Source organism: Sphingomonas sp. SP6, assembly GCF_058313435.1.
In genome coordinates this window covers 558861-614928 of sequence record NZ_JBZFLG010000001.1, presented here as the reverse complement: position 1 = coordinate 614928, position 56068 = coordinate 558861, and the positions used below count along the sequence as shown (strand labels likewise).

Annotated in this window: 52 protein-coding genes, 1 tRNA gene and 1 pseudogene (2 of these 54 only partly in view); 30 read left to right on the top strand and 24 right to left on the bottom strand. The window is 68.2% G+C overall.

Features of this window, described 5'->3' with window-relative positions:
- Positions 1–549: the 5' portion of a hopanoid-associated sugar epimerase gene (gene hpnA, locus AC4GYY_RS02970; protein WP_491118677.1), read on the bottom strand. 465 nt of this gene lie to the left of the window's left edge; the window shows 549 of its 1014 coding nt (coding positions 1–549); the start codon lies at positions 547–549; its stop codon lies beyond the left edge, outside the window.
- A gap of 67 nt (positions 550–616) precedes the next feature.
- Here hpnA and AC4GYY_RS02965 point away from each other — a divergent pair, with 67 nt between their 5' ends.
- Genes AC4GYY_RS02965 through AC4GYY_RS02955 form a run of 3 tightly spaced genes read left to right on the top strand, consistent with a single transcriptional unit; the run spans position 617 to position 4306 of the window.
- Positions 617–1726 carry an NADH:flavin oxidoreductase/NADH oxidase gene (locus tag AC4GYY_RS02965; RefSeq protein ID WP_491118675.1) on the top strand — a complete coding sequence of 370 codons (1110 nt, stop codon included), beginning with the start codon at positions 617–619 and terminating at the stop codon, positions 1724–1726.
- Entirely contained in the window at positions 1726–3291 is a 1566-nt protein-coding gene (locus tag AC4GYY_RS02960; RefSeq protein ID WP_491118673.1) for an alpha-amylase family glycosyl hydrolase, read from the top strand. The genes AC4GYY_RS02965 and AC4GYY_RS02960 overlap by 1 nt, the downstream gene beginning before the upstream one ends.
- 7 nt (positions 3292–3298) lie before the next feature.
- A complete protein-coding gene (locus tag AC4GYY_RS02955) occupies positions 3299–4306 on the top strand; it encodes a glycosyltransferase family 4 protein (RefSeq protein ID WP_491118671.1) in 1008 nt (335 codons plus the stop codon).
- 7 nt (positions 4307–4313) lie between these two features.
- On the opposite strand, the gene AC4GYY_RS02950 is transcribed toward AC4GYY_RS02955, so the two are convergent.
- From AC4GYY_RS02950 to gatC, 5 genes are read right to left on the bottom strand one after another with little or no spacing between them, the layout of a single operon-like run.
- Positions 4314–4943, bottom strand: a complete 630-nt coding sequence (locus tag AC4GYY_RS02950; RefSeq protein WP_491118669.1) for a hypothetical protein — start codon at positions 4941–4943, stop codon at positions 4314–4316.
- A 10-nt stretch (positions 4944–4953) separates the two neighbouring features.
- The gene (gatB, locus tag AC4GYY_RS02945) at positions 4954–6414 is read right to left on the bottom strand and encodes an Asp-tRNA(Asn)/Glu-tRNA(Gln) amidotransferase subunit GatB (RefSeq protein ID WP_491118667.1); all 1461 of its coding nucleotides are present in this window, start codon (positions 6412–6414) and stop codon (positions 4954–4956) included.
- A gap of 31 nt (positions 6415–6445) precedes the next feature.
- Positions 6446–7195: a hypothetical protein gene (locus AC4GYY_RS02940; protein ID WP_491118665.1), complete on the bottom strand. Its 750-nt coding sequence runs from the start codon at positions 7193–7195 to the stop codon at positions 6446–6448.
- Positions 7192–8676: an Asp-tRNA(Asn)/Glu-tRNA(Gln) amidotransferase subunit GatA gene (gene gatA, locus AC4GYY_RS02935; RefSeq protein WP_491118663.1), complete on the bottom strand. Its 1485-nt coding sequence runs from the start codon at positions 8674–8676 to the stop codon at positions 7192–7194. Before gatA ends, AC4GYY_RS02940 begins: the two co-directional genes overlap by 4 nt.
- Positions 8676–8978: an Asp-tRNA(Asn)/Glu-tRNA(Gln) amidotransferase subunit GatC gene (gatC, locus tag AC4GYY_RS02930; protein ID WP_491118661.1), complete on the bottom strand. Its 303-nt coding sequence runs from the start codon at positions 8976–8978 to the stop codon at positions 8676–8678. Before gatC ends, gatA begins: the two co-directional genes overlap by 1 nt.
- 26 nt (positions 8979–9004) lie before the next feature.
- Between gatC and AC4GYY_RS02925 the strand changes: the two genes are divergently transcribed.
- Both AC4GYY_RS02925 and ruvX read left to right on the top strand, forming a co-directional pair.
- Positions 9005–10111: a DUF3089 domain-containing protein gene (locus AC4GYY_RS02925; RefSeq protein ID WP_491118659.1), complete on the top strand. Its 1107-nt coding sequence runs from the start codon at positions 9005–9007 to the stop codon at positions 10109–10111.
- Positions 10108–10566 carry a Holliday junction resolvase RuvX gene (gene ruvX / locus AC4GYY_RS02920; RefSeq protein ID WP_491118657.1) on the top strand — a complete coding sequence of 153 codons (459 nt, stop codon included), beginning with the start codon at positions 10108–10110 and terminating at the stop codon, positions 10564–10566. Before AC4GYY_RS02925 ends, ruvX begins: the two co-directional genes overlap by 4 nt.
- A gap of 4 nt (positions 10567–10570) precedes the next feature.
- On the opposite strand, the gene AC4GYY_RS02915 is transcribed toward ruvX, so the two are convergent.
- Positions 10571–10909 (bottom strand): hypothetical protein, encoded by a 339-nt coding sequence (locus AC4GYY_RS02915; RefSeq protein WP_491118655.1) that lies wholly within the window; start codon positions 10907–10909, stop codon positions 10571–10573.
- Between the two features lie 96 nt (positions 10910–11005).
- Between AC4GYY_RS02915 and AC4GYY_RS02910 the strand changes: the two genes are divergently transcribed.
- The 3 genes from AC4GYY_RS02910 to AC4GYY_RS02900 all read left to right on the top strand — a co-directional run bounded on the left by AC4GYY_RS02910 (position 11006) and on the right by AC4GYY_RS02900 (position 14357).
- A complete protein-coding gene (locus tag AC4GYY_RS02910; RefSeq protein WP_491118653.1) occupies positions 11006–12415 on the top strand; it encodes an MFS transporter in 1410 nt (469 codons plus the stop codon).
- A 231-nt stretch (positions 12416–12646) separates the two neighbouring features.
- Positions 12647–13471 carry an alpha/beta fold hydrolase gene (locus AC4GYY_RS02905; protein WP_491118650.1) on the top strand — a complete coding sequence of 275 codons (825 nt, stop codon included), beginning with the start codon at positions 12647–12649 and terminating at the stop codon, positions 13469–13471.
- 55 nt (positions 13472–13526) lie between these two features.
- Positions 13527–14357 (top strand): c-type cytochrome, encoded by an 831-nt coding sequence (locus tag AC4GYY_RS02900; protein ID WP_491118648.1) that lies wholly within the window; start codon positions 13527–13529, stop codon positions 14355–14357.
- On the opposite strand, the gene AC4GYY_RS02895 is transcribed toward AC4GYY_RS02900, so the two are convergent.
- On the bottom strand, positions 14311–14628 hold the full coding sequence (locus AC4GYY_RS02895) for an FtsB family cell division protein (RefSeq protein WP_491118646.1): 318 nt from the start codon (positions 14626–14628) through the stop codon (positions 14311–14313). The genes AC4GYY_RS02900 and AC4GYY_RS02895 overlap by 47 nt on opposite strands.
- A 43-nt stretch (positions 14629–14671) precedes the next feature.
- On the bottom strand, positions 14672–15952 hold the full coding sequence (eno, locus tag AC4GYY_RS02890; protein ID WP_491118644.1) for a phosphopyruvate hydratase: 1281 nt from the start codon (positions 15950–15952) through the stop codon (positions 14672–14674).
- 123 nt (positions 15953–16075) lie between these two features.
- Here eno and AC4GYY_RS02885 point away from each other — a divergent pair, with 123 nt between their 5' ends.
- Genes AC4GYY_RS02885 through AC4GYY_RS02865 form a run of 5 tightly spaced genes read left to right on the top strand, consistent with a single transcriptional unit; the run spans position 16076 to position 17979 of the window.
- Complete coding sequence (locus tag AC4GYY_RS02885) at positions 16076–16633, top strand: hypothetical protein (RefSeq protein WP_491118642.1); 558 nt, start codon at positions 16076–16078, stop codon at positions 16631–16633.
- A 4-nt stretch (positions 16634–16637) separates the two neighbouring features.
- Positions 16638–16985 carry a phage holin family protein gene (locus tag AC4GYY_RS02880; protein ID WP_491119282.1) on the top strand — a complete coding sequence of 116 codons (348 nt, stop codon included), beginning with the start codon at positions 16638–16640 and terminating at the stop codon, positions 16983–16985.
- 5 nt (positions 16986–16990) lie between these two features.
- Positions 16991–17254: a DUF3618 domain-containing protein gene (locus AC4GYY_RS02875; RefSeq protein WP_491119281.1), complete on the top strand. Its 264-nt coding sequence runs from the start codon at positions 16991–16993 to the stop codon at positions 17252–17254.
- 43 nt (positions 17255–17297) lie between these two features.
- Positions 17298–17729, top strand: a complete 432-nt coding sequence (locus tag AC4GYY_RS02870) for a hypothetical protein (protein WP_491118640.1) — start codon at positions 17298–17300, stop codon at positions 17727–17729.
- A 40-nt stretch (positions 17730–17769) separates the two neighbouring features.
- Positions 17770–17979 (top strand): DUF4170 domain-containing protein, encoded by a 210-nt coding sequence (locus AC4GYY_RS02865; protein ID WP_491118638.1) that lies wholly within the window; start codon positions 17770–17772, stop codon positions 17977–17979.
- 203 nt (positions 17980–18182) lie between these two features.
- Here AC4GYY_RS02865 and AC4GYY_RS02860 read toward each other — a convergent pair.
- The 4 genes and pseudogenes from AC4GYY_RS02860 to carA all read right to left on the bottom strand — a co-directional run.
- Positions 18183–18806: pseudogene (locus tag AC4GYY_RS02860) on the bottom strand (phosphotransferase); the annotation flags it as partial.
- Positions 18807–18811: 5 nt separating this feature from the next.
- Positions 18812–19288 (bottom strand): transcription elongation factor GreA, encoded by a 477-nt coding sequence (greA, locus tag AC4GYY_RS02855; RefSeq protein WP_491119280.1) that lies wholly within the window; start codon positions 19286–19288, stop codon positions 18812–18814.
- Positions 19289–19367: 79 nt separating this feature from the next.
- Positions 19368–22703, bottom strand: coding sequence for a carbamoyl-phosphate synthase large subunit (gene carB / locus AC4GYY_RS02850; RefSeq protein WP_491118636.1), 3336 nt, complete (start codon positions 22701–22703; stop codon positions 19368–19370).
- 391 nt (positions 22704–23094) lie between these two features.
- Positions 23095–24387, bottom strand: a complete 1293-nt coding sequence (carA, locus tag AC4GYY_RS02845; protein ID WP_491118634.1) for a glutamine-hydrolyzing carbamoyl-phosphate synthase small subunit — start codon at positions 24385–24387, stop codon at positions 23095–23097.
- An 86-nt stretch (positions 24388–24473) separates the two neighbouring features.
- Here carA and AC4GYY_RS02840 point away from each other — a divergent pair, with 86 nt between their 5' ends.
- The 6 genes from AC4GYY_RS02840 (at position 24474) to AC4GYY_RS02815 (ending at position 31151) form a co-directional block, all read left to right on the top strand.
- A complete protein-coding gene (locus tag AC4GYY_RS02840; RefSeq protein ID WP_491118632.1) occupies positions 24474–24926 on the top strand; it encodes a GatB/YqeY domain-containing protein in 453 nt (150 codons plus the stop codon).
- 94 nt (positions 24927–25020) lie between these two features.
- Entirely contained in the window at positions 25021–25503 is a 483-nt protein-coding gene (locus AC4GYY_RS02835) for a GIY-YIG nuclease family protein (protein ID WP_491118630.1), read from the top strand.
- Positions 25500–27395, top strand: a complete 1896-nt coding sequence (gene dnaG / locus AC4GYY_RS02830; protein ID WP_491118628.1) for a DNA primase — start codon at positions 25500–25502, stop codon at positions 27393–27395. Before AC4GYY_RS02835 ends, dnaG begins: the two co-directional genes overlap by 4 nt.
- Positions 27395–29434, top strand: a complete 2040-nt coding sequence (rpoD, locus tag AC4GYY_RS02825) for an RNA polymerase sigma factor RpoD (protein WP_491118626.1) — start codon at positions 27395–27397, stop codon at positions 29432–29434. Before dnaG ends, rpoD begins: the two co-directional genes overlap by 1 nt.
- A gap of 157 nt (positions 29435–29591) precedes the next feature.
- A complete protein-coding gene (locus AC4GYY_RS02820; RefSeq protein ID WP_491118624.1) occupies positions 29592–30224 on the top strand; it encodes a DUF6975 family protein in 633 nt (210 codons plus the stop codon).
- A gap of 72 nt (positions 30225–30296) precedes the next feature.
- Positions 30297–31151, top strand: coding sequence for an AAA family ATPase (locus AC4GYY_RS02815; RefSeq protein WP_491118622.1), 855 nt, complete (start codon positions 30297–30299; stop codon positions 31149–31151).
- Between the two features lie 15 nt (positions 31152–31166).
- Here the strand turns inward: AC4GYY_RS02815 and AC4GYY_RS02810 are convergent, their stop codons facing one another.
- A complete protein-coding gene (locus AC4GYY_RS02810; RefSeq protein WP_491118620.1) occupies positions 31167–32159 on the bottom strand; it encodes a glycosyltransferase family protein in 993 nt (330 codons plus the stop codon).
- Positions 32160–32399: 240 nt separating this feature from the next.
- On the opposite strand from AC4GYY_RS02810, the gene AC4GYY_RS02805 reads away from it, so the two are divergent.
- From AC4GYY_RS02805 to AC4GYY_RS02795, 3 genes are all read left to right on the top strand, one after another.
- A complete protein-coding gene (locus AC4GYY_RS02805) occupies positions 32400–33188 on the top strand; it encodes a sulfotransferase family protein (protein WP_491118618.1) in 789 nt (262 codons plus the stop codon).
- 84 nt (positions 33189–33272) lie between these two features.
- Complete coding sequence (locus AC4GYY_RS02800; RefSeq protein WP_491118616.1) at positions 33273–33842, top strand: CHAP domain-containing protein; 570 nt, start codon at positions 33273–33275, stop codon at positions 33840–33842.
- A 32-nt stretch (positions 33843–33874) separates the two neighbouring features.
- Positions 33875–35053 carry a vWA domain-containing protein gene (locus AC4GYY_RS02795; RefSeq protein WP_491118614.1) on the top strand — a complete coding sequence of 393 codons (1179 nt, stop codon included), beginning with the start codon at positions 33875–33877 and terminating at the stop codon, positions 35051–35053.
- A gap of 419 nt (positions 35054–35472) precedes the next feature.
- Here the strand turns inward: AC4GYY_RS02795 and AC4GYY_RS02790 are convergent, their stop codons facing one another.
- Both AC4GYY_RS02790 and AC4GYY_RS02785 read right to left on the bottom strand, forming a co-directional pair.
- The gene (locus AC4GYY_RS02790) at positions 35473–36669 is read right to left on the bottom strand and encodes an exo-beta-N-acetylmuramidase NamZ family protein (protein WP_491118612.1); all 1197 of its coding nucleotides are present in this window, start codon (positions 36667–36669) and stop codon (positions 35473–35475) included.
- Positions 36670–36671: 2 nt separating this feature from the next.
- Positions 36672–37109, bottom strand: a complete 438-nt coding sequence (locus AC4GYY_RS02785) for a DOMON-like domain-containing protein (RefSeq protein ID WP_491118610.1) — start codon at positions 37107–37109, stop codon at positions 36672–36674.
- 235 nt (positions 37110–37344) lie between these two features.
- On the opposite strand from AC4GYY_RS02785, the gene rimO reads away from it, so the two are divergent.
- Positions 37345–38685, top strand: a complete 1341-nt coding sequence (rimO, locus tag AC4GYY_RS02780; protein ID WP_491118608.1) for a 30S ribosomal protein S12 methylthiotransferase RimO — start codon at positions 37345–37347, stop codon at positions 38683–38685.
- A 239-nt stretch (positions 38686–38924) separates the two neighbouring features.
- Positions 38925–39001 (top strand) — tRNA-Met (locus AC4GYY_RS02775).
- A gap of 633 nt (positions 39002–39634) precedes the next feature.
- On the opposite strand, the gene AC4GYY_RS02770 is transcribed toward AC4GYY_RS02775, so the two are convergent.
- The gene (locus AC4GYY_RS02770) at positions 39635–40138 is read right to left on the bottom strand and encodes a 2'-5' RNA ligase family protein (protein WP_491119279.1); all 504 of its coding nucleotides are present in this window, start codon (positions 40136–40138) and stop codon (positions 39635–39637) included.
- Positions 40139–40155: 17 nt separating this feature from the next.
- Entirely contained in the window at positions 40156–42108 is a 1953-nt protein-coding gene (locus AC4GYY_RS02765; RefSeq protein ID WP_491118606.1) for a potassium transporter Kup, read from the bottom strand.
- Between the two features lie 219 nt (positions 42109–42327).
- Between AC4GYY_RS02765 and ald the strand changes: the two genes are divergently transcribed.
- Positions 42328–43431, top strand: a complete 1104-nt coding sequence (gene ald, locus AC4GYY_RS02760; protein WP_491118604.1) for an alanine dehydrogenase — start codon at positions 42328–42330, stop codon at positions 43429–43431.
- A 133-nt stretch (positions 43432–43564) separates the two neighbouring features.
- Here the strand turns inward: ald and wrbA are convergent, their stop codons facing one another.
- A complete protein-coding gene (gene wrbA / locus AC4GYY_RS02755) occupies positions 43565–44164 on the bottom strand; it encodes an NAD(P)H:quinone oxidoreductase (RefSeq protein WP_491118602.1) in 600 nt (199 codons plus the stop codon).
- A 111-nt stretch (positions 44165–44275) separates the two neighbouring features.
- Here wrbA and AC4GYY_RS02750 point away from each other — a divergent pair, with 111 nt between their 5' ends.
- The 3 genes from AC4GYY_RS02750 to ctrA all read left to right on the top strand — a co-directional run bounded on the left by AC4GYY_RS02750 (position 44276) and on the right by ctrA (position 47174).
- Positions 44276–45163, top strand: a complete 888-nt coding sequence (locus AC4GYY_RS02750) for a LysR family transcriptional regulator (protein WP_491118600.1) — start codon at positions 44276–44278, stop codon at positions 45161–45163.
- Positions 45164–45205: 42 nt separating this feature from the next.
- The gene (locus AC4GYY_RS02745; protein WP_491118598.1) at positions 45206–46360 is read left to right on the top strand and encodes an AI-2E family transporter; all 1155 of its coding nucleotides are present in this window, start codon (positions 45206–45208) and stop codon (positions 46358–46360) included.
- A 112-nt stretch (positions 46361–46472) separates the two neighbouring features.
- On the top strand, positions 46473–47174 hold the full coding sequence (gene ctrA / locus AC4GYY_RS02740; RefSeq protein ID WP_491118596.1) for a response regulator transcription factor CtrA: 702 nt from the start codon (positions 46473–46475) through the stop codon (positions 47172–47174).
- 237 nt (positions 47175–47411) lie between these two features.
- Here ctrA and AC4GYY_RS02735 read toward each other — a convergent pair whose 3' ends face one another.
- Both AC4GYY_RS02735 and AC4GYY_RS02730 read right to left on the bottom strand, forming a co-directional pair.
- Entirely contained in the window at positions 47412–49085 is a 1674-nt protein-coding gene (locus AC4GYY_RS02735; protein ID WP_491118594.1) for an amidohydrolase, read from the bottom strand.
- On the bottom strand, positions 49082–49921 hold the full coding sequence (locus AC4GYY_RS02730; protein ID WP_491118592.1) for an NAD(P)-dependent oxidoreductase: 840 nt from the start codon (positions 49919–49921) through the stop codon (positions 49082–49084). Before AC4GYY_RS02730 ends, AC4GYY_RS02735 begins: the two co-directional genes overlap by 4 nt.
- 64 nt (positions 49922–49985) lie before the next feature.
- On the opposite strand from AC4GYY_RS02730, the gene AC4GYY_RS02725 reads away from it, so the two are divergent.
- Together AC4GYY_RS02725 and AC4GYY_RS02720 are read left to right on the top strand one after the other, a co-directional pair.
- Positions 49986–51227 (top strand): threonine ammonia-lyase, encoded by a 1242-nt coding sequence (locus tag AC4GYY_RS02725; RefSeq protein ID WP_491118590.1) that lies wholly within the window; start codon positions 49986–49988, stop codon positions 51225–51227.
- A 142-nt stretch (positions 51228–51369) separates the two neighbouring features.
- Positions 51370–52140, top strand: coding sequence for an arginyltransferase (locus AC4GYY_RS02720; RefSeq protein WP_491118588.1), 771 nt, complete (start codon positions 51370–51372; stop codon positions 52138–52140).
- A 5-nt stretch (positions 52141–52145) separates the two neighbouring features.
- Here the strand turns inward: AC4GYY_RS02720 and AC4GYY_RS02715 are convergent, their stop codons facing one another.
- The 3 genes from AC4GYY_RS02715 to AC4GYY_RS02705 form a co-directional block, all read right to left on the bottom strand.
- The gene (locus tag AC4GYY_RS02715; RefSeq protein WP_491118586.1) at positions 52146–54023 is read right to left on the bottom strand and encodes a CHASE4 domain-containing protein; all 1878 of its coding nucleotides are present in this window, start codon (positions 54021–54023) and stop codon (positions 52146–52148) included.
- Positions 54020–55897 carry an EAL domain-containing protein gene (locus AC4GYY_RS02710; RefSeq protein WP_491118584.1) on the bottom strand — a complete coding sequence of 626 codons (1878 nt, stop codon included), beginning with the start codon at positions 55895–55897 and terminating at the stop codon, positions 54020–54022. Before AC4GYY_RS02710 ends, AC4GYY_RS02715 begins: the two co-directional genes overlap by 4 nt.
- Positions 55898–56011: 114 nt before the next feature.
- A protein-coding gene (locus AC4GYY_RS02705; protein WP_491118582.1) for an ROK family protein crosses the window boundary here: on the bottom strand, positions 56012–56068 show its final stretch. 828 nt of this gene lie beyond the right edge of the window; 57 of the gene's 885 nt are visible here — the last part of the coding sequence; its start codon lies off the right edge, out of view — the gene reads right to left on this strand; the stop codon is at positions 56012–56014.

Below are 56068 nucleotides of genomic sequence, written 5' to 3'. Positions count from 1 at the left end.
GCGCGGGCCGATCGGAGTCGACGGGTTGACGATTACCGCCGGCAGACCGTCGTCCGCGATCATCGTCTCGACCAGCCGTTCGGCGATCACCTTCGATCGCTTGTACGCGCCGACCACGGTCTGGGGCGTCGCCGCCCGCGTCTCGTCCGCGGCGCCTGTGGGATCGGGAAGCAGAGTCGCGACGCTGCTGGTGTGGACCACCCGGTCCACCCCCGCCGCAAGCGCGGCCGCCATGACGTTGCGCGTGGTCGCTTCGTTGTTGCGCACGATCTCCTCCGGATCGCGCGCCCAGATCCGATAATCGGCGGCGACATGGATCACCGCGGCCGCGCCCGCGGTCGCGCGCCGAACCGCCGCCGCATCGTGCAGATCCGCCTCCGCGAGATCGCCCGGAAACCCGATGAGATTGGCACGGTCGCTCGACGCCCGGGCGACGCCGCGCACCGCATAGCCGGCCGCGGCGAGCGCGCGCGCGACGGCGGAGCCCAGGAAACCGCTCACCCCGGTGACCAGCACCGGCCGCCCCGTCGCTTGCACATCCCCCGGCATCGCCCGCGCTTTCGTCGCTCGCGCCGCGTCGCGCAACCCCGCGCAGCGCTCGGGCGTAGTGCGCCTGATGCCAGGACCCTCGCTCTTTACGCCGCTCGTCGTCGGCGGCCTTCCGCTCGCCAACCGCATCGTCATCGCGCCGATGTGCCAATATTCGGCCCAGGACGGCTGCATGACCGACTGGCACCTGATCCACCTCGGGCAGCTCGCGCTGTCGGGCGCGGCGCTGTTGACGATCGAGGCGACCGCGGTCCTCCCCGAAGGAAGGATCAGCTACGCCGACGTCGGCCTGTACGACGACGCGACGGAGGCGGCGATGGCCCGGGTGCTCGACTCGGTCCGGCGCTGGTCGCCGATGCCGGTCGCGATCCAGCTCAGTCATGCCGGACGCAAGGCCTCGACCGACCTGCCGTGGCGGGGCGGCAAGCAGATCGCCCCCGACCACCGACATGGATGGCGAACGGTCGCGCCCTCCCCCTACCCCTTCAGCTCGGGCGATGACGCGCCCCAGGCACTCGACCGCGCCGGCATGGACCGCATCCGGGACGCCTTCGCCGCCGCAGCCGTCCGCGCTGCCCGCCAGGGCATCGACGCGGTCCAGATCCACGCCGCGCACGGCTATCTGCTCCACCAGTTCCTGTCGCCGCTCTCGAACCGGCGTGACGACGATTACGGCGGCTCGCTCGAGAACCGCCTGCGCTTCCCGCTCGAGGTGTTCGACGCCGTTCGCGCCGCCTATCCGGCCGATCGGCCCGTCACCGTCCGCGTGTCCGGAGCGGACTGGGTGAAGGGCGGCTGGGACGCGGATCAGACCATCGCCTTCGCCCAGGCGCTGGAGGCGCGGGGCTGCGCCGCGATCCACGTCTCCAGCGGCGGGCTCGATCCGCACCAAGCGATCCCCGTCGGCCCGAATTATCAGGTGCCGCTCGCGCGCGCGGTGAAGCAGGCGGTGTCGATCCCGGTCGTCGCGGTCGGTCTTATTACCGATTTCGAACAGGCGGAGGCGATCGTCGGCACCGGCGACGCCGATCTCGTGGCGCTCGCCCGGACGATCCTCTACGATCCGCGATGGCCGTGGCACGCCGCCGCGCACCTGGGCGGGCACGTCCATGCGGCGAACCAATATCTTCGCTCGCAGCCGCGCCGGCACCGCGATCTGTTCGACGTCGCCGGCTGATGGCGGCTGCGCCCACGCCATGGTGGCGGCATGGCGTCATCTACCAGATCTATCCGCGGTCGTTCCAGGATTCCGACGGTGACGGGATCGGCGACCTCGCGGGCGTAGAGCGCCGGCTGGATTTTGTCACCGCGCTCGGCGTCGACGCGATCTGGCTGTCGCCGATCTTCCCGTCGCCGATGGCGGACTTCGGCTACGATGTCGCCGATTATACCGACGTCGATCCCCTATTCGGCAACCTCGCCGACTTCGATCGCCTGCTCGCCGCTGCCCATGCGCGCGGGCTCAAGATCCTGCTGGATTTCGTCCCGAACCACAGCTCCGACCGGCACCCGTGGTTCGTCGAGAGCCGCACCAGCCGGACCAGCCCGAAGCGTGACTGGTACATCTGGCGCGATCCCGTTCCCGATGGCGGCCCGCCGAACAACTGGATCAGCGACTTCGGCGGCTCCGCCTGGGAGTGGGATGGGACGACCGGACAATATTACCTGCACGCCTTCCTGAAGGAGCAGCCCGACCTCAACTGGCGCAACCCGGAGCTGCGCACGGCGATGTTCGACGTGCTGCGCTTCTGGTTCGATCGCGGGGTCGACGGGTTCCGGATCGACGTGCTGTGGCATATCGTGAAGGCCGAGGGATTGCCCGACAATCCCGCCAACCCGGCCTGGACGCCGCTCGTCCGCGACCGCGACCGGCTGCTCCAGCATCACTCGACCGACCAGCCCGAGGCGCACGCGATCTCCGCCGAGATGCGCGCGATCGCAGATGCTTATGGCGATACGCTGCTGGTGGGTGAGATCTTCCTCCCAAACGACCGCCACGCCCGATGGTACGGCCCCGCCGAGCGCCCGCAGGTCCACCTGCCGTTCAATTTCCAGCTGATCGAAACGGCCTGGAACGCGGCCACGCTCCGCGCCATGATCGCCGCATACGAGGCGAGCCTGCCGCCGCACGGCTGGCCCAATTGGGTGATCGGCAGCCACGACGCCCCCCGCATCGCCGCGCGGATCGGAGAGGCGCAGGCGCGCGTCGCGGCGATGCTGCTGCTGACGCTCCGCGGCACGCCCACGCTCTACCAGGGCGACGAGCTCGGCATCGGCCACGTCCCGATCCCGCCCGACCGCATCCGCGACCCGCAACATTTCCGCCAGCCCGAACTCGACATCGGGCGGGACCGATCGCGGACGCCGATGCCGTGGGACGCGACGCCGAACGCCGGGTTCAGCGCGGTCGAGCCCTGGCTCCCGCTCAACCCCGACTGGCCGACCCGCAACGTCGCCGCGCAGGCGGCGGAGCCGCAATCGATGCTCACCCTGTATCGGCATCTTCTCGCGCTCCGCCGCGGCTCGCCCGCGCTCGCGCTCGGCGACTTCGCGCTGGTCGACGCCGCCCCCGACGTGCTCGCCTACGAGCGACGGCATGGCAGCCAGGCGGTGCGCGTGGCGCTCAACCTGTGCGACCAGCCCCGCCCCGCCCCGTTCGGCGGCGAAGTGCTGGCCTCGACGCTGCCGCTGCGCCACATGGACGGAACGCTCCTCCCGAACGAGGGCGTGATCCTGGGGTGAGACGCCAATGAAGATCGCCATGCTCGCCCCGATTGCGTGGCGCACCCCGCCCCGCGCCTATGGCCCGTGGGAACTGGTGACCTCGCTGCTTACCGAGGCGCTGGTCGAACGCGGCGTCGACGTCACGCTGTTCGCGACCCGCGACAGCCTGACCGCCGGCGCGCTCGCTGCCGTCGTTCCGGCGCCGTACGAGGAAGACCCGAGCGTCGATGCGAAGGTCTGGGAGTTTCGCCACCTCGCGCATCTGTTCGAGCAGGCGGACCGCTTCGACCTGATCCACAACCAGGCCGATTTCCCCGCCCACGCATTTTCGCGGCTCACCTCCACGCCGATGGTCACGACGATCCACGGCTTCTCGTCAGACCGGATCCTGCCGATGTACGAGCCCTATCAGGACCACGTCCATTTCGTCGCGATCAGTGCCGGCGACCGCCATCCGCGGCTCCGCTATGCCGCGACGATCCACCACGGCATCCGCGTTGCCGAGTTCGACTTCGATGCAGAAGGCGGTGACAACCTTCTGTTCTTCGGCCGGATTCACCCGGACAAGGGCGCCAAGGAGGCGATTGCCGCCGCGCGCGCGAGCGGTCGTGCGCTCGATCTTTACGGCATCGTCCAGGACCAAGGCTATTACGAGCGCGAAGTCGGCCCGGCGCTGGACGGCCGCATCCGCTACCACGGCCCGGTCGGCGGCGACGCCCGCATCCGCGCGCTCGGCTCCGCGCGCGCGCTCCTCCACCTCATCAACTTCGCCGAGCCGTTCGGCCTCTCGGTGGTCGAGGCGATGGCGTGTGGAACCCCGGTCATCGCCAACCGCCGCGGTTCGATGCCCGAGCTGATCGAAGACGGGGTCACCGGCTTCCTGGTGGACTCGGCGGAGGAGGCTGTCGCCGCGATCGACCGCATCGGCGATCTGGACCGCGCGACCGTCCGCGCCCGCGCGGTCGAACGGTTCGGGGTCGATCGGATGGCCGACGAGTATGTCGCGCTTTACCGACGCATCCTGAGCGCGTGAGCCGCCGCTAGACTGCGTTCTGCTCGCACGTCGTGTCCGCGGCGGCCTGCTCGTCGCGGCGGTCAAGCGGTTCGGCGGTCGCGATGCGGTGAGCGACGGCGGGGGCGAGCTTCAGGATCATGCCGGCGATCGCATCTCCGGTGTCGCTCCCCTCCGAGAACCGAGTGCAGAAGGCGAGCTTGAGGACGAGGATGCGACGTTTCTGATCGAACACCCGCCAGACCGAGTCGATCTCACCCGCCACGCGCTGCCGGGCGGTCTTGCCGACCTTCAGCCCCATCCACGGCACGCACGCTCTGATCTTCGCGCGCTCGACGGTTACCGTGATGCGAAACGGCGTCCTCACCTCGCGATCGAAGTCGTCCTCGCTGGTGATCTTGGCGTCGATCCCAGCCTCGTGCATCGCCGCGGAGAGTCGGTCCGTGAGCTTCCGCCGATCGGGCGAAACGTCGTTCCAGCGCAGCTTGCCGGCAGGTGTGCAAAGCAGTCCCGAGCGGCGGGCCCCGACGACGGTTTCGGCGGTCAGATCGTAGTTAACCTCGGCAACGGTGAACCGCGGTCGCGGAGCTTCGCCGCTCGCGGCTCCGGCCAGGCCCAAAAGCGCGCAGCAGAGGAACTGGCGCAGGTTCGGGATCATTCGCGTCCCCCTATCCCAGCGCCTTCTTCACCAGCTCGTTGACCACCCCTGGGTTCGCCTTGCCCGCCATCGCCTTCATCGTCTGGCCGACGAAGAAGCCGAACAGCGCCACCTTGCCGCCGCGATACTGCTCCAGCTGATTTGGATTCTTCGCCAGCACCTCCGCGATCACCGCCTCGATCACGCCGGTGTCGCTCGTCTGCTTGAGCCCGCGCTCCTCGACGATCCTGCCCGGCGAGTCGCCGGTCTCCAGCATCGCCTCGAACACCTGCTTGGCGATGGTGCCGGAGATCGTTCCGTCGGCGACCAGCGCCAGCAGCTCGGCGGCCTGCCCCGGCGTGACCGACGACGCCTCGATCGCGACGCCGAGCCGGTTGAGCGCACCGAACAGCTCGCCCGTCACCCAGTTCGACGCTGGCTTGGCGTCGACCCCGGCGTCGAGCAGCGCATCGAACCAGCGCGCGGTCTCGACCTCGGCGGTCAGCACCGCGGCGTTGTACGGGGTCACGCCCGCGGCGACGTAACGCGCGCGCTTGGCGTCCGGAAGCTCGGGAAGCGACGCGCGGCATTCTTCGAGGAAGGCTTCGTCGAGTTCGAGCGGCAGCAGGTCGGGATCGGGAAAGTATCGGTAATCGTGCGCGTCCTCCTTCGACCGCATCGACCGCGTCGTCCCGGTGTCGGGATTGAACAGGCGCGTCTCCTGAACGATCTTGCCCCCCGCCTCCAGCACCTGGACCTGCCGCTTCGCCTCATGCTCGATCGCCTGCATGACGAAGCGGATCGAGTTGACATTCTTGGTCTCGGTCCGCGTCCCCAGCTCGTCGCCGGGCTTGCGGACCGAGACGTTGACGTCGGCCCGCATCGAGCCCTGGTCCATGTTCCCGTCGCACGACCCGACATAGCGCAGGATCGCGCGCAGCTTGGTCAGGTACGCGCCGGCCTCGGCGGGCGAGCGCATGTCGGGCCGGCTGACGATCTCCATCAGCGCGACGCCCGAGCGATTGAGGTCGACATAGCTGCGGGTCGGGTGCTGGTCGTGCATCAGCTTGCCGGCGTCCTGCTCGACATGGATGCGCTCGACACCGATCGTCTTCTCCGCGCCATCGACTTCGACGTCGATCCCGCCCTCACCCACCAGCGGGTGATAGAGCTGCGAGATCTGGTAGCCCTGCGGCAGATCGGCGTAGAAATAGTTCTTTCGGTCGAACCGCGACCAGCGGTTAATCTTCGCGTCGATCGCCATGCCGGTGCGCACCGCCTGGCGGATGCACTCGCGGTTGGGGACCGGCAGCATTCCCGGCATCGCCGCGTCGACCAGCGAAACCTGGGTGTTCGGCTCCGCCCCGAACGCGGTCGCCGCGCCCGAGAACAGTTTCGCGTTGGAGGTCACCTGGGCGTGGACCTCCAGCCCGATCACGACTTCCCAGTCGCCGGTTTCGCCCGTGATGCGGTATGCGGATGCGTCTGCCATCTGTCCCGCCTATCGCGAGCGTCGGCTCGGCTCAAGCGCCGGGCTTCGCCGACAGGAGGGCTTCGCGTCTCACGACCTGCCGGTGATGGACGAAGACGATCGCGGTCAGCAGTCCGTCGGTCGCGACCAGCATCGCATACCAGCACACGAACATGACCTTCAGGATCGGCAGTTCGAACCCCAGCGCCCGCGCCGCGTCGAGCGAGAGCGCCGCCGCCACCGCGCCCGTCGCCAGAAAGCCGAGGCCCAGCCCGAAATGCTTACGCAGGACCACCAGGTTGCCGATGCACAATCCGCCGATGAACACCCCGATCAGGACGAAGAAGCCGGCAAGCGTCCACACGTCGAACGGCTTGTCGTCGATCGCGGCGAGCACGGTGCCGATATAGGCGGACAGGATCGCCCCGAACGCGATGTTGAGCGCATTCTGTCCTTCGGTCAGCGTCGCCACGAGGCGCTTTCCGAACTCGCGCTCCTTGCGGGAGATCGCGGCCTTCTCGCGGATGATCTTACGTGCTTCCCGCATCTGGTTGCCGGTCAGCAGCGTGCCTTCGCGCGCGGGCGGGACCTCGGCCGGGGCGGGCGGTGCGGTCGCGGCGCGGTGCCGGCGCTTGATGCGCGCCTGCTTGGCCGCGGATCGCCCCTTGTCGGAACCTTGCTTGGCCAGGTTGATCTTGCGCGCGCTCGAGCCCGACTTCCCGCGCGGTTTCGAGTTTTCGTCGGCCTCCCCCGATCCGGAACGGGAGCGCGTCTCGCCGCCGCCGTTCCGGTGGGTGGTCACCACCAGGCGTCGGGCCTGGCGGTAAAGCCCGCGCGTTCCTCGATCGCGAGCGCGGCGTTCAGTACGCCCTGCTCATCCAGGGGGCGGCCGATGATCTGCAGCCCCAGCGGCAGCCCGGCCGCATCGACCCCGCCCGGGACCGACATCGCCGGCAAACCCGCGAGGCTCGACGGCACGGTGAAGACGTCGTTCAAGTACATCGCCAGCGGATCGTCCGACTTGTCTCCCAGCGCGAAGGCGGCGGACGGCGCGGTCGGGGTCAGCAACACGTCGCACTTGTCCCAGGCCTGCTCGAAATCGCGCGCGATCAGTGTGCGGACCTTCGATGCCTGCGTGAAATAGGCGTCGTAGAAGCCGGCCGACAGAACGTAGGTGCCGATCAGGATGCGCCGCTTGACCTCCTCGCCGAAACCGTCGGCCCGGGTCGCGGCGTACATGGCCTGGAGGTTCGCCCCGTCCGGCAGGTCGCGCAGCCCGTACCGTACCCCATCGTAACGCGCGAGGTTCGACGAGGCTTCGGCCGGGGCGATGATGTAATAGGTCGGCAGCGCATATCTGGTATGCGGCAGCGACACCTCGACCACCTCGGCGCCGGCGTCACGAACCCAGGCGACGCCCTGCTGCCACAGCGCCTCGATCTCGGGCGGCATCGGATCGACGCGATATTCCTTCGGGATGCCGACCCGCTTGCCCTTGAGGCTCGCATTCAGCCCCGCCTCCCACTTCGGCACGGGAAGATCGAGCGAGGTCGCGTCCTTCGGATCGAACCCCGCCATCGCCTCCAGCATGATCGCGCAGTCGCGCACGTCGCGCGCCATCGGGCCGGCCTGGTCGAGCGAGGAGGCGAAGGCGATGACGCCCCAGCGCGAGCATCGCCCGTAGGTGGGCTTGATCCCGCTGATCCCGGTGAAGGCGGCGGGCTGACGGATCGAGCCGCCGGTATCGGTCCCGGTCGCCGCCGGGGCGATCCGCGCGGCGACGACCGCCGACGACCCGCCCGACGAGCCGCCGGGCGCGAGCGGCGCGTTGCCGCCGTCACTCCGCCGCCACGGCGAAACGACGTTGCCGAAGGCGCTGGTCTCGTTCGACGAGCCCATCGCGAACTGGTCCATGTTGAGCTTGCCCAGCATCCCCGCGCCGCCATCCCACAGGTTCTGCGAGACGGTCGACTCATAGTGCGGGGTGAAGCCCTCCAGGATGTGGCTGGCCGCGGTCGCCGGGACACCCTTCGTGCAGAACAGGTCCTTCATCCCGATCGGCACGCCGGCGAGCGCCCTTGGCGCATCACCGGCGGCGCGTGCCCGGTCCGCGGCATCGGCGGCGGCGAGCGCATGTTCGGGGGTCTCGACCAGGAAGGCGTTCAGCGCCTTGGCGCCCGCGACCGCGGCGTTGAACGCCTCGGCTACCTCGCGCGCGGAGAAGGTGCCCGCGCGTACGCCGTCGCGGAGCTGGCGGACGCCCAGATCGGTGATCGCGGTCATTATTCGATCACCTTGGGAACCGTGAAGAAGCCGTGTTCGGCCTCGGGAGCGTTGGCGAGCACCGCATCGCGGACGCCGCCGCCGGTCAGCGGGTCGGCGTTCGCGACGTCGTCGCGCAGCCGCAGCCGGTTCGGGATCACCGCGGTCATCGGCTCGACACCGGCGGTGTCGACCTCGCCCAGTTGCTCGACCCAGCCGAGGATGTTGTTGAGCTCGGGGACGAGCCGCTCGGCGGCGGCGTCGTCGATCGCGATGCGGGCGAGGCTCGCGACCTTCTTCACGGTGATGGTGTCGACGGACATGGGCCGGGGCGCTACCGCGGGCGGGCATGGCCCGCAAGTTCCTCTACGTCGTCGCCGCGTTGATCGCGCTCGTGATCGCCGGCGCGTTCGCCTATCGCATCTGGGGCAATCAGCTGCTGCGGGCCGCCTTCGTCCCCACCGCCGCTTTCGAGGCGCAGGCGGCCGTCCGCGCCGAGGCGTACCGCGACCCGAGGATGTGGTTCGCCCGGCCCGAGATCGCACGCAGTCCCGTGTTGTGGACGCCCGCCGGCTACATCCGGACCGCCGGCTCGGGTCCGGCGGTGTTCTTCATCCACCCGACCTCCTATCTCGCGCGCGATCACTGGAACGCGCCGCTCGACAATGTAGAGGCGAACGACCGGGCCGCCTTGTTCCTCCGCGGCCAGGCGAGCGCGTTCAACGCGGTCGGCGACATCTGGGCGCCGCGTTACCGCCAAGCCGCGTTCGGCTCGTTCCTGACGACCAAAGCCGAGGCGGCGAAGGCGTTGTCGCTCGCTTACGGCGACATCCAGGCGGCGTTCACCGCCTTTCTCGCGCAGATCGGCCCCGACCGCGCGATCATCCTCGCCGGGCACAGCCAGGGCGCGCTCCACCTCACCCATCTCTTGAAGGACCGGATCGCCGGCACCCCGCTCGCGAAGCGGATCGTGGCGGCCTACGTGGTCGGCTGGCCGGTGTCGCGCACGACCGACGTCGCCGCGCTCGGGCTGCCCGAATGTGCGCGCGCCGACCAGTCCGGCTGCTTCCTGTCGTGGGAGACCTTCGCCGAACCCGCCGACGAGTCGCTGATCCTCGACGCCTACGATCAGACGATCGGCTTCGACGGCCGGCCCCGCCGCGGCACCCCGCTGGTCTGTACCAACCCGCTCACCGGCGCGGCGAACGCCGCGGCTCCGGCCGCGGCCAACGCCGGCACGCTCTTCCCTGCGAAAGACCTGTCGTCGGCCACCCTCGAACCCGCCCGCGTCGCCGCGCGGTGCGGCGGGCGCGGGTTCCTGCTGATCGGCGAAGGGCCGGACGTCGGTCCGTACGTGCTGCCCGGCAACAATTACCACGTCTACGACTACAGCCTGTTCTGGCGGAACGTGCGGGACGACGCGGCTCGCCGCGCCGCGACGTTCGCCCGGCGATGATCACGCTGGCGGTCGCCGAGTTCCGGGAGTCGTTGCCGGCGGGGGGTCGCCTGCTCGGGCTCGACGTCGGCACCAAGACGATCGGCACCGCGCTCTGCGATGCCGGCTGGACCTTCGCCAGCCCCGCGCTGCTGATCCGCCGCACCAAGTTCACTAGGGACAAGGAGGCGCTCGCCACGCTGATTGCAACCCAGGCGGTGCGCGGGTTGGTGATCGGCCTGCCCATCAATCTGGACGGCAGCGAAAGCCCGCGTAGCCAGTCGACCCGCGCGTTCGCCCGCAACGTCGCCGACCTGGGTCCGGTTCTGCTGTGGGACGAACGCTGGTCGACCGTCGCCGCAGAGCGCGCGATGATCGACCAGGATCTCAGCCGTGCGAAGCGCGCCGAGCGGATCGACAATCATGCCGCCGCGGTCATCCTCCAGGGCGCGATCGACGCGCTGACGATGGCGTGAGCCGTCAGACCGCCATCAGGGTCTCGGCGTATTTCTCCGCCTTGGCCTCGAACAGCTCGCTGGGTGTGAACCGCCGGGCAGTCAATCGCAGCGGCTGAAGCCCCGCCAGCTTGTACGCGCCGACCTTCGTCTCTTTCGGCGGCTTGCCGTCGCGCTCGAGCACGACGCCGTCGACGTAGAGTTCGCCGTGCTTGGTGTAGAGCACATGCGGCGCCATCACGATCTCGCCGCGGTTGTAGGTCGCGGCGACCGCGAGTCGCTTGACGATCGCTTCAAGGATCGTCGGGGCGGCGCCGGGCGCCGGCTGGGCGAGCACGCGGTCCTCGTCGGTGTTGAGCTTCATCTTGTCAGAGTAACTCATCTGCTGCATCGCAGCAAGAACCCGTCGCGGAGACGCGCGTTCCACGCAACCGCGCGCGCGTTGGTCGGTTTGCCCTCAATGAACACCGCTCCGTCGTCCGACGGCCTTCCCTTCCCCCGCCGGGCCTATGCCATCGCCGCCATGTCGTTCGGCTCGGCGCTCGTCATCATCGACGGCGGCGTCGCCAACGTCGCGCTGCCGACGATCGCGCGCGATCTGCACGTCGCGCAGAGCAGCGTCGTGGCGATCGTCACCGTCTATCAGGTCATGCTGGTGATGCTGATGCTGCCCTTCGCGGGCTTGGGCGAGCGGATCGGGCTCAAGCGCGCGTATCAGGGCGGGCAGCTGATCTTCACGGTCGCGACGCTGCTCTGCTTCTTCGCCAAGAGCCTGCCGTTCCTGCTGATCGTGCGCGCGGTGCAGGCGATCGGCGCGGCGGGGGTACTGGGCGTCGCCTCCGCGCTGATCCGCCAGATCTATCCCAGCAACCAGCTCGGGCGCGGGCTCGGGATCAATTCGGTAGTGGTGACCAGTTCGGCGGCGATCGCCCCGACGATCGGCGGGCTCGTCCTCGCGGTCGCGCCTTGGCCCTGGGTGTTCGCCAGCGCGGTGCCGTTCGCCCTCCTCAGCCTGGCGTTCGGCCGGGCGATTCCCGATCCCGCTCCCCGCTCGACCCACTTCGACCTTCCCGGCGCGGTCATGTGCGCGGCGATGTTCGGGCTGATCATCGGCGGGCTCGAAAGCATGGTCCACGGCGACAGCCCGGTCGTCTCCGCCGCGATCGTCGCCGTAGGCGCGGCGGTGGGCCTCTTCTTCGTCCGCCGAGAACTGGGCGAGCCCGCGCCGATCCTGCCGGTCGACCTGCTCGCGCGACCCGTGGTGGCGCTCTCCACCTTCGGGGGCTTCGTCGCGTTCACCGCTTCGATGACGCTGCTGGTCTCCACTCCGTTCCGCCTTTCCGCGCTGGGCTTCTCCGCCGCCGCGATCGGCGCGGCGATCGCGCCGTGGCCGATGACCAACATGGTCGTCGCCCCGCTCGCCGGCTTCCTGTCGGACCGGATCCCCGCCGGGCTGATGGGCGGCATCGGCATGGCGGTGTCGATCGCCGCGCTGCTGCTGATCGGCTTCCTACCCGATCACCCGACCTGGTTCGACATCGCCTGGCGCATGGCGCTGTGCGGTTCGGGGTTCGGGACCTATCTGCCGCCGAACGCGCGCCTCATCATCGGCTCCGCCCCGCGCGAGCGCGCCGCCGCCGCGGGCGGCCTCGTGTCGACGGTTCGGCTCACCGGCCAGACGACCGGGGCGACGCTGGTCGCGGCGCTGCTGATGCTGGGCGTCGGAACCGGACGGACGCCCGCGTTCGTCGCCGCAGGGCTCGCGCTGATCGCGGGCGTGTGCAGCCTCGCCCGCCTGCGCCCCTCGATCCGCAATCCGTCGGTGGACGAGACCCGCGACGACATGCCCGCCCTCCGCCAGGCGCGCTAGAACGCCCCGGCGGCGGATCGGCGTCCCGCTTAGCTCACATGGCGTCGTGGAACGCCTTCCACCCTGCATCGCCGCCATGCGTCGCCGTTGTCCTGATGGCTGTCCTCGACGACCATCCGCCGCCGCGGCGACGAGAGGCGGGTACGTATCCGCACAGACCCGCGAGGGGGCAGGAACGACGCCGGTGTCGGCCCGTTCGGTGGACAACGCCATCTCTCAAGGAAATGACTCATGCCCTACGTCAAGACGCGCGACGGCACCGATCTCTACGTCAAGGACTGGGGCTCCGGCCGCCCCGTGGTGCTGATCCACGGCTGGCCGCTGTCCAGCGACAGTTGGGACGAGACCGGGGTCGCGCTCGCCAACGCGGGCTTCCGCGCGATCGCCTACGATCGTCGCGGGTTCGGCCGGTCCGGCCAGCCGTGGAGCGGATACGATTACGACACATTGGCGGACGACCTCGCCGATGTCATGGACGCCGCGGGCGCACGCGAGGACGCGACCCTCGTCGGCTTCTCGATGGGCGGCGGCGAGGTCGCGCGCTACATGAGCCGGCACGAGGGCAAGGGCGTGGTCGCCGCGTCGCTCGTCGCCTCGGTCGTCCCGTACATGCTCAAGACCGAGGACAATCCGCACGGCGTGGCGGCGGAGGATCTGGCGCAGATCGGCAAGGGGATCGAGGATGACCGCCCGGGGTTCTTCAAGTCGTTCTTCAGGAGCTTCTACGGCGTCGGCATGCTGAGCAAGCCGGTCAGCGACGGGCGGCTCGACTGGGCCTGGACGGTGGCGATGCAGGCGGGATTGAAGCCGACGCTCGCCTGCGCGGAGAGCTTCGGCCACACCGATTTCCGCCCGGACCTCCCCGCCTTCCGGGTACCGACGCTGGTCGTCCACGGCACCGGGGACGCGACGGTCCCGATCGACACCTCGGGCCGCGCCGCCGCGAAGGGCATCGCCGGGGCGCAGCTCGTCGAATATGACGGTGAACCGCACGGCCTGACGGTCACCGCCGGCGATCGCTTTAACGACGACCTGCTCACCTTCCTGGGGCGCTGACCCACCTGCAATCCCTCCCCGGTCGTGCTAAGGCGCGGATCGGGGAGGATCACGCATGATCGCACGGGTGATCGGCATGGGGATGGCGGCGCTGGCGGCGGTCTCGGGGGTGGGGCATGCGCCCGCGCTCGAGACGGGTGCGGTCACGCGAGGCGAGCATCTGGCGACGGTGATGGGTTGTACCAGCTGCCACGGCAAGAGGCTCGACGGCCACCTGTTTGAGGAAGACCCGAAGTCCGTCGTCGCATGGAGCAGCAACCTTTCGCGCATCCTGCCGCGCTGGTCCGATCGCCAGATCGAGACCGCGCTCAGGGTGGGAAAACGCCCGGACGGATCGGCGCTCTGGTTCATGCCCACCTTCGCCCATGCGCGCCTTTCCCGGCGCGACATGGCGGCGCTGATCGCCTGGTTGCGGACCGTCCCGCCGACGGGCGTCGATCACCCGCGCAAGCGGCCCGGTCCGGGCTTCGCCAGGATGGTCGCCGCCGGCTACTCCGATTCCGCCGCGCAAGCGCAGCGGGTCGCCGGCCGTCTGCCGTTCGACGCGGGCCCCGCTCATGCGCGCGGCCGGTACCTGGCCTCGCTCACCTGCGCGGAGTGCCACGGACCCGATCTCAAGGGCGCGCGCGACCCCCATCCCGGCGACCCGCCCGATCTCGCCATCGCCGCCGCCTATGAACCCGCGGCATTCGCGCGGCTGCTCAAGACCGGGCTCAAGCAAGACGGCCGGCCTGCGAACGAGATGAGCGAGGAAGGCCCGAAGAGACTGAGCGCGCTTGCCCCGCCGGAAGTCTCGGCGATCCGCGCCTATCTGGTCGCCCGCGCGGCCGCGGCGACGGTCACTTCGGCACCGGCAGGATCACTTCGTCGGGATGCGCGACATTGAGTTCCTTGCGGACCAGCTCGTCGACCAGATCGGGGTTCGCGTGCCGCGGATCGAGCAGCGCCACGCGGTTGCGCAGGACCTCGCGCCGCGCTTCGAGCGCAGCGAGCTGCTGCTCCTTCTTGCCCAGCTGCCGGTGATAGTCGCCATAGGCCAGCGCCCCGTTCGTGCCGATCACCGCATAGGCGCCGAAGAAGCCCATCAGCGCCAACGCCGCCGCCGGCATCATCGCCCGCCGCAGGACCGCGCGCACATCGGTGGCCTTCTTCCCCATGGAAACGCATGTAGCGCCGACGACTCGCCGGAATCAAACGGATTTAGCGCATCCGCAGCACATCGCGTCCGGCATAGCGGGCGACGGCGCCCAGTTCCTCCTCGATCCGGATCAGCTGGTTGTACTTCGCCAGCCGGTCCGACCGCGCGAGGCTGCCGGTCTTGATCTGCCCGCAATTGGTCGCGACGGCGAGGTCGGCGATCGTCGCATCCTCGGTCTCGCCCGAGCGGTGCGACATCACCGACGTATAGGCCGCCCGCGACGCTACCGCGATCGCATCCAGAGTCTCGGACAGCGTGCCGATCTGGTTGACCTTGACGAGCAGCGAGTTCGCCAGCCCCTTGGCGATCCCCATGCGCAGCCGTTCGGGGTTGGTCACGAACAGATCGTCGCCGACCAACTGGACCCGCGATCCCAGCTTGTCGGTCAGCGCCTTCCAGCCCTCGAGATCGTCCTCGGCCATCCCGTCCTCGATCGACAGGATCGGATAGCGGTTCGCCAGGTCGACCAGATAGTCGGCCATCGCGCCGGGCTCGAGCGTCAGCCCCTCGCCGGAGATCTCGTACCTGCCATCCCGGAAGAACTCGGTCGCCGCACAGTCGAGCGCGAGCATCACGTCGTCGCCCGGCGTATAGCCCGCCTTCTCGATCGAGCGCATGATGAAATCGAGCGCGTCGGTGGTGCTCGCCAGGTTCGGCGCGAACCCGCCCTCGTCGCCCACCGCGGTCGACAGCCCCTTGTCGTGCAGCCCCTTCTTCAACGTGTGAAAGATCTCCGCTCCGCAGCGCACCGCCTCGGCCAGCGTCGGCGCGCCGACCGGCATGACCATGAATTCCTGGAAGTCGATCGGGTTGTCGGCGTGTTCGCCGCCGTTGATGATGTTCATCATCGGCACCGGCAGCACGTGCGCGTTGACCCCGCCGACATAGCGATAGAGCGGCATCCCGCGCGAGTCCGCCGCCGCTTTCGCCGCGGCGAGGCTGACGCCCAGGATCGCGTTCGCGCCCAAGCGGCTCTTGTTCGGCGTTCCGTCCAGGTCGATCAGCGCCAGGTCGAGCTCGCGCTGGTCCTCGCCCTCCATGCCGACCACGGTCTCGGCGATCTCCGAATTCACCGCGTCCACCGCGGCGTCGACGCCCTTCCCGCCCCAGCGGGTCTTGTCGCCGTCGCGCCGCTCGACCGCCTCGTGCGCCCCGGTCGACGCGCCCGAAGGGACTGCCGCCCGGCCGAACGCGCCGTCCTCCAGCATCACCTCCACCTCGACGGTCGGGTTCCCGCGGCTGTCGAGGATCTGACGGGCGTGGAGGTCGATGATTGCGGTCACGGAACGATCCTTCTAGCTCGGGAACGGCGAGCCTCTATCCGGATGGAAGCGGGCTCGCAAATCGGACGGAACCGGAGTGGGAAGCCGCCGGTTCTCTGCGCGACCCAGGTAAGGACCCGAGCGATGACCGACACCGCAACCCCGAGGCCGATGACCGACGCCGACTTCTCCGCCAGCCATGCGGCGACCGCCGCCGACCCCACCTCCTCGCCCGGCGGCGCGTCCGAGAGCGAAGTCGGCGCGGGAGCCGTGGCGGAGGCGGGCGGCGACGACGTGTCCGCACCCGAGCAACCGGCCGAGCCCGCGTCGATCAAGCAGACCTTGTCCGACAAGACCGCGGAGCTCCGCGGCCAGGCGACCGATACCGTCCGCAAGTTCGCCGACGATGGCAAGGCGCGGGCGACCGGCGCGCTGGACGATCTGGCCAGGATGCTGTCCGACGCCGCCGACCAGGTCGACGAGAAGCTGGGCGGGCAGTTCGGCCAATACGCCCGCTCGACCGCGGACCACGTCCAGGGTTTCTCCTCGTCGCTGAACGAGAAGTCCATCGACGACATGCTCGAGATGGCGCGCGAGTTCGTGCGCAAGAGCCCTGCCGCCGCCATCGGCATCGCCACGGCGCTCGGCTTCGTCGTCGCGCGGCTCGCCGCTGCCGGCCTCGAGCAGCGCGATCAAGCCTGACGTGATGCCGCGCGCGGACGTCGATCTCGAAGCGGCGAGCATGGGCGATCTCGTCCATCGGCTCACCGCCGACGCGCGCGAGTTCGCGTCCGCCGAGGTCGCGGTCGCGAAGACGAAGGCACTGGAGAAGGTCGACCGCTACAAGAGCGCGGGCATCTTCTTCGGTGCGGCCGCGGTGCTGGCGCTCGCCGCGCTCCCGGCACTGCTCGTCGGGTTGATCCTGACGATCGCGACGCTGCTCGGCCCCGGCTGGGCGACTCTGATCGTGATCGGGGTGACGCTCGCGATCGCGGCCATTCTCGCGCTGATCGGCAAGAGCCATCTCGCGCCCGCGCCGGGGATCGCGCCGTGACCGACATGAGCGACGTCGCCGCCGCCGAAGCCCGCGCCGCGGCCGCGCGCCAGCGCCTGAGTTCGACCGTGGGTATGCTGCAAGGGCGCCTCGCACCGGAGGCGCTCGCCAAGGACGCGGTCGACACGCTGACCGACGCCGGCCGCAAGGCGATCGACTCGGGGGTGGAGGCCGCGAAGACCAACCCCGCTGCGGTGATCGGCGGAGCGGCCGCCATCGCCGCCTTCCTGGCGCGCCGGCGGCTGTGGTCGCTGGTGCGCCGCAAATGACCTCCCACCCATCGAGCCGGACCGCCGGCGAAAGGAAGAGACGATGACCGACCAGCACACGACCGAGCCCCAGGGCAAGATCGACCAGGCGCGCGAAAGCGCCACGCAGGCGATCGAGAGCGCACGCGACGCCGCCGGCAAGGCGGCGCAGCAGACCGCCGCGACGCTCGAGAGCAATCCCGTCGGCGTGCTTGTCGGCGGTCTCGCACTCGGGGCGCTCGTCGCCGCGGTGCTGCCGCGCAGCGCGCGCGAGAAGGATCTGCTCGCGCCCGTGGGCAAGCGGATCGGCGCATCGCTGACGGCGGCCATCACCGCCGCCAAGGACGCCGGCCGGCAGGAACTCGACCAGGTCGGCCTGACCCGCTCGTCCGCGCAGGACCGCGTCCATTCGCTCGTCGACGGCGTGATGAAGGCGGCGTCGAGCGCCGGTTCGGCGGCGGTCAGCGCGGGCAAGGACGCGGCGCGCGCGCAATAAGCCGCTTCATTCCGCTGCACCGCAGCGGTAAGGCGTCGCGATGAGCAAACTTCACCTGGTATTCGGCGGCCGCGTCAAGGACCCGCGGACCCTCGACTTCGACGAGACGACGATCGAGGTCGTCGGCATCTACCCAGACTATGCCGCCGCCGAAAAGGCCTGGCGGGGCGCGGCGCAGCGCACCGTGGACGACGCCGAGATGAAGTTCGTCGTGGTGCACCTGCATCGGCTGCTTGAGCCGGACCTGTAGGTTCGCCCCCGACCCGGTGGGAGAATGATGCCGATCCCGCCCGCGTCGGGCGTCAGAACAGTTCGTCGAGGCAGCGATGGAAGTCGAGGCGGTCCCGATCGGGCTCGCTGATGCCGACCGCGCCGAGAAAGCGTCGCTGCGCCGTGTCGCCATATTCCGCCATTCTGCCAGAACACCGCGATATCCTGATAAGGGTCGGCCAGGCCGACCCGCGCCACGTCGATGCAGCCGGTGACGCGCATCTCCTCATCGAGGATCAGATTGCCGAGCGAGAAATCGCCGTGCGTCAGCACGCCCGCCTTCACCGCCGGCGCGAGCCGCACGACCTCGGCAAGCACCGCCTCCGCGCTCCACCCGCGGTGATCGTCGTCGAAGTCGTCTTCGTCGACCAGCCGCGCATCGACCCGCCGCCGCGCGTCGGCGATCCGGATCGCGGCGTCCGCACGGAACGGGCAGTCGGTTGGATCGACCGCGTGAAGGCACCGCAGGAATCCCGCGAAGGCATCGATGATCCGCGGGAGCAACGCCGGCTCGCGATCGAGCCAGCCGTCCCCGGATCGGCCGGCCAGCGCGCCAGTCAGCAGCCAAGCCCGCGTCTCTTCGGCCGCGAACGCCACCGCTCGCGCGGTCGGAACGCGGCCCGCAAGCCAGCGCAGCCGCACAGCCTCGCCGACGATCGCGTCCGCGACCGCGCCTTCGCCGTATTTCAGGAAGAGATCGCCCTCGTCGCCCGACAGTCGGAACACGGCTCCGCCCGACTCGCCCGACTCCTCGCGAAGCCACCGCCGGCCGCCGATCGCCTCGGCGAACCCGGCCGGCAGCGGCACCGTGCTCAGATGAACTCGATCTTCGAAACGACGTAATAGCGGTCGCCCGACGGCACCGTCACCTCGACCTCGTCGTCGACGCTGCGCCCGATCAGCGCCCGGCCCAGCGGCGAATTGTAGCTGATCCGTCCGGTCTTCGCATCGGCCTCGGTCTGGCCGACGATCTGGTACTTCACGGGCTTGTCGTCGTCGTCGAGCAGGGTGACGGTGGCGCCGAACACGATGCGATCGCCCGACAGGTCGCGCGGATCGATGATCTGCGCGCGGCTGAGCTTGTCCTCGATGTCGGAGATCGACGCCTCGATCTGCCCCTGGCGCTCCTTGGCGGCGTGGTATTCGGCGTTTTCGGAGAGGTCGCCGTGCGCGCGCGCCTCCTCGATCGCATCGACGACCAGCGGCCGTTCCGCTTTCAGGCGCCGCAGGTCCGCGGTGAGCGTCTCATAGCCCTCCTGGAGCATCGGCATCTTCTCGACGGTCGCCATCGCATGTCCCTTGTTCATAAACCCGGCCCCCGGCGGCTCCCTGCAAGCCGCCTCGCACGCTTTTGGCAGATGTGGGGGATCAGTTGTGCGGCCGCAAATAATAGGACTGCAGAGGGCGTACTTCAAGGTTGCGGATCGATCCGGACGCGATCGCCTTTGCCGCCTCGATGCTCGCCGACGCCGTCGTGAAGTACGGCACCCGCCCGCCGACCGCGGCCGAGCGGATCGGCTGCGAGTCCTTCAGGCTCTGCCAGCCCTCGGTCGTGTTGAAGATCAGCGCGATGTCGCCGTCCTTGATCCGATCGACGATATGCGGCCGGCCCTGCGCGACCTTGTTCACGCGCTCGACCGGAAGACCCGCGCGCTCGAGATAGTCGGCGGTGCCTCCGGTCGCGACGATCGTGAAGCCCGCGTCCGACAACGCGCGAGCCGCCGGCAGAACCAGCGGCTTGTCCGAGTCCTTGACGCTGACGAACACCGCCCCGCCTTCCGGCAGCACGGTCCCCGCTCCCAGCTGTGCCTTGGCGAAGGCGATCCCGAAATCGGGAGAGATCCCCATGACTTCGCCGGTCGACTTCATCTCGGGGCTGAGCACCGGATCGATCCCGGGGAAGCGACTGAACGGGAACACCGCCTCCTTGACCGCGAAATAATCGATCCTCCGGTCGATCGCCGGCAGATCGCGCAGCTTCTCGCCCGCCATCACGCGCGCGGCGATCTTGGCGATCGGCACCCCGATTGCCTTGGCGACGAACGGCACGGTCCGCGACGCGCGCGGATTGACCTCGATCAGATACACGCGCCCGTCCTTGACCGCGAACTGGATGTTCATCAGTCCGACGACGTTGAGCCCACGCGCGAGCGCGTCGGCCTGACGCTCGATCTCGGCGACGATCTCGTCCGAGAGCGAATAGGGCGGGATCGAACAGGCGCTGTCGCCCGAATGGACCCCCGCCTCCTCGATATGCTGGAGCACGCCCGCGACCACCACATCCTCGCCGTCGCAGATCGCATCGACGTCGACCTCGATCGCGTCGCGCAGATACTGGTCGACCAGCACCGGGGAGTCGCCCGAAACCTGGACGGCGGTATGGATGTAATCCTCGAGCTGCCCGTCGGAGTCGACGATCTCCATCGCCCGCCCGCCGAGCACGTAGCTCGGCCGCATCAGCACCGGATAGCCGATGCGGTGCGCGACCGCGAGCGCCTCGTCGCGGCTGCGCGCGATGCCGTTCAGGGGCTGAAGCAGCTTCAATTTGTTGACCAGGGCCGCGAACCGCTCGCGGTCCTCCGCCAGGTCGATCGCATCGGGCGAGGTGCCGAGGATCGGGATGCCCGCCTTCTCCAGCGCGCGCGCCAGGTTGAGCGGGGTCTGCCCGCCGAACTGGACGATCACCCCGACCAGCTCGCCCTTCGACTGCTCGACATGCAGGATCTCCAGCACGTCCTCGGCCGTCAGCGGCTCGAAATACAGCCGGTCGCTCGTGTCATAGTCGGTGCTCACCGTCTCCGGATTGCAGTTGACCATGATGGTCTCGAACCCGGCCTCTTCGAGCGCGAAGCAGGCGTGGCAGCAGCAATAGTCGAACTCGATCCCCTGCCCGATCCGGTTCGGCCCGCCGCCGAGGATCACGATCTTGCGCCGGTCGGAAGGCATCGCCTCGTCCTCGGGGTCGCCGAACGACGGGGCCTCGTAGGTCGAGTACATGTACGGCGTCTTCGCCTCGAATTCGGCGGCGCAGGTGTCGATCCGCTTGAACACCGGGCGCACGCCCAATTTGTGACGGAGCGCGCGCACCTCGTCCTCGTTGACCCCGCCCGTCATCGCCTTGACGGCCTCGTGGATCAGCCCGGTGCCGCGCGCGATCCCGCGCTCCATCCCGCCGCGCAGGTTCGCCGATTGCAGCGCGAGCCAGGCGAGGCGCTTGTCGCTGAACCCCATCGCCTTCAGCCGCCGCATCCCCGCCGCGTCGCGTGGCAGCCCGTCGGCCATCACCTCGCGCTCGCCCGCGACGATCTCCTCGATCCGCGCGAGGAACCACGGATCGTATTTCGCGATCGCATGCACCTCGGCGACGGTGAAGCCCTCGCGCAGCGCCTGCGCCGCGACCAGCAGCCGATCGGGCGTCGCCGTCGCCAGCGCCGCCTCGATCTCCGCCTTGGGCGCGCCGACCAGCCGGTCGACGATGTTGAAGCCGGACAGCCCCGTCTCCAGCCCGCGCAGCGCCTTCTGCACCGATTCGTGAATGTTGCGACCGATCGCCATGACCTCGCCGACCGACTTCATCGCGGTGCCGAGCGTCGCCTCGGCCCCCTTGAACTTCTCGAAGGCGAAGCGCGGGATCTTGGTGACGACATAGTCGATCGTCGGCTCGAACGCCGCCGGGGTCGCCCCGGTGATGTCGTTCTCGATCTCGTCAAGCGTATAGCCGACCGCCAGCTTCGCCGCGACCTTGGCGATCGGGAAGCCCGTCGCCTTGCTGGCGAGCGCCGACGACCGCGACACGCGCGGGTTCATCTCGATCACGATCAGCCGGCCGTCGTTCGGATTGACCGCGAACTGGACGTTCGAGCCGCCCGTCTCGACCCCGATTTCGCGCAGCACCGCGATGCTGGCGTTGCGCATGATCTGATACTCTTTGTCCGTCAGCGTCAGCGCGGGCGCGACCGTGATGCTGTCCCCGGTGTGGACCCCCATCGGATCGACGTTCTCGATCGAGCAGATGATGATGGCGTTGTCCGCGCGGTCGCGGACCACCTCCATCTCATATTCCTTCCAGCCGAGCAGCGATTCCTCAATCAGCACCTCGGTCGTCGGAGACAGGTCGAGCCCCTTGCGGACGATCTCCAGGAACTCCTCGCGATTGTACGCGATGCCGCCGCCGGTGCCGCCCAGCGTGAAGCTCGGCCGGATCACCGCCGGCAGCCCCGTGATCTCCAGCGCCGCGATCGCCTCCGCCTCGCTATGCGCGATCGCCGAGCGCGCCGATTCGAGCCCAATCCTGGTCATCGCCTCGCGGAACTTGAGCCGATCCTCAGCCTTGTCGATCGCCTCGGCATCGGCGCCGATCATGGTGACGCCGAACTTCTCGAGCGTCCCGTCGCGCTGGAGCGCGAGCGCGGTGTTGAGCGCGGTCTGCCCGCCCATCGTCGGGAGGACGGCGTCGGGCCGCTCCTTCTCGATGATCTTGGCGACCACCTCGGGCGTGATCGGCTCGACATAGGTGGCGTCGGCCAGCTCCGGATCGGTCATGATCGTCGCCGGATTGCTGTTCACCAGCACGATCCGGTAGCCCTCTTCCTTGAGCGCCTTGATCGCCTGCGTGCCCGAATAATCGAACTCGCACGCTTGCCCGATGATGATCGGGCCAGCGCCGATGACGAGGATAGAAGAGATGTCGGTGCGCTTGGGCATTACGGCATAGCCTTGTATGCAAAGTAGGCAGCGGGGATTGCCGCTAATGCTGCGATTATTGAAGCTATGCCGCCCCAAGTGGCCCAGTTTACCCGATGAAGCCTCTCCGCTAGTGAAACATGTACGCGCTTAACTCGAGGTGCCTCTACGAATGCCCGCCCACTTCCCGTTATTCTGGCATGGTAAGGACGATCCAGATGGATGATCTGAAAAAGGCCGGCATCCCGCAACCTTAGAGCTGAAGCCTCAAGCGTCGCTCGATCGAAACCCCAAGCTGGATTGCTTCCTAAACGGTCAAAGTCCACACACCAAGCATCATCCCAGTTTGTGTCGTAAGCGAGCGTGAGAAGCTGAAAATCTACCTCGCTTAATTTGATCCTCTTAGACCGGCTCACCCCAACATCCCCACAAACCGCTCAAACAGATACATCGAGTCCTGCGGCCCCGGGCTCGCCTCCGGGTGATACTGGACCGAGAACGCCCGCCCGCCGTCCAGCTCCAGCCCCGCATTCGAGCCGTCGAACAGCGACACATGCGTCTCGCGCACGCCCGCGGGCAGCGACTCCCGCTCAACCGCGAAGCCGTGGTTCATCGAGGTGATCTCGACCGCGCCGTCGCTCAGCCGCTTGACCGGGTGGTTCGCGCCGCGGTGGCCCTGGAACATCTTGGTGGTCTGCGCTCCGACCGCGAGACCGAGCAGCTGGTGGCCCAGGCAGATGCCGAACAGCGGCTTGCCCGTGTCGAGCAGCTGCCGGATCACCGGCACCGCATACTCTCCCGTCGCAGCGGGATCGCCGGGGCCGTTCGACAGGAAGATGCCGTCGGGCGACAGCGCCATGATCTCGTCGAAGCTCGCCTCGGCGGGGACGACGCTGACCTTCGCGCCGGCTTTAACAAGGTTGCGGAAGATGTTGAACTTGCTGCCATAGTCGATCGCGACGACGTGGGGACGGTCGCCCTCTTCTGCTCCCCTCCCCGAAGAGGGAGGGGTCGGGGGTGGGTTGCCGAGCGAAGCGAGGCTCCCGTCGCCGGCTTCGGGCGCTCCCCTTCGGGTCGCGGACCCACCCCCAGCCCCTCCCTCTTCGGGGAGGGGAGGAGAGTACCCAAACCCCAGCCGCCAGACCCCGCCGTCCCAGCTCCCATGCGTCTCGCGGCTCACCGTCTTGGCGAGGTCCATCCCCTCCAGCCCCGGCCAGCCCTTGGCCATCGCCAGCAGGACATCGAGGTCGAACACCCCAGCCGCCGAATGCGCGATCACCCCGTTTGGCGCGCCGCCGACCCGGATGCGCCGCGTCAGCGCGCGCGTGTCGACGCCCGCCAGCCCGATCCGCGCATGGCGCTTCATCCAGCCGTCGAGCGTCTCCATCGCGCGGAACGAGGACGGCGCGGTCGGGTCCTCGCGCACGATCATGCCAAGCGCGTGCGGCCAGTCGGCCTCGACGTCGTCGGGGTTCGCGCCGACGTTGCCGATGTGCGGGAAGGTGAAGGTGATGACCTGCCCCGCGAACGACGGGTCGGTCATGATCTCCTGATAGCCGGTCATCGCGGTGTGGAAGCACACCTCGCCCACCGCCTCGCCTTCCGCGCCGAAGCCGTGGCCCCACACCACCTCCCCGCTCGCGAGCACCAGCACGCCGGTGGCTCCCTCTGGTTGGGACGCGCGGAAAGGCTTGGCGTCGGCCATGGTCGGCGGGCACTCCTCGTTGGAACCAGCGATGTCGCTAAGCCCCGCCCGCTAGACCGCGGGCCCCCACTCGTCAATAAGGGCGCATGATTCGAGACGACATCAAGGCCGCGCAGATCGCGGCGATGAAGGCGGGCGACAAGGACGCCCGCGCCGCGATCGGCCTCATGCAGGCCGCGATCAAGAACCGCGACATCGAGGCGAGGACCCAGGCGACCGTCCCCGACGACGACGCCTTGGTGGTCGAGGTGCTGCAAAAGATGGTCAAGCAGCGCCGCGAGTCGGTGGCGATGTACCGCCAGGGCGGCCGCGAGGAGCTCGCCGCGGCCGAGGAGCACGAGATCGCGGTGATCGAGCGCTTCCTGCCGACCACGCTGACCGAGGACGAGACCCGCGCCGCGATCGAGACGATCAAGGCCGAGCTGGGCGCGAGCGGCATGAAGGACATGGGCCGCGTCATGGCCGAGCTGAAGGCGCGCCATGCGGCGGTGCTCGACATGAGCAAGGCGAGCGGGCTGGTGAAGGCGGCGCTGGGCTAAGCGTTGGGGTGCCTCGACTTCGCTCGGCACGAACGGTTTTCCTTGCTCCGTTCGTCCCGAGCGAAGTCGAGGGCCATCTGGTATAGGGCGAACCATGCCGTTCTGGTGCTACATCCTCCGCTGCGCCGACGGTCGCTACTACACCGGCCACACGGACAACCTCGAACGCCGCATCGCCCAGCACCAAACCGGGGGCTATTGCGAGTTCACTTCGCTTCGCCTCCCGGTCCGCCTCGTCTGGTGCCAGGAGTTCCCGTCCCGCCTCGAAGCGCTCGAGGCCGAACGACGCATCTCGCCGTGGTCGCGTAAGAAGAAGGAAGCGCTGATCGCGAGCGATTGGCAGGCGCTGAGCTACTGGGCGAAGCCGCCGTCCGAGCGTCTCTCGACTTCGACCCGCACTGAGTCCCAAAGTCCCTCGACTTCGCTCGGGACGAACGGGGATAAGACGCAATCCCCAGCGTCGGACATGCCGAAGGAGGTCGAGGCACGTTCCACCATTCCGTTCGTTCCGAGCGCCATCGAGGCACCCGCGCCCACCCCGTTCGTGCCGAGCACAGTCGAGGCACCGCCGACATGACCCTCACCCCCGCCTTCCTCGACGAGCTCCGAGCGCGCACGCCGCTGTCGGCGCTGATCGCCAAGACGGTGAAGCTCACCCGCGCCGGCCGCGAGATGAAGGGGTGCTGCCCCTTCCACAACGAGAAGACCCCGTCCTTTTACGTCAACGACGACAAGGGCTTCTACCACTGCTTCGGCTGCTCGGCGCACGGCGACGCGATCCGCTGGATGACCGATCAGCGCGGGCTCCCCTTCATGGACGCGGTGAAGGAACTCGCCGCCGCCGCCGGCATGGAGGTGCCCGCCCCCAGCCGGCAGGACGCCGAGCGGATCGAGCGGCAGAAGACGCTGACCGACGCGATGGAGGCCGCCGCCGAGTGGTTCCGCCAGCAGCTGAACGGCCTCGACGGCACGGAAGCGCGCGCGCTGCTCGAACGCCGCAGTGTCTCGGAGGCGACGGCGAAGGCGTTCGGCTTCGGCTTCGCCCCCGATGCGCGCGGGCGTCTCCGCACCGCGCTCAAGGCGTTCGGCGACGCGATGCTGATCGAGGCCGGGCTGCTCATCAGCGTCGAGGAAAAGGAGCCATACGACCGCTTCCGCGGCCGGTTGATGATCCCGATCCGCGATGCACGTGGGCGGGTGATCGCATTTGGCGGCCGGGTAATCGGGGACGGCGAGCCGAAGTATCTCAACTCGCCGGACACCCCGCTGTTCGACAAGGGCCGTACGCTCTTCAACCTCGACAAGGCGCTCGCCCCGGCGCGCAAGGCCGACCGCGTGATCGTGGTCGAGGGCTATATGGATGCGGTCGCGCTGGCGCAGGCGGGGATCGGCGAGGTCGTCGCCCCGCTCGGCACCGCGCTGACCGAGGCGCAGCTCGAACGGCTGTGGCGGATCGCCGACGTGCCCCTCGTCTGCCTCGACGGCGACAGCGCCGGGCAGAAGGCCGCGCTCCGCGCCGCCCACCGCGCGTTGCCGATGCTCGCCCCCGGCCGCAGCCTCGCCTTCGTGACGCTCCCCGACGGGCAGGACCCCGACGACCTGATCCGCAAGCAGGGGGCCGCCGCGTTCGAGAAGCTCGCCCGCTCCGCCGAGCCGCTGGTTGATCGCCTGTGGAAGCACGAGCTCGCTACCGAGCCGCTCGACACGCCGGAGCAGCGCGCCGGACTTCGCCAGCGGCTGAACGCCCTGGCCGACACGATCGCCGACGCCTCGGTCAAATCCGAATACAGGGCCGACTTCCGTCATCGCTTCGACGAGCAGTTCGCGCGCAATCGTCCGCCGGCGCAGCAGCGCACGCCCTTCTATCCCTACGCCCAGCGTAAGCGGGGCGAGAAGTGGACTCCGCCCCCCGCCCCGGTCACCGCCGATGCGAAGAAGGTCCGCGCCGCCGGTGGCATCGATCCGATCCTGGCCAAGGCAGTCGTCGCCGGGCTCATCCGCCACCCGGCCGAGATCGCCCGGCACATGGAGGTGCTGGGCTCCCTGCGCTTCGTCGACGGAGCGCTCGGCCGGCTGTTCGAGGCGGTCGTCGATCTCGCCCTGGACGATCGCGGCGGCGGCTCGCTTGATAGCGGAGAGCTTGTCACCATATTGACCAAGACCGGCTTTTCGGAGGTCGCGGGCGAGCTGCTGCGGGCCGACACCATGCCATATAGCTTCACCCAGAAGGCGGGGGACGAGCGGCGGGCACGCGAGGACCTCGACGAGGCAATCGCGATCCTCGTCGCCAAGCCGGAGGTGGACGCGGGCCTGGCGGAGGCGACGGCGGCGATGCAGGCCAGCTTCACGGACGCGGCGTTCGCGCGGCAGGTGGCGCTGGTGAATGAACAACGGGCGCTCGGTGAGCGTCTTGCAAATCTGGTGCAGGCGACCGAAGACGCCCGCGCCCTGGGTACCGAGGACGATTGATGGCGAAGGCGAACATGGCGGAAGCTCCCGAGGCGGTGGACACCGGGGATGCGCCGCTGCTCGACATGAACGATACGGGCGTGAAGAAGCTGATCGCCCGCGCCAAGAAGCGCGGCTACATCACCGTCGACCAGCTCAACGAGATGCTCCCGCAGGATCAGATGTCCTCCGAGCAGATCGAGGATGTCATGGCGGCGCTCAACGAAATGGGCGTCAACGTCGTCGAGAATGAGGAGCAGGGCGAGGAAGGCGACGAGCAGGAATCGGCCGCCACCGACGACGAGCCCGAGGCCGCCGACGCGGAAGCCGACGGCGAGGCCGCGCCGACGCTGGAGAAGAAGAAGGAGACGATCGACCGCACCGACGATCCGGTGCGGATGTATCTGCGCGAGATGGGCGCGGTCGAGCTCCTGTCGCGCGAGGGCGAGATCGCCATCGCCAAGCGGATCGAGGCCGGGCGCGACACGATGATCCTCGGGCTGTGCGAGAGCCCGATCACCTTCAACGCGATCATCGACTGGTCGACCGCGCTCAACGAAGGCACGATGCAGCTGCGCGAGATCCTCGATCTCGACGCGATGCTCTCCAAGGGCCCCTCCGCCGAGCAGGTCGAGGCCGCCGAGGACGACACCGCCGAGATCAGCGAGAAGACCGCCGGGGCGTCCTTCAAGGAGGAAGAGGACGTCAAGGAAGAGGCGCCCGCGGACGAGGACGAGGACGAGCTGACCGAGCGTCGCGCGCCCCGCCCGTCGGACGACGAGGAGGAGGACAACACCCTCAGCCTCGCGCAGATGGAGGAGCAGCTCAAGCCGCAGGCGCTCGAGCGGTTCGCCAACATCACCGCAATCTACAAGAAGTTCGCCAAGGTTCAGCATTCGCGCCTGGACGCGCTGGGCGGCGGCGGCGAACTGTCGGCGGCGGACGAGCGTAAGTACCAGAAGCTGCGCGAGGAGCTGACCGCCGAGGTCGAGTCGGTCCAGTTCCACAACGCCAAGATCGAATATCTGGTTGACCAGCTCTACAGCTACAATCGCCGGCTCACCGCGCTTGGCGGGCAGATGCTGAGGCTGGCGGAGCGCCACAAGGTCAACCGCAAGGACTTCCTCGACCGCTACGTCGGGCACGAGCTCGACGACACCTGGCTCCAGGGGCTGGGCAAGCTCGACAAGAAGTGGACCGCTTTCGCCACCAACGAAGGCGCCGCGGTCGATCGCATCCGCACCGAGATCAGCGAGATCAGCCAGCAGACCGGCATGGCGCTCGGCGAGTTCCGCCGCATCGTCAACATGGTCCAGAAGGGCGAGCGCGAGGCGCGGATCGCCAAGAAGGAGATGGTCGAGGCGAACCTCCGCCTCGTCATCTCGATCGCCAAGAAATACACCAACCGCGGGCTGCAGTTCCTGGACCTGATCCAGGAAGGCAACATCGGCCTGATGAAGGCGGTCGACAAGTTCGAGTATCGCCGCGGCTACAAGTTCTCGACGTACGCGACATGGTGGATCCGCCAGGCGATCACCCGTTCGATCGCCGATCAGGCGCGGACGATCCGCATCCCGGTCCACATGATCGAGACGATCAACAAGCTGGTCCGGACCTCCCGCCAGTTCCTCCACGAGCAGGGCCGCGAGCCGACGCCCGAGGAGATGGCCGAGCGGCTGTCGATGCCGCTCGAAAAGGTCCGCAAGGTGATGAAGATCGCCAAGGAGCCGATCAGCCTCGAGACGCCGATCGGCGATGAGGAGGATTCGCATCTCGGCGACTTCATTGAGGACAAGAATGCGGTGATCCCGGTCGATGCCGCGATCCAGGCGAACCTCAAGGAGACGGTCACCCGCGTCCTCGCCAGCCTCACCCCGCGCGAGGAGCGCGTGCTGCGGATGCGGTTCGGGATCGGCATGAACACCGATCACACGCTGGAAGAAGTCGGCCAGCAGTTCAGCGTCACCCGCGAGCGCATCCGTCAGATCGAGGCGAAAGCGCTGCGCAAGCTCAAGCACCCCAGCCGCAGCCGCAAGATGCGGTCGTTCCTGGACCAATAGGGCCGGCGACCGCGCGGCATCGGAAGCGGCATCGTCCTGCTTGCCGCGGCTCGTGGCAAACGGAGCGTCAACCTTCCTTTTACTCGCTTTGATATAAGCCTTGGAACGATAGCGCACCGGCCGAGTCCCTTGCACGGTCGCGGCGCCCCGGGGGTCTATGGTTCTGAGCGTCGCACCTGCACCGAACGTCGACGGCGGCGTCGCCGCGCTCGTCCGGGCCGAAGGGAGCGCCGGTGAGCCGTGGCTCGCTGCGCTGCTGACCTCGGTCGAGCCGCGCGACCTGACCGATGCGGTCCATGCGCTGTGCGTTCTCTACGGCGGCCATCCCGATCCGATCGGGGCCGCGACCGCGCGCAGCGACGATCGCGCGCTGCGCCGCTGGCTCGCCGACGCCGCCGACGCCTTCACGACCGAGCGCCACGCGCTCGCCGCCGTGGTCGCCGCCGCCGGCCCGCTGCCCTCCACCCCGAACCAGGCGGCGAGCGCGGCCACCCTTGCCCACCAGCGCCATGCGCTCGACACGCTCGCCCGGTCCGACCGCGCGGGCTGCGCGATCGGCGCGGCGGTGGCGCTGGTGCTCGATTGGCGCGCCGTGCGCGGTGTCGTGAACCGCGTCGCCGCGCGCACGGGCGTCGATCTGGCGCCGCTGGAGCTGCCGGCCGACGAGCCGTCGACGCGAAGCGAACCATCCCTGGACCGCGCGCGGCTGTTCGGCGGCCGCCAGCTTCTGGCCCAGCAGCGGGGGCTGTGGCAGTTGCTCGAAGCGCGCGCCGCCGCCCGGAAACGCTGACGTCGCGCGCGCTTGCGCCGCGCCGCACAACCCCGCTATCGCCATACCCGAAACAGGATGGAGGATGGCGGCATGCAGCGTTTCGAAGGCACCGGGAGCTATGTCGCCACCGACGACCTGAAGGTCGCGGTCAACGCTGCGGTGACGCTGCGACGCCCGCTTCTGGTCAAGGGCGAACCCGGAACGGGAAAGACCGTCCTCGCCTACGAGATCGCCAAGGCCGCGAAGGCGCCGCTGATCGAGTGGAACGTCAAGTCCACCACCAAGGCGCAGCAGGGCCTCTACGATTACGATGCGGTCGCCCGCTTGCGTGACGGCCAGCTCGGCGACGAGCGGGTCCACGACATCGCCAACTACATTCGCCGCGGCAAATTGTGGGAGGCGTTCACCGCCCCCGAGGTCCCCGTGCTGCTGATCGACGAGATCGACAAGGCTGACATCGAGTTCCCGAACGACCTCCTCCAGGAGCTCGATCGGATGGAGTTCCACGTCTACGAGACCAAGGAGACGGTGCGCGCTGCCGAGCGCCCGATCGTCGTCATCACCTCGAACAACGAGAAGGAGCTGCCCGACGCCTTCCTGCGCCGCTGCTTCTTCCACTACATCAAGTTCCCCGATCGCGACACGATGCAGGCGATCATCGACGTCCATTTCCCCGGCATCCAGAAGATCCTCGTCTCGAAGGCGATGGACATCTTCTACGAGGTCCGCGACGTCCCCGGCCTCAAGAAGAAGCCGTCGACGAGCGAGCTGCTCGACTGGCTCAAGCTGCTGCTGCACGAGGACATGCCGCTCGAGGTCTTGCAGAACCGCGATCCGACCAAGGCGATCCCGCCGCTCCACGGGGCGTTGCTCAAGAACGAACAGGACGTGATGCTGTTCGAGCGGCTGGCGTTCATGGCGCGGCGTCAGGGCGGGAAGGGCTGAGCCCGAACACTTGGCTCAGCGCGGGCTCCGGAGTCCCCGAGCGATCGTATCCTCGGGATCGGCGAGGAACGCCAGGACTTCGTCGCGCTCCCGATCGTTGATGAACGTCATGCGACCGTTCTCGAACAGCACCGCGGGCACGTTCTGGTCCTTTGCGTCGCTTGGGTCGATCGCGATCAGGCGGCGGAGTTCGTCGACATAGCGTCCTGCGTTGCCGGGCAGGAGCGAACGGTTCAGCGCGAGCAGAGCGTCGACGGTCACCGCCGTGCCGACCAGTCCTGCCTTGCCGAGAACGTTCGTCGCGCGATTGTAGCTGCTCAACTTCTCGATGTTCGCGGCGATCCTTTGCTCTGCGGAATACGCTTTCAGATGTCCGATGACGACGTTGCCGACGGAACAGTCGTCGAATAGCTCGATTGGCAATTGGTTGTTGTGGTTCATGAAGCCGTTCACCTGGACGGTGCTCGACATGATCGGCTTGCCGCCCCTGATCCCGGCGGGGATGCGGTTGTTCCGGAAGCTCAATCGCAACCTGCGGGCCTGACCACGCTGGTTTTCCGCCCAGATGCCGGGGATCGCCGGCATCCCCGCCGCGACCACCCGGTCGACGATCGTGCGATCCGCGAGGTAGGATCCGTCGTCGTTCGCCCAATATAGATATTCGTCGGTATCGAGAAACAGATAATGATCGCACGATGCCCGGAGGGCGACGTACAGCTCGCGAAAGATCCGGCTATCGTGATGGATCGTGTTGTGCATCGACGCATAGGAATAGATCGAGACGTCATCGGCGATCGTCGCGAGATAGGACAGGACGTCCGGATGTGTGCTGCCGTTGTCGAAAACGATCAGCCCGGCCGCACCGACGATTTCGACGTGGTGCTCGATCCACCGTTTCAGGAGCAAAGTCTCGTTCTTGGTTTTCAAGACGATCTTGAACGGCGCACGATGACGAGCGATCGCGTCGCAGATCGCGTCCTGATCCCTCTCCCACGCCTTGAGCCGCACCGATCGCTCCATCGGTCCGCGCTGCCGGAGCGGACCTTCGCGTCGCGACTAGCGGCGGGGCTGCGTCGGCGCAATCAGACGCGCCGTGCCGGTCGCAGCGACAAACCGACATCGCGACCTCGCTCGTTCGCGGCGGAACCGCGGCTTGCGCCCGGCCAAGCCTAGAGGCTACGCGCTTCACCGCGGCGGGCCGAACGACGAGATCGGCTGTGACACGACGGGATCGTGAAGGAGCAGTATGTGCCTGAGTTCATCTTCGTCTGCGGTTGCCCGCGCTCCGGCACGACGCTGTTCGCCAATCTGCTCAACGCCCATCCGAAGATCGCGATCGGCATCGAGCGTTACGGCAACCGCTTCTTCAAAGAGCCGCTCACGCCCGACCTCTTCGAACCCGATCGCTTTTTCGGTCTCCGCACCGGCGACACCTTCTACGACACGCTCGAGTTCGCCCCGGTGTACGCGCAAAAGCGTGAGACGTACGCCCAGGCGAAACTCGTGGGCGACAAGATCCCATTGCTGTTCGACCGGTTTGGCCAACTCCACGAGAGTTTCCCGAACGCCAAGGTGATCTTCTGCCTTCGCAACATCATCGATGTCGCAGCCTCGTACGAAGTCCGAGCGCGAAATCCCGACGACGCCAGTTGGAGCCGGGAGAAGGGCGCCGTCGCTGCCGTCGAGGACTGGAAACGATCGCTTGAGGCCTTTCACGAATACCGCACCAAGATCGACATGGCGATGTTCGATTACGATCGCTTCGCCGACGACGGCGAAGCGCAGATTCGGGAATTGGTCGCCTGGCTGAAGCTGAGCTGGTGTCGACCGATCGAGCGGCGGGTCGAGATGGCGCGGGAACGCTCGGTCAAGATCGCCGATGAACGACTGCAACCGCTCGACGGCGCGATGAAGAAACACCTCATCTTGACGGCGCCCGCCTCGCTTTACCGCCAGGCGATCCGGCAGGGCAATCAAGGCAAGCTCCGCCCGCGAGCGGCACGGCAGACTGAGCCGAGCGACACCGGCCAAGCCTGATCCGGATCGGCGGCGGAGCCGGTTAAGCACCCTTAACCATAGTCTTCAACACGGCGCGAACCTCCCCGAAATACGGAAGGCGGCATGAAGCGCTCCCCCCTCGCTTTCATCCCCGTCGCCCTGCTCTCGCTCTTCGCGAAGCCCGCGATGGCTCACAATCTTCTCGATTACGTCGGTCAGTGCGTCCCATTCGCCCGCGAGGCGTCGGGGATCGAGATCTACGGCGACGCCTGGACCTGGTGGGACCAGGCGAGCGGTCGCTACGATCGCGGGCACAAGCCCAGGATCGGCTCGGTCGTGGCGTTCGCCAAGCAGGCGCGGCTTCCGCTCGGCCATGTCGCCGTGGTCAGCCGGATCGTCGAGAAGCGCGTGCTGATGCTCACTCATGCCAACTGGTCGCGCCAGAACGGCGAACGCGGGCACGCGGAACAGGACGTGACGCTGTTCGACGTCTCTCCGCGCAACGACTGGAGCGAGGTCAAGGTCTGGTACAAGGACGCGACCGGGTTGGGTGGCACGACCTATGCCGTGAGCGGCTTCATCTACGCCCCCGGCCCGCCACTGCCCGAGATCACGGCCCGCAACCCCGATTATGTCGGCGCGCTGATCGACGCCTATGTCCCGGGCGCCGGCGCCGCGGCGGCGCGGCGCTAGACAGGCGAACCCCTCCCCGCCAAGGTGCGGCGATGTTCCTCAACTTCCTCGACGAGCTCCGCTCCGCCGGTATCCCGGCCAGCATGAAGGAGCATCTGATCCTCCTGGAGGCGCTCCGGGCCGACGTGATCGACCGAACGCCCGAGGATTTCTATTACCTCAGCCGCGCGGTCTACGTGAAGGACGAAGGGCTGCTCGACAAGTTCGATCAGGTCTTCGCCAAGGTCTTCAAGGGGATCGCCACCACCTATGGGCAGACCGAGGCGGAGATTCCCGCCGACTGGCTGAAGGCGGTCGCCGAGAAGTTCCTGACGCCCGAGGAGATGGAGGCGATCAAATCGCTCGGCTCCTGGGACGAGATCATGGCGACGCTCAAGCAGCGGCTCGAGGAGCAGCAGAAGCGGCACGAGGGCGGGTCGAAGTGGATCGGCACCGGCGGCACCTCGCCCTTCGGCAACGGCGGCTACAATCCCGAGGGCGTCCGGATCGGCGGCGAGGGTGGGCAGAAGCGCGCGCTCAAGATCTGGGACCAGCGCGAGTTCAAGAACCTCGACAACACCCGCGAGCTCGGCACCCGCAACATCAAGATCGCGCTCCGCCGTTTGCGCAAGTTCGCGCGCGAGGGCGCGGCGGACGAGCTCGACATCGACGCGACGATCGACGGCACCGCGCGCCAGGGCTGGCTCGACGTCGTGATGCGCGCGGAACGGCGCAATGCCGTCAAACTGCTGCTGTTCCTCGACGTCGGCGGCTCGATGGACCCGTTCGTGAAGCTTTGTGAGGAGCTGTTTTCCGCGGCGACGACCGAGTTCAAGAATTTGGAGTTTTTCTACTTCCACAACTGCCCCTATGAGGGCGTGTGGAAGGACAACAAGCGCCGCTTCGCCGAACGGACGCCGATGTGGGACGTGCTTCACAAGTTCCCGCACGACTATAAGCTCGTCTTCGTCGGCGATGCCTCGATGAGCCCCTATGAGATCACTCACCCGGGCGGCTCGGTCGAACATTTCAACGAGGAGTCGGGCGCGACATGGATGCACCGGCTGACCACGACCTATCCCGCGGCGGTCTGGCTCAATCCCGTGCCCGAGCAGCAATGGGGCTATTCGCAGAGCGCCAAGATCATCCGCGAGCTGATGACCGACCGGATGTACCCGCTGACGCTGGCGGGGCTGGACGACGCGATGCGGGAACTGACGCGAAAGCGGTGACCCGCCCAGATCCCCGTTCGTCCTGAGTAGCCGCCGAGCGAATGCGGAGTGGCATATCGAAGGACATTGCGCGGGCAGTCCTTTGATACGAGCTTTGCTCCGCTCAGTCTCTACTCAGGACCAGCGGAATGCTTTGAAAGGGCGCGGCTAGGCCGTCAACGCGCGCAACTTCTCGCGGTAGCTTTCCGCCAGCATCGACCGTCGCGCCCGCGCCTCCGGGGTGACGGCGCGCTGCGCGGCTAGCGCCTCCGCGGCCGCGCGTCGCGCATAATACCGAACGCTCGACTCCATCTTCTTCTCGACCCGCCGAATCGTTTCAGGCCCGACTCGGACCCTACGACACGGATATGACTAATCCGTGTTGCCGGCCTGTCGACAGGCGGGGCACGCAAGTCCGATGAATCGAGCCCATTTCGGCATCAGTAGAGCAGGTACGCCGCGCGCTCCTCACGCCAGCGCGTCTCGTCCGCGCCGGCGAGCGCATCGAGATCCTCCGCACGGGCGACGGCGTCGTCCACCCAGGCGCGCAGTGAGGGACCGCCGTTGATCACGTCGATCGCCAGCTTGCCGAATTCATATTCGTACGCGAAGTCCCGCCACAGCTCGTAATCCGGATACACCGTGCGGATCGCCTTGAACGCCGCCGCCTGCACCCGCCACGGCCGGAATCGCGCGTGATCGTACGCCGGCCCCTCGGCATGGACGAACACGCCCGCGCACAATCGCCCGACGTGCTTGTGGAAGGTCGGCTGGAACCACAGGTCGCGCAGCGTGCAGCCTTCGAGCCACTCGGGCGCTTGTCGGCGCATCTCGGCGATCACCGCGCGCGCGTCGAGATCGGGCGCGCCGAACAGCTCCAGCGGCCGCGTCGTTCCGCGCCCTTCGCTGAGCGTCGTCCCCTCCAGCATCACCGTGCCCGCGTAGCAGCGCGCCATGTTGACGTTGGCCGCGTTGGGGCTGGGATTGATCCACGGTCGTTCGGCGGGCCAGCCGAACCCGGGCGCGGCATCGGGCATCCACCCCTCCATCGCGATCACCCGCAAGTCGACGTCGAGCTTGAAGTGCTGGACGAACCAACGCCCCAGCTCGCCCAGCGTCATCCCATGCCGCATCGGCATCGGCCCCGCCCCGACGAAGCTCTCCCAGCCCGGCTGGAGGATCGTCCCCTCGACCGGCCGCCCTGCCGGGTTCGGCCGATCGAGCACCCACACGCTCTTGCCATGCTCCGCCGCGGCTTCGAGCACGTACAACAGCGTGGTGACGAAGGTGTAGATCCGGCAGCCGACGTCCTGGAGGTCGACCAGCAGCACGTCGAACGTCGACATGCTCTGCCCCGACGGTCGCCGCACCTCGCCGTAGAGGCTGAACACCGACATGCCGTAGGTCGGATCGGTGAAGTCGGGCGACTCCATCATGTTGTCCTGGAGATCGCCCCGCACCCCATGCTGCGGCCCGAACACCGCGCTGACGTTCAGCCCCGCCGCGACCAGCGCGTCGAGGCTGTGGGTCAAATCCTCCGTGACGGACGCCGGATGCGCGAGCAGCGCGACGCGCTTCCCCTCCAGCGGACGGCGGAGGCTGGCGTCGGCGAGGAGGCGATCGATCCCGAACTTCATGGTTAGATGAGTGGCGGGAGTTGGAGCGCGAAGCAATCGGGATGGTGGAAGTCGGGTGCGGCTGACGGATGCGCCAACGCCCAGAACGACTTCGTGCCGTCAGCCTCTTCGATCACTGCCGACAGGCCCACGCGGCTCGCCGATGCCCACGGTGCAATCAGGTCCAGCTCGACGTGAAGAGCGTAGCCAGTTACGTCCGCCCACCCCTTAATCATGGGCGTATCAAGCGGCAGCTCGCGCATTCCCTTCCGATATGAGTCGAAGCAATAGGCTGCCCAGCAGTGCGAGGGCGAGAAGTTGAACTCGCGATATCCTTCCTCGCCTTCGGATTGGATGAACAACTCAAAGCAGGTCGTTCGCCACAGCCCGTCTCTCCGCTCGGCGCGCTCGACCGGAGGCAACGTCAGCCCTGCGTCCGCAAAAACGCGATACTCGATCACGGACGGTCGATAGCCGCTCGGCGAAAAGCGAGTTTGAACGCGGTCGACCCTTCGGGGCGGAGTGTCGTGGTGACTAATCAGGGTTTGCCAACGTCCCATCGGAACTCCGCTCGGGCTGAGCCTGTCGAAGGCCTACCCTCCTTCTTGAGCAAGGGCATTCCTTCGACAAGCTCAGGGCGAACGGAAGGGGGCCGCTGGAAAAATCGCCCGCACTCCCCTATGTGGCCCACCTCCCATGGCGACTGTCCTCCCCTCCCCGCCGCGCGTCGGCATGGTTTCGCTCGGCTGTCCGAAGAACCTCGTCGATTCCGAGCGCATCCTCACCACCCTGCGCGCCGACGGCTACCAGATGTCCCCCGACTACGCGGGCGCGGACGTGGTGCTGGTCAACACCTGCGGCTTCCTCGATTCCGCCAAGGAGGAATCGCTCGAGGCGATCGGCGAGGCGATCGCGGCGAACGGTCGCGTCATCGTCACCGGCTGCATGGGGAAGGAGGCGGAGACGATCCGCGCGCGCTTCCCCAACGTCCTCGCGATCACCGGCGCCCACGAATACGCCCAGGTGGTGGAGGCGGTCCACGCCGCCGCCCCGCCCGCGCGCTCGCCCTATCTCGATCTCGTCCCCGGCGGGTCGGTCGAAGATACCGACCTCAAGCTCACCCCGCGTCACTACAGCTATCTGAAGATCTCCGAGGGTTGCAACCACCGCTGCGCTTTCTGCATCATCCCCCAGCTGCGCGGCGACCTCGTCAGCCGCCGCCCCGACGCGATCCTGCGCGAGGCCGAGAAACTCGTCGCCGCCGGCACGAAGGAGCTGCTGGTCATCAGCCAGGACACCTCGGCCTACGGCATCGACATCCGCCGCGAGCCGCGGATGTGGAAGGGTCGCGCGGTCGTCCCCCACATGACCGATCTCGCCCGCGAGCTCGGTCGCATCGCGCCGTGGGTCCGGCTCCACTACGTCTACCCCTACCCGCACGTCGATCAGGTCATCCCGCTGATGGCCGAGGGGCTGGTGCTCCCCTATCTCGACATCCCCTTCCAGCACGCGAGCCCGTCGGTGCTGCGTGCGATGAAGCGCCCTGCCAACGAGGCGCGGGTACTCGAGCGCATCCATGCCTGGCGCCGGGTCTGCCCGGACCTGGCAATCCGCTCCACCTTCGTCGTCGGCTTTCCCGGGGAGACCGAGGCGGACTTCGAATACCTCCTTCAGTGGCTCGACGAGGCCCAACTCGACCGCGTCGGTGCCTTCCGCTTCGAGCCGGTCGCGGGCGCCCCTGCCAACGACCTCCCGAACCCCGTGCCGGAGGAGGTCAAGGAGGAGCGCTACGCCCGTTTGATGGAGAAGACCGCCGCGATCTCGACCGCCAGGCTCCAGGCCAAGATCGGCCGCACGCTCGACGTCATCATCGACGCGGTCGGCGGAGACGGCGCGACCGGCCGCTCGATGGCCGACGCGCCCGAGATCGACGGCGAGGTCCAGCTCCGCGACGCCGGGCATCTGGCGGAGGGCGACATCGTTCCCGTCCTGATCGAGGACGCCGACGAGCACGACCTGTACGGCGTCCCGGCTTGACGCTCGGAGCTCTCGACACCGTTCGTCCTGAGTAGCAACTGAGCGAACGCGAAGGGGCGGATCGAAGGACCGCCCGCCTCATGTCCTTCGATACCAGGCTTCGCTACGCTCGGCCCCTACTCAGGACGAACGGAAGGCATGTGAAAGCCGGGCTCTGAGAAGCGTCCCGACTTGACGACGCCGCGCCCCCTGCTATCAGCGCGCCTCCCGGCGCCGGGTAGCGCGACGGGGCCCCACGGGGCGGAGTAGCTCAGCTGGTTAGAGCACGGGAATCATAATCCTGGGGTCGGGGGTTCAAGTCCCTCCTCCGCTACCACGACGGTCAAGAAAAGCAGGCCTTTAGGCGCTGAAACACCCCATCAGAGCGTCGTTTCTGAAACCAAAAATAGCGCCTGTTCTCGGGCGTATTTCAGGTTTGGAGGGTTGCCGACGCGAGAGGGATTGCCACCCCTCCGATCGCGCCACATGATCCGCACCCGCTGCTGCGGCGCTTGAAGATAGTGGGCATGTCGCTGGAGCCGTTTTCTGCTATGAGGCGATCATGGCAGCCCCGATCTGGTTTGAGTTTTTGCTCGCTTCGATTTGCGCGATCTCCGTAGCGGTTCAGCTACGCACCGGCAGACTTGATCTTCATCGCGCTCCTGCGGCTTACCGGGAAGCGTCGCGATCCAGTGACCCCGGGCGATACTGGGCTTTCATCGTCGGCATGTCCGTAGTCACTGTGGCGATGGTCTGTGACGCGATCTATCGCTCTTTGACGTAGCGACCGCATTCCCAAACCGGTCCTTCCCGCCGCTGAAGCATGCCTCATGCGGTCGTCTGAAACATGCTGAAGGCACCGATCCCTCACCCGTGCTCAAGTGAGGGATTGACACCTGTTTCATGAAACATGCGGATATCGGCAGTAAGTGACTGATAATGCCGGGGACGCTTGCCCCTCCGCTACCATTCACGCGAACCGGTGCGTCGACAGCGGCTCCCACGGTCCCCCGCGATACCACCAGCTCGCCAGTCCGGCGATCCGCAGCGGCCGCGCCGCGAACTCCGCCGACAGCGCCGACAGCAGCGCCTTCGCCGCCGCCGGCTCGACCTTGTTCTGCACCGTCACGTGCGCGCGCCAGCCCGACTCGTCCTGCGGCGTCAGCAGCCCCGCGAACGCCTCCGCCAGCCGCGCCCGGACCGCCGCCAGGCCCGGCGAGTCGATCCGATAGGCGACGCCGCGCCCCAGCGAATACGGTCCCGCCAACCGTGCCTCGGGCGCTCGCGCGCCGCGCGTCTCCTCAGCCAGCCGTCGCTTCACCTCGTCGGCGATCGAAGGAGGCAGATGGTGGAACATCGTTAGATGCGCGTCGAGATGGTTGCGCTCGGGCGGGAAGTGGGCGCGGCGCAGGCCGTCGAACCACGCCTGGTCCTCTGGGCCGAACAGCGCGGAGACGATGATGGGAGCGGGAATCACCCTCCCCCAACCGCTCAGATCTCGATCTGGCTCCCCAGCTCGACCACGCGGTTGGTCGGCAGGCGGAAGAACTCCATCGCGCTTTCCGCATTGCGCAGCATCCAGGCGAACAATTTTTCGCGCCAGATCGCCATCCCCGGCCGCTCCGACGCCAGCAAGGTCTGCCGCGACAGGAAGAAGCTGGTGTCCATCATCCGGAAATCTGGACCGCAGACGTGGAGCATCTTGAGGCAGGCCGGCACGTCGGGCTCCTCCATGAAGCCGTAGCGCAGGATGACGCGGTGGAAGCCCTGCCCCAGGTCCTCGTGGAGGAATCGGTTCTCGTCGGCGAAGTACGGGTATTCGGTCACGCGGACGGTCAGCAGGATGATCCGCTCGTGCAGCACCTTGTTGTGCTTCAGGTTGTGGAGCAGCGCGGGCGGCACGCCCTCGGGGGTCGAGGTCATGAACACCGCGGTTCCGGCGACGCGGGTCGCGGAGCCGACCGCGGACTGGACGAACACCTTGATCGGCATCGCCGCCTCGCGCATCCGCGCCATCATCAGCTGGCGCCCCTTCGACCAGGTGGTCAGCAGCGTGAAGATGATGAACCCGACCAGCAGCGGGAACCAGCCGCCTGCGGGCACCTTGGTCAGGTTCGCCGCCAGATACGCCCCGTCGACCAGGAAGAACAGGCCGAGCACCGGATAGGCGGCGTACCACGGCCAGTTCCACAGCCGCCGCAGCAGCACCGCTAGCAGGCACGTGTCGATCGCCATCGCCCCCGTCACCGCGATCCCGTAGGCCGAGGTCAGGTTGGACGAGGTCTGGAAGAACAGGACCAGCAGGATCACCATGATCATCAGCGCGCGGTTCACGACCGGGATGTAGATCTGCCCGACCGTCACCGCGCTGGTATGCTCGATCTTCAGCCGCGGGACGAAGCCGAGCTGGATCGCCTGGTGCGTGACCGAGAACGCGCCCGAGATCACCGCTTGGCTCGCGATCACCGCCGCCATCGTCGCCAGGATGACCAACGGCAGCTGGAGCGCTTCGGGAGCGAGCATGTAGAACGGGCTCTGCAACGCGGTCGCGCCCTCGCGGAACAGCAGCGCGCCTTGCCCCAGGTAATTGGCCATCAGCGCCGGCAGCACGAACCACAGCCATGAGAGCTGGATCGGCTTGCGCCCGAAATGCCCCATGTCGGCGTAGAGCGCCTCCGCGCCCGTCACCGCCAGCACGACGGAGCCGAGCGCCAGGAACGCGCGCTTGGGATCCAGCGCAAAGAATTCGAAGGCGTAATGCGGCGAGAACGCCCAGAGCACGCCCGGGTAGCGCGCGATGCTCAACACCCCCAGCACCGCGATCGTCGCGAAATAGACCAGCATGACCGGGCCGAAGAACAGGCCCACCCGCGCCGTCCCGCTCGACTGGATCCAAAACAGGCCGATCAGGATCACGATCGCGATCGGCATCACCAGATTGCCGAACGCCGGGGCGGCGACCGCCAGCCCCTCGACCGCCGACAGCACCGACACCGCCGGGGTGATCATCGAATCGCCATAGAACAGCGCGGTCGCGAACACCCCGAGCAGGACGATGCCGCGGCTCCAATACTTCGTCCGCGCCTTCCCGGAGACGAGCGCGAGCAGCGCCAGGCTGCCGCCCTCGCCCTTGTTGTCGGCGCGCATGATGATGCTGACGTACTTCAGCGTCACCACCACCATCATCGACCAGAACATCAGGCTCATCACGCCCATGATGTGGGCGGCGTCGAGCGCCAGCTTGTGATGCCCGGCGAAGGTCTCGCGGAACGCATACAGCGGGCTGGTGCCGATGTCGCCGAAGACGACGCCGATCGCGCCCACCGCAAGCTTCAGCACGCCGTCGTGACTGTGATCGTGCGCCTGGCCCGAGGGCGCCGCATCGACCGGCGCGGCGGGGGCCGCCGGCGCCCCGGTTCCCGGATCGGGGATGCCGGTGCTCATCGACTCGCCCGAGACCGCATCCGCGGCGAAGCACCCCTGTCCATGCGGCGGCGCACTATCATGCGCCTCGGGGCCGGGCAATCGAGCCGAACGGGGTGCGGCGAGACGGTGCGCGCGGCGATGCACTTCTGCAACGCCGCGCGTTCTGGCAACGGACCGTCATGGAGTCGCGCCGGGACACGCCCGCGCGGCCAGCACGGAATCGAAGGAGAGTGTCTCATGCGCGTCGGCGTGCCGAAAGAGATCAAGAACCACGAATATCGCGTCGGCCTGACCCCGCCTTCGGTGGCGGAGCTGGTCGCCGCCGGTCACGAGGTCGTCGTCCAAACCCAGGCGGGCATGGGCATCGACTTCGAGGACTCGGATTACGTTGAGGCCGGCGCGACGATCCTGCCCGACGCCGCCTCGGTGTTCCGCGCCGCCGACATGATCGTCAAGGTCAAGGAGCCGCAGGCGTCGGAGATCGCGATGCTCGAGCCGCGCCACCTGCTCTTCACCTACCTCCACCTCGCCGCCGACAAGCCGCAGGCCGAAGGCCTGATGAAGTCGGGCGCGACCTGCATCGCTTACGAGACGGTGACGGCCGCACGCGGCGGGCTGCCGCTGCTCAAGCCGATGAGCGAAGTCGCCGGCCGCATGTCGGTCCAGGTCGGGGCCCATTATCTCGAGAAGGAGCAGGGCGGCCGCGGCGTCCTGCTCGGCGGCGTCCCCGGCGTCGCCCCCGCGAAGGTCGCGATCCTCGGCGGCGGCGTCTCGGGCGTCAACGCCGCGCAGATGGCGGTCGGGATGCGCGCCGACGTGACGATCTACGACATCTCGAACGATCGGCTCGCCGAGCTCGACATGTTCTTCTCGTCGCAGATCAAGACCGCCTACGCTTCCAAGGCGGCGATCGCGGCGGCGGTGCGCCAGGCCCACCTCGTGATCGGCGCGGTGCTGGTCCCCGGCGCGGCCGCGCCCAAGCTCGTCACGCGCGAGATGGTGTCGACGATGAAGCGCGGCGCGGTCCTCGTCGACATCGCGATCGACCAGGGCGGCTGCTTCGAGACGTCGCACGCCACCACCCACGAGGATCCGGTGTTCGAGGTCGACGGCGTGATCCACTATTGCGTCGCCAACATGCCCGGCGCGGTCGCGCGCACCAGCACCTTCGCGCTCAACAACGCGACGCTGCCCTTCGCGGTCAAGCTGGCGAACCTGGGCGCGGACGCCGCGATGCGCGCCGACCCGCATCTCGCGGCCGGGCTCAACGTCATCGGCGGCAAGATCGCGTTCAAGGCGGTCGCCGACGACCTCGACCTGCCGTTCGAGGCGTGGTCGTAACCTTGATCCTCCTCGTTCGCGGGGAGGTGGCGGCCGAAGGCTGGCGGAGGGGGCTCTCCACAGGCGATGTCGCCCGTGGAGAGCCCCCTCCACCGCTTCGCGGTCCCCTCCCCGCAAGCGGGGAGGAGCGAGATTACTTCAGCTTCGCGGCGGTCTCGGCGATCCGCTTGCCCTGGTACCGCGCCGCCGCCAGTTCCTCGGCGTGCGGCTGGCGCGAGCCGTCGCCGTCCGCGATCGTCGTCGCGCCGTAGGGCGAACCGCCGCGGACCTCGTCCACGCCCATCTGGCCCTTGAACCCGTAATCCAGCCCGACGATCGTCATGCCGTGGTGGAGCAGGTTGGTGATGATCGAGAACAAAGTCGTCTCCTGGCCGCCATGCTGGCTCGCGGTCGAGGTGAAGGCGCCCCCGACCTTGCCGATCAGCTTGCCGGTGAACCACAGGCCGCCGGTCGTGTCCCAGAAGCTCGCCATCTGGCTCGGCATCCGCCCGAACCGCGTCGGGGCGCCGACGACGATCGCGTCATAGTCGGCGAGCGCATCGGGCGACTCGATCACCGGATGCGCGGTGTCGGTCTTGAAGTGGGCGGCTTCGATCACCTCCTGCGGGGCGGTCTCGGCGACGCGGCGGATATCCACGTCCGCCCCACCGGCGCGCGCGCCCTCGGCGACCGCGTCGGCCATCTGCTCGATATGGCCATAGGAGGAATAATAGAGGACGAGGACTTTGGTCATGACAGCTTCCCTGCGCTTGGTTGATCCCGCTTCGCCGCCAACATAGGCGCAGACCCCGCGCGCAGGAACGGAAACGGTTGAAACGGATCGTTTCCGGGATAATGAAAGCCGATGCGCCTGCCCGACCTCGAAGCCTGGGCGATCTTCGCCGCCGTCGCCGAGCACCGCTCGTTCAGCGCCGCCGCGGATGCGATCGGGCTCTCCAAGGCCACGGTGTCGAAGGCGGTGTCGCGGCTTGAGGCGCAGCTCGGCCAGTCGCTGTTCCACCGCACGTCGCGCCGGCTCGCCCTGACCGAAGCCGGCAAGCCGCTTGCCGAGCGCGCTGCCCGGATGCTGAACGAGGCACGCTGCGCCGAGGAATCGGCGCGCGATGCCGGGCAGACCCATGCCGGCCGCATCCGGATGGCGGCCCCGATGACCTTCGGCGTTTCGAACGTCGCGCCGCTGGTCGCGGACTTCCTGGCCGATCACCCCGCGGTCGAGATCGAGCTGCACCTGTCGGACGCGCGGGTCGACATCGTCGCCGAGGGCTTCGACCTCGCGCTCCGCATCGCCGACCTGCCCGACAGCTCGCTGCGGGCGCGACGCCTGTGCACGGTCGTCTCCTATTTGGTCGCGGCCCCCGCCTATCTCGCCCGCCACGGCGCGCCGACGCACCCCGCGCAGTTGGCGGAGCACCGGCTGCTCGGCTACACCAACGTCTCCGGCCCCTGGCGCTTCCGCGGTCCCGGTGGGGCCGAAGCCTCGGTCAAGCCGCAGGGCCCCCTATCGAGCAACAGCGGCGACGCATTGATCCCCGCGCTCGTCGGCGGGCTCGGCATCGCCCGGCTACCCGGCTTCATCCTGGGGGATGCACTAACGAGCGGCAGGGTCGTCGAGATCCTGCCCGATTGGCGACCCGCCGCGATCGGACTTCACCTGCTGACCCCGCCCAGCCCGCTGCGACCCGCGCGGGTGGAAGCGCTGATCGCCTTCCTGGAACAGCGCCTCCGCGACTGACCGACTGTCCTACACGGCGGTTTCCTGCCAGAGTTCCGGACGATGACGCCGACGCCGCCCCCCTCCCCCTCCGAACCGCGCTCGACGCCTCAACCGACTCAACCTGTCGCCGCCGAAAAGCGTCTGCGCCCTGACGCCGACGACCTGCGCTTCGTCCGCCGCGTCTGGCTGCTGATCCTCGTCGCGGCGGTCGCCGCCACGATCTTCGTGACCGGCGATCTGCTGATCCTCGCGTTCGGCGCCATCCTCGGCGCGATCGTGATCCACGCCATCGCCGAACTGCTCGTCACCCACCTTCGCCTGCCGTCGCGCGCATCGGTGGGTGCGGCGATCGTCGTCGTCCTGGCGATGCTGTCCCTGCTCGGCTGGCTGTTCGGGGTGGAGTTCCGCAGCCAGGTGAACCTGCTGGTCGAACGGCTGCCCGCACTCGTCGACGAATTCGCGCGATACATGGGCCAGTCGCCCGTCGGACAGAAGATCGTCGACGCGGTGCGCGCCGCTTATGCCGGCAGCAAGGTCGCGCAGGACATCGGGGGACTGGCCCAGGGCGCCGGCGAGCTGATCCTCAACGCGCTGCTCGTCCTCATCGGCGCGATCTTCTTCGCGGTCGATCCGAAGGTGTACGAGCGAGGATTCCTGCTGCTGATGCCCCGCTCGAAACGCGCGCCGATGGAGGATGCGCTCGCCGACACCGCCTCGACGCTCCGCCTTTGGCTGCGCGCACAGCTCGTCCAGATGACGACGATGGGGCTGCTGGTCGGGGTCGGACTCTGGCTCGCGGGCGTGCCGTCGGCGCCCGCCTTGGCACTGCTGACCGGGCTGTCGGAGTTCGTCCCCTACATCGGCCCGCTCGCGGCGATGCTGCCGGCGCTGGGACTCGCGGCGACCGCGGGCACCCACGCGCTGGTGGGCGCGCTGATCGTGTTCGCAGTCGTGCGGCTGATCCAGACGAACCTCATCACGCCCTTCGTCACCAGCCGCGTCATCGCGATCCCGCCGGCGATCACCCTGTTCTCGATCATCGCGGTCGGCGAGGTGTTCGGGCTGTTCGGGCTGTTCTTCTCCGCCGCGATCCTGGTCGTCGTCTTCACGCTGGTCCGCAGCCTGTACCTGCGCGAGGTGCTGGGGGAGCCGATCCCCCGCGCCGAGCACCGCACCCTCTTCACCGACAAGGGCGACCGCTGCGACTCGCGGTAGAAGCTGGCTTAATCGTTAATTTACCTTTTGCCTTCAGATCGCGTTTGGTTAATGAATCAGACCGTCAGCCGATCCCGCACCAGAGGATCGGCGCGTCAACGGGGGTTTTCGGATGCGTGTTCTGCTGATCGAGGACGAGCCGACGACGGCCAAGGCCATCGAGCTCATGCTGACCACCGAAGGGTTCAACGTCTATACGACGGACCTCGGCGAGGAGGGTTTGGATCTCGCCAAGCTCTACGATTACGACATCATCCTCCTCGATCTGAACCTGCCGGACATGCACGGCTACGACGTCCTCAAGAAGGTTCGCGTCGCGCGCATCCAGACGCCGGTGCTGATCCTGTCGGGCATCAACGAGATGGATTCCAAGGTCCGCAGCTTCGGCTTCGGCGCCGACGATTACGTCACCAAGCCGTTCCACCGTGAGGAACTGGTCGCGCGCATCCACGCCGTCGTCCGCCGCTCGAAGGGCCATTCGCAGTCGGTGATCAAGACCGGCAAGCTCGCGGTCAATCTCGACGCCAAGACCGTCGAGGTCGACGGGGCGCGGGTCCATCTGACGGGCAAGGAATATGCGATGCTGGAGCTGCTGTCGCTCCGCAAGGGCACGACGCTCACCAAGGAGATGTTCCTCAACCATCTCTACGGCGGGATGGACGAGCCCGAACTCAAGATCATCGACGTCTTCATCTGCAAGCTTCGCAAGAAGCTGTCGATGGCGTGCGAGGGCGAGAATTACATCGAGACCGTCTGGGGCCGCGGCTACGTGCTGCGCGAGCCCGACGAGGGCGTCGCCGCCCAGGTCGCCTGAACCAGGTACCTCCCTGCGTATCCGGGAGAGGGCCGCGGCGTCGGGGGGCGCCGCGGCCCTTTTGATCGAGGGGCGCAAATCCTCCCCGTTCACGGGGAGGTGGCAGCCGAAGGCTGACGGAGGGGGCTCTCCTCTCTCCAAGCGTCTCGAGGAGGGGAGCCCCCTCCGTCTCGCTTCGCTCGCCACCTCCCCGCAAGCGGGGAGGATTGAGTAGACTCGTCCCAACGCTGCTGGCGATCAATTCCCCGTCCGCGCGTCGAACATCTTCTGTCCGCCCACCCAGGTCTGCTCCACCTTGGTTCCCCGCAGCTGCTCGGGAGTCGCGGTCAGCGGGTCGCGGTCGACGATCAGGAAGTCGGCGCGCTGCCCCGGCTGGAGCGACCCGAACTGCTGCTCCGCGAACCCCGCATAGGCCGCGCCGCCCGTATAGGCCCACCACGCCTGCTCGCGCGTCACCGCCTCCTGCGGCTGCCACCCGCCCGCCGGCTGGCCATCCGGCCCCTGCCGCGTGATCGCCGCCGCCCAGCCCGCCCAGGGATCGGGCCTCTCGACCGGCGCGTCGGACCCGAAGGCGAGCTTGCCGCCGACCTCGAGCATCGACCGCCACGCATAGGCTCCGCCCAGCCGGTTCGGCCCCAGCCGCGCCTCCGCCATCACGCGGTCGCTGGTCTCGTGGACCGGCTGCATCGACGCGATCGTGGTGTGCTCGCCGAACCGCTTGAGGTCCTTCGGGTCGACGATCTGCGCATGTTCGATCCGCCACCGTCGGTCGCCCTTGTAGGTCTCCGACAGCTCGTCGATGGCGTCGAGCACCTCGGCGTTGGCCTTGTCCCCGATCGCATGGACCGCGACCTGGTAGCCGTCCATGGCCGCCCGGCTCATCAGGTTCTGAAGCTGGTCGTCGCTGAGGAAGCACAGCCCCGTCTGCCCGGCCGCATCGGCATAGGGCTGCTTGAGACACGCCCCGCGCGAGCCGAGCGCGCCGTCGGCGTAGAGCTTCACCCCCTCCAGCTTCAGCCGATCGCCGTAGAGCCAGGGCGTCGGCCCCGTCCCGCCGATGGCCACGGTGGTGTCGATCCCATCGGCGTAGACCATCAGCCGGATCCGCAGCGCGCCGATGTCGCCCATCCGCCGGAACGTCATCCAGTCGTCGCCGCTCGTCGACATCGCGCCGACCGCCGTCACCCCGTTTCCGAGCAGCATGGCCTGGGCCTTCAGGAAGGCGGCGGCCCTGTCCTTCGGCTGCGGCGGCGGCACGACCTTCTCGATCAACGCCTGCGCCGCGTCGACGAACACGCCCGCGGGCGTTCCGCCCGTCGACTCGATCCGCCCGCCCGCGGGGGCCACCGTCCTGGCGGTGACCCCGGCCAACGTCATCGCCCGGCTGTTCGCCCAGCCGGCGTGGCCGTCGGCGCGGCTGAGCCACACCGGTCGGTCGCCGACCACCGCATCCAGTTCCGCCGCGGTCGGGAAGCGTCCCAGCCGCCACGTCTCCTGGTTCCACCCGCGCCCGAGGATCCACTTGCGATCCGGATTGGCGGCGGCATAAGCGGCGATCCTCGCCTTCGCCTCGTCGAGCGAGCGCGTGTCCGACAGGTCGAGCAGCAGCGCGCCGAACCCGATCTCGGTCACGTGCGCATGTGCGTCGATCATGCCGGGCACCAGCACCTTGCCCCCCATGTCGGCGCGCCAGTCGTAGCGCGGCCCCGGGTCCTTCTTCGTCGGCTTGGGCGGCTGCTCGCCGGGCGGCACCAGCCGGACGACCTTGCCGTCCCTGTCGAGGATCATCGCCTTGAAGCGGACGACATGCTGGCTCTTGTCGAGCGTCACCCCATTGACGTTGTCGACGATCGCATCGGCGAACGCCGGGCTGGCGACGGTCGCGAGCAGCGCGGCGGCCAGCGCCCTCACTTCGCGAGCCTCCGCACGAGCGCGCTCGTGTCCTGTCTGGCCCCGCCCATCTTCTGCACCTCCGCGTAGAACTGGTCCACCAGCGCCGCGACCGGCAGCGTCGAGCCGTTGCGCCGCGCCTCGTCCAGCGCCAGCCCCAGGTCCTTCCGCATCCAGTCTATTGCGAAGCCGAAGTCGAACTCGTCCTTCGCCATCGTCGGCCAGCGATTGACCATCTGCCAGCTCTGCGCCGCGCCGCCCGAGATCGCCGCGAGCACCTTGTCGAGGTCGAGTTCGCTCGCCTGCGCGAAGCGCAGCGCCTCCGAGAGGCCGCCGAGCACACCCGCGATGCAGATCTGGTTGACCATCTTGGTCTGCTGTCCCGCACCCGCGGCGCCGACATGGACGATCCGCGCGGCATAGGCCTGCATGACCGGCTCGGCCTTCGCCATCGCCACCGCCGAGCCGCCGCACATGATGGCGAGCGCACCCTTCTCGGCCCCCGCCTGACCGCCGGAGACCGGGGCGTCGACGACCAGCGCCCGAGCCTGCGCCAGCCGTCGCGCGATCGCGGCGGAGACGGTGGTGTGGTCGATGAACACCGCCTCCTCGGCCATCGCCGCGAACGTGCCATCGGCGCCCAGCGTCACCTGTTCGAGATCGGCATCGTTGCCGACGCAGGCGACCACCGCGTCCGCATCCCGTGCCGCCGCCGCCGGCGTGTCGGCGACCGTCAGCCCGGTCGCCTCCGCCTTGTCGCGGCTGCGGTTGTAGACGGTGACGGTGTGACCCGCGGCGGCCAGGTGCTTCGCCATCCGCGCGCCCATGACCCCGGTTCCGATGAACGCGATCCTCATGGGACCGCGCCTAGCCCCCGCCCCGCCTTTGGTCTAGGCGGCGCTCTTCTTGACGGAGGTTGGCGTGGCGACTGCGGCGAAGATGCATACGACCCTGCCGGTGACGATCGACGACGTTCGCGCCGCGCACGCCCGCATCCGCGACAGCGTCGTCCGCACGCCCACGCTCGTCAGCAAGACGCTCAGCCAGCTGACCGGCGCGACCGTCTATCTGAAGTTCGAGAATCTCCAGTTCACCGCCGCCTATAAGGAGCGCGGCGCGCTCAACACGCTGCTCCAGCTGTCCGAGGAGGCGCGCGCCAAGGGCGTGATCGCCGCCTCCGCGGGCAACCACGCGCAGGGTCTCGCCTATCACGCCAGCCGGCTCGGCGTCGCCGCGGTGATCGTGATGCCGACGAACACGCCGACCGTGAAGGTGATGCAGACCGAAGGACACGGCGCGACCGTGATCCTCCACGGCGACACGTTCGACGCCGCCTACGCCCATGCGCGGGTCCTGGAGGGCGAGCGCGGCTACACCTTCGTCCATCCCTTCGACGATCCGCGGATCATCGCCGGCGCCGGCACCACCGCGATCGAGATGCTGGAGGACGTGCCGGCGATCGACACGATCGTCACCCCGATCGGCGGCGGCGGGCTCATCAGCGGCATGGCGACGGTCGCGCGTGCCTGGGACCATCCGATCGAGGTGATCGGGGTGGAGGCCGAGCTGTTCCCGTCGATGTACAACCGCATCAACCGCACGGCGATGCCGTGCGCGGGGGACACCCTCGCGGAGGGCATCGCGGTCAAGGAGCCCGGCGGCATCACTTCGACGATGGTCGCCGCATTGGTCGACGACATCGTCCTCGTCTCAGAACGCAGCCTGGAGCAATCGGTCAGCCTGCTGCTCCAGATCGAGAAGACCGTGGTCGAGGGCGCCGGCGCCGCGGGGATGGCGGCGCTGCTCCAGCACGGCAAGCGCTTCCGCGGCAAGACGGTCGGCGTCGTGCTGTGCGGGGGCAACATCGACACCCGCCTGCTCGCCAACGTGCTGCTCCGCGACCTCGCGCGTTCGGGACGGCTCGCCCGGCTCCGGATCCGGCTCCAGGATCAGCCCGGCGCGCTGTACAACGTCGCCCGCATCTTCGACGCCGAGCGGATCAACATCATCGAGGTGTATCACCAGCGCGTGTTCACGACCCTGCCCGCGAAGGGGCTGATCACCGACATCGAGTGCGAGGCGCGCGACAGGGCGCACCTCGATCGGCTGATCGCGGCGCTTCGTGCGGCCGGGTACGAGACCACGCAGGTCGAACTGGCCTGATCCGGGACTGTTTGCCCCTCTGGCAACATTCCCGGCGGCAGGTTAACCATGTTCGCGTGGTGAATCCGATTTTCACGATATCCCCCCCGCCCGGCGGCTGCGTTAGACATGCATCGATGATCGGGCAGCGGACCATGCGGCGGTGACGGCGCCTTTCAGATTTCCCCGATTCTTCGTGACGTCGCCGTCGCCCTGCCCGTATTTGCCCGGCAAGCAGGAGCGTAAGGTCTTCACCGAATTGCGTGGGCCGCACGCCGACGAATTGAACGATGCGCTGGGCCGGATCGGCTTCCGCCGCAGCCAGGGCGTCGCCTATCGGCCGAGCTGCGCGGGCTGCAGCGCGTGCATCTCAGTCCGGGTCGTCACCCCGCAGTTCCAGCCGAATGCGACCCAGCGCAAGCTGATCCGCCGCAACGCCGATCTCGACGTCACGGGCTGCCGTGCGTGGGCGACCGACGAGCAGTTCCAGCTGCTGCGCCGCTATCTCGCCGCCCGCCATCCGATCGGGGGCATGGCCGGCATGGACGAGGAGGATTACGCCGACATGATCGAGCAGTCGCCTGTCAATTCGGTGATCGTCGAATATCGCGAACCGTCGATCGGCGGCGCGCAGGGACGGCTGGTGGGCGCGTGCCTGACGGATCGGCAGGCGGACGGCCTGTCGATGGTGTACAGCTTCTACGACGCGGACCACGAGACGCGCCGGGGACTCGGCGCCTACATCATCCTCGATCACGTCCTGCGCGCCCGTGTCGCGGGGTTGCCGTACGTCTATCTCGGCTACTGGGTGAAGGGGTCCAGCCGGATGGCCTACAAGATCAAATATCGCCCGCTCGAAATGCTGACGCCCGCCGGCTGGCGGCGGATGCCCGACGCGCTGTTGCCGACGGCGCGGGCGACGGTGGCCGCCTAACAGCGCTACGCCGCCTTCGCCGCCTTGTTCGACGCGCTCGTCGCCGCAGGAGCCTTGAGCGTCAGCACGGCGACCGCGCCGCGGCCCTTGCCTTCGCTCTCCAAGCGGAGGGACCCTTCCATCGCCGTCATCGAATTGGCGCACCAGTGAAGCCCCAGCCCGCCCGATTTGTGCGGCCGGGTGGAAAAGCCGCGCTGGAACAGGGTCGCGCCGACCTCGGGCGGGAAGCCTTCCCCATCGTCGCGGATCCGCACCGTCACCCGGTCGGCGGCGCGGATCGTCACCCCGATCGTGCCGCTCTCGCGCCCGGTCGCGGCGATCGCCTCCGCGGCGTTCGCGAGCATGTTGCCGATCACCTGCGAAAGGATCACGCGATTGGCCAGCACCAGGCACGGCTGCGCCGGAAAGGCGAACGCGATCGACGCGCCGCCCGAATAGCGCGCGATGGTCGCGTTCTGGGCGACGATCTCGGTGACGTCGCAGACCGCCAGTGGCGGACGCTCGTGTGCATGCGCCTGCTGCTGGCCGATGATCTCGAGCACATGCCGCATCGCGCTGCGGCCGATCTCCAGCTGACTCAAGCGCTCGTCTCGGGAAGCGTCGCCCGCTTCGACCGCCGCGGCCACAAAGGCCGCCAGCTTGCGCCGGCGCGCGTCCGGGATGTCGCAGCCCGCCAGTTCGGCGATCGCGCGATCGACCATCGCCCGGTCGACCGGCGAGGTCTGCGCCGCGCCCTGGCTCAGGATGGTCGAGATCGGATTGAGCGCGTTTCGGACGTTGTGCATCACCGCCACCGCGCTCTCCGACCGCCCAAGCGCGAAGCTCTGCGCCTCGAGCTGCTCGCGCATGTCCTTCAGCTGCCGCAGCATCGCGTTGAAGCTCTTGCCGAGTGAGCCGATCTCGTCATGTCGCCACTCTTCGTCCAGCAGCGTCAGCGAGCCCGAGGCGCTCACCATCCCCATGTGATTCTCGACCCGGCCGAGCGGGCGGAGCACCAGGCGGGAGATCACCCGTCGCAGCACGATCAGGACGAGCAGCAGCAGCAGCGTCGATCCCGCGACCGCCAGCAGCAGCATCCGCCGACCCAGCACCGACACCTCGCGCGACACGCTGAAGTGGGCGCTCGCGACCGCTCGCCCGCCCGCGCCGTCGACCGGCACCGCGATCGTCATGCGTGCCGACGTCGGATCGATCACCGTTCGGTCGGCCGGCGTCAGGTCGATTCTCGCGGCGAGCTGGAGCAGATCGGAGAGCTGAGCGGAGGTGATCGTACGCGCCATAAGGACGTAGCCCCGCGGCTGACCCGTCCCGTCGCTGCGGCGGACCTTCGCCACGCCGACCGCGGCGACCACATCGCCGAGCCGCGTGTAGAAGCTGGTCGAACTGCTCGCGCCGAGGAGGCGGCCCAGGTCCAACCCGCGCACCGCCTCCACCAACCGCGCGCGCCCCCGCGGCGAGTCATTGCGCCGGCCGTCGATCCAGCGGGCGATGACGACGCGCCGGTCGCGCCCGACATATGCCATGCCGCTGACGCCGAGATTCGCCATGGCCAGCGGCGAGAAGCTCTCTCGTTCGAAGGCCGAGGTCGGCCGCGCCATATAGTCGTAGCTCGCGGTCCAGTCGCCATAATCCTTGACTGCGCTCTCGACCTTGCTGCGATATTCGGCGAGCGCGGCGCGCGTCCGGTCGACGTGCGCTTCGACCGCCTTCTGCTCCAGCCGGCTGAAGCTCGGCGTAATGACGCTGGCGAGGAGCAGGGTGATGCCCAGCGAGCCGACGATCCCGACTGCGGTCAGGATCAGCACCAGCCTGGCGCCGAGCGAACGGGGATTGCGCAGCGTGTCCCACCGGACCCCGCCGCGGATCGCGGCGGGCTCGGTCACCCCTCGGTTCCCGTCGCGGGCAGATCGAGCGTCGCCCCCACGAAGCGGGCGTGGGCGACACCGCGCGCATCCTCCGCGCACATCGGGCGCGCGAAGTAATAGCCTTGAAGATGACTCGCGCCGGCGAGGCGGAGCGCCTGGACCTGCGCCTGCGTCTCCACCCCTTCGGCGATCACGCCGAGCCCCAGCGCGCGGCCGAGATGGATGATCGAGTGGACGATCGCCGCCGACTCGCGCTCGCGCCCCATGCCGTCGATGAAGCTTCGATCGATCTTCAGGCTGTCGAGCGCGAACTTGCGGATATTGTAAAGCGAGGAATAGCCGGTGCCGAAGTCGTCGAGCGCGATGCGGAACCCCATCTGGCGCAGCTTGTAGAGCGTCTCGGCGGCGCGCTCGGCATCGTCGAAGATCGCGGTCTCGGTGATTTCGATCTGGAAGCGGCTGGGCTCGACACCGGCGCGCTGGACCTGATCGACGATATAGCCGACGAAGTTATGCCGCCGGAACTGGCGCGGGCTGAAATTCACCGAGATGTACTGGCCGGGCCACTCCTTGAGCACCTGGAGCGTTTCGGCGAGCACCCAGTCTCCCAGATCATGGATGAGGTTCGATTCCTCGGCGATCGGGATGAACGTCGCGGGGCTGATCGGCCCGTGTTCGGTGGTCTTCCAGCGCAGCAGGGCTTCAAAGCCGATTACTTCCAGCGCGTCGCGGCTGACGATCGGCTGATAGACCATCGCCAGCTCGCTGCGAGCGATCGCCTGGCTGAGCCCGGTCTCGATCCGTCGACGAACGCGGATGCCTTCGTCCATGCTCTCGTCGAAGAGACGCGCGACGCCCCGCCCCTGCCGTTTGGCGTCGTTGAGCGCGAGGTCGGCGCGCCGCATCAGGTCGATCGGATCGCGGTGACCGTCGGCGCCGGCGGTAACCACGCCGGCCGAAGCCGATCCCTGCACCGAGTGCCCCAGCACCTTCAGGGTCGTCGAACAGGCGGCGACGAGGCGCTGACACGCCATGCAGGCGGCGTCCCCGCCCGGCGCGTCGAACAGGATGCCGAACTCGTCGCCGCCCAGGCGCGCGACCATCGCCTCCTCGGGCGCGGCGCGCTGGAGGATCTGACAGGCCTCGCGGATCAATTCGTCGCCCGCGAGATGGCCGAGCGTGTCGTTGACCAGCTTGAAGCGATCGAGGTCCACCATCGCGACCGCGAACACTTCGGGCTGCCGGGATCGCTCGGCCAAGGCCCGTTGAAAGGCGAGCCGGTTCGGCGCCTCGGTCAGCGCGTCGTGCGTCGCCATGTGGATGGCGCGGCTCTCGTTCGCGGCAAGTTCGGCCGACTGCTCCTCGAGCCGGATCACCTGCTCGGCGAGCTTCGCGCGCGCCACCGCGAGCGCCCGATCGTTTTCCCAGCGTTTGCAGAGCGCGGTGGCGGTCTGGACGATCTCCGCCACTTCGAAGGGTTTGGCGAGATAGAAGATCTTGTCGGTCGGCCCCGCGGCCCGGCTGATCTCGGCAGGCGAGAAGTCCGAATAGCCGGTCACCATCACCAGGTTGATCTCGGGATCGAGCGCCCGGATGCGCGCCGCGGTCTCCTTGCCGTCGATCCCGGGCGGCATCCGCACGTCGATGAACGCAAGCCGGAAAGGACGCCCTTCGGCCAAGGCGGCCTGGACCGCCGCCACCGCATCCAGGCCCTGGCTGCAATAGACCGGATCGAAACCGCCTTCGGTCGCCTCGGACGATGCCAGCGGCTCCTCGCCGAACAACTCGGCCGCCATGGAGGACAGCGCGGCGCTGGCGGCGACCGCCGGCGCGAAACAGCGCCGGTAGGATTCGCGCATCGCGGGTTCGTCGTCCACGATCAACAAGCGCATCGCCGTCAGCCCTCCTGCCCGGACCGACCGATCCGCCGGTTATGATTGCTCACGGGTAAGCGAACCGGGTTAAACGCGCGTAAACACCCTCGCTCGGCGCAGTCTTTGCGTTATCTACTCAAGGGCCTGCGCACCCAGCACGACCGCGCCTAACGGACCCGCGCGATCGCC

Bases quoted from the DNA above. Each gene is read 5' to 3' on its own strand.
- AC4GYY_RS02965 (WP_491118675.1), top strand. From the start codon at position 617: ATGCCAGGACCCTCGCTCTTTACGCCGCTCGTCGTCGGCGGCCTTCCG.
- AC4GYY_RS02960 (WP_491118673.1), top strand. From the start codon at position 1,726: ATGGCGGCTGCGCCCACGCCATGGTGGCGGCATGGCGTCATCTACCAG.
- AC4GYY_RS02955 (WP_491118671.1), top strand. From the start codon at position 3,299: ATGAAGATCGCCATGCTCGCCCCGATTGCGTGGCGCACCCCGCCCCGC.
- AC4GYY_RS02950 (WP_491118669.1), bottom strand. From the start codon at position 4,943: ATGATCCCGAACCTGCGCCAGTTCCTCTGCTGCGCGCTTTTGGGCCTG.
- gatB (WP_491118667.1), bottom strand. From the start codon at position 6,414: ATGGCAGACGCATCCGCATACCGCATCACGGGCGAAACCGGCGACTGG.
- gatA (WP_491118663.1), bottom strand. From the start codon at position 8,676: ATGACCGCGATCACCGATCTGGGCGTCCGCCAGCTCCGCGACGGCGTA.
- gatC (WP_491118661.1), bottom strand. From the start codon at position 8,978: ATGTCCGTCGACACCATCACCGTGAAGAAGGTCGCGAGCCTCGCCCGC.
- AC4GYY_RS02925 (WP_491118659.1), top strand. From the start codon at position 9,005: ATGGCCCGCAAGTTCCTCTACGTCGTCGCCGCGTTGATCGCGCTCGTG.
- ruvX (WP_491118657.1), top strand. From the start codon at position 10,108: ATGATCACGCTGGCGGTCGCCGAGTTCCGGGAGTCGTTGCCGGCGGGG.
- AC4GYY_RS02915 (WP_491118655.1), bottom strand. From the start codon at position 10,909: ATGAAGCTCAACACCGACGAGGACCGCGTGCTCGCCCAGCCGGCGCCC.
- AC4GYY_RS02910 (WP_491118653.1), top strand. From the start codon at position 11,006: ATGAACACCGCTCCGTCGTCCGACGGCCTTCCCTTCCCCCGCCGGGCC.
- AC4GYY_RS02905 (WP_491118650.1), top strand. From the start codon at position 12,647: ATGCCCTACGTCAAGACGCGCGACGGCACCGATCTCTACGTCAAGGAC.
- AC4GYY_RS02900 (WP_491118648.1), top strand. From the start codon at position 13,527: ATGATCGCACGGGTGATCGGCATGGGGATGGCGGCGCTGGCGGCGGTC.
- AC4GYY_RS02895 (WP_491118646.1), bottom strand. From the start codon at position 14,628: ATGGGGAAGAAGGCCACCGATGTGCGCGCGGTCCTGCGGCGGGCGATG.
- AC4GYY_RS02885 (WP_491118642.1), top strand. From the start codon at position 16,076: ATGACCGACACCGCAACCCCGAGGCCGATGACCGACGCCGACTTCTCC.
- AC4GYY_RS02880 (WP_491119282.1), top strand. From the start codon at position 16,638: ATGCCGCGCGCGGACGTCGATCTCGAAGCGGCGAGCATGGGCGATCTC.
- AC4GYY_RS02875 (WP_491119281.1), top strand. From the start codon at position 16,991: ATGAGCGACGTCGCCGCCGCCGAAGCCCGCGCCGCGGCCGCGCGCCAG.
- AC4GYY_RS02870 (WP_491118640.1), top strand. From the start codon at position 17,298: ATGACCGACCAGCACACGACCGAGCCCCAGGGCAAGATCGACCAGGCG.
- AC4GYY_RS02865 (WP_491118638.1), top strand. From the start codon at position 17,770: ATGAGCAAACTTCACCTGGTATTCGGCGGCCGCGTCAAGGACCCGCGG.
- greA (WP_491119280.1), bottom strand. From the start codon at position 19,288: ATGGCGACCGTCGAGAAGATGCCGATGCTCCAGGAGGGCTATGAGACG.
- carB (WP_491118636.1), bottom strand. From the start codon at position 22,703: ATGCCCAAGCGCACCGACATCTCTTCTATCCTCGTCATCGGCGCTGGC.
- carA (WP_491118634.1), bottom strand. From the start codon at position 24,387: ATGGCCGACGCCAAGCCTTTCCGCGCGTCCCAACCAGAGGGAGCCACC.
- AC4GYY_RS02840 (WP_491118632.1), top strand. From the start codon at position 24,474: ATGATTCGAGACGACATCAAGGCCGCGCAGATCGCGGCGATGAAGGCG.
- AC4GYY_RS02835 (WP_491118630.1), top strand. From the start codon at position 25,021: ATGCCGTTCTGGTGCTACATCCTCCGCTGCGCCGACGGTCGCTACTAC.
- dnaG (WP_491118628.1), top strand. From the start codon at position 25,500: ATGACCCTCACCCCCGCCTTCCTCGACGAGCTCCGAGCGCGCACGCCG.
- rpoD (WP_491118626.1), top strand. From the start codon at position 27,395: ATGGCGAAGGCGAACATGGCGGAAGCTCCCGAGGCGGTGGACACCGGG.
- AC4GYY_RS02820 (WP_491118624.1), top strand. From the start codon at position 29,592: ATGGTTCTGAGCGTCGCACCTGCACCGAACGTCGACGGCGGCGTCGCC.
- AC4GYY_RS02815 (WP_491118622.1), top strand. From the start codon at position 30,297: ATGCAGCGTTTCGAAGGCACCGGGAGCTATGTCGCCACCGACGACCTG.
- AC4GYY_RS02800 (WP_491118616.1), top strand. From the start codon at position 33,273: ATGAAGCGCTCCCCCCTCGCTTTCATCCCCGTCGCCCTGCTCTCGCTC.
- AC4GYY_RS02795 (WP_491118614.1), top strand. From the start codon at position 33,875: ATGTTCCTCAACTTCCTCGACGAGCTCCGCTCCGCCGGTATCCCGGCC.
- AC4GYY_RS02790 (WP_491118612.1), bottom strand. From the start codon at position 36,669: ATGAAGTTCGGGATCGATCGCCTCCTCGCCGACGCCAGCCTCCGCCGT.
- rimO (WP_491118608.1), top strand. From the start codon at position 37,345: ATGGCGACTGTCCTCCCCTCCCCGCCGCGCGTCGGCATGGTTTCGCTC.
- AC4GYY_RS02765 (WP_491118606.1), bottom strand. From the start codon at position 42,108: ATGAGCACCGGCATCCCCGATCCGGGAACCGGGGCGCCGGCGGCCCCC.
- ald (WP_491118604.1), top strand. From the start codon at position 42,328: ATGCGCGTCGGCGTGCCGAAAGAGATCAAGAACCACGAATATCGCGTC.
- wrbA (WP_491118602.1), bottom strand. From the start codon at position 44,164: ATGACCAAAGTCCTCGTCCTCTATTATTCCTCCTATGGCCATATCGAG.
- AC4GYY_RS02750 (WP_491118600.1), top strand. From the start codon at position 44,276: ATGCGCCTGCCCGACCTCGAAGCCTGGGCGATCTTCGCCGCCGTCGCC.
- AC4GYY_RS02745 (WP_491118598.1), top strand. From the start codon at position 45,206: ATGACGCCGACGCCGCCCCCCTCCCCCTCCGAACCGCGCTCGACGCCT.
- ctrA (WP_491118596.1), top strand. From the start codon at position 46,473: ATGCGTGTTCTGCTGATCGAGGACGAGCCGACGACGGCCAAGGCCATC.
- AC4GYY_RS02730 (WP_491118592.1), bottom strand. From the start codon at position 49,921: ATGAGGATCGCGTTCATCGGAACCGGGGTCATGGGCGCGCGGATGGCG.
- AC4GYY_RS02710 (WP_491118584.1), bottom strand. From the start codon at position 55,897: ATGCGCTTGTTGATCGTGGACGACGAACCCGCGATGCGCGAATCCTAC.